This is a genomic window from Pseudoduganella sp. UC29_71 (assembly GCF_042693265.1).
In the GTDB taxonomy this organism is placed as follows: Bacteria; Pseudomonadota; Gammaproteobacteria; order Burkholderiales; family Burkholderiaceae_D; genus Rugamonas.
In genome coordinates this window covers 4199078-4254911 of the sequence record NZ_CP170549.1, presented here as the reverse complement: position 1 = coordinate 4254911, position 55834 = coordinate 4199078, and the positions used below count along the sequence as shown (strand labels likewise).

At 65.0% G+C, this 55834-nt stretch carries 49 protein-coding genes, 1 tRNA gene and 3 pseudogenes (1 of these 53 only partly in view); 27 read left to right on the top strand and 26 right to left on the bottom strand.

The annotated features are described in order from the left end of the window. Positions 1-6: 6 nt before the first annotated feature. Both ACFJI2_RS18855 and ACFJI2_RS18850 read left to right on the top strand, forming a co-directional pair. Positions 7-1074: an ABC transporter ATP-binding protein gene (locus tag ACFJI2_RS18855; protein ID WP_377705869.1), complete on the top strand. Its 1068-nt coding sequence runs from the start codon at positions 7-9 to the stop codon at positions 1072-1074. 20 nt (positions 1075-1094) lie between these two features. Next, complete coding sequence (locus tag ACFJI2_RS18850; RefSeq protein WP_377701391.1) at positions 1095-2138, top strand: AbrB family transcriptional regulator; 1044 nt, start codon at positions 1095-1097, stop codon at positions 2136-2138. Here ACFJI2_RS18850 and ACFJI2_RS18845 read toward each other — a convergent pair. From ACFJI2_RS18845 to ACFJI2_RS18835, 3 genes are read right to left on the bottom strand one after another with little or no spacing between them, the layout of a single operon-like run. Beyond that, complete coding sequence (locus ACFJI2_RS18845; RefSeq protein ID WP_377701390.1) at positions 2128-2790, bottom strand: DUF799 domain-containing protein; 663 nt, start codon at positions 2788-2790, stop codon at positions 2128-2130. The two genes, ACFJI2_RS18850 and ACFJI2_RS18845, sit on opposite strands and share 11 nt — an antisense overlap. Further along, complete coding sequence (locus ACFJI2_RS18840; RefSeq protein ID WP_377701389.1) at positions 2787-3158, bottom strand: DUF4810 domain-containing protein; 372 nt, start codon at positions 3156-3158, stop codon at positions 2787-2789. Before ACFJI2_RS18840 ends, ACFJI2_RS18845 begins: the two co-directional genes overlap by 4 nt. A 9-nt stretch (positions 3159-3167) precedes the next feature. After that, positions 3168-3848, bottom strand: coding sequence for a CsgG/HfaB family protein (locus tag ACFJI2_RS18835; protein WP_377701388.1), 681 nt, complete (start codon positions 3846-3848; stop codon positions 3168-3170). Between the two features lie 210 nt (positions 3849-4058). Between ACFJI2_RS18835 and ACFJI2_RS18830 the strand changes: the two genes are divergently transcribed. Together ACFJI2_RS18830 and ACFJI2_RS18825 are read left to right on the top strand one after the other, a co-directional pair. Then, complete coding sequence (locus ACFJI2_RS18830) at positions 4059-4259, top strand: hypothetical protein (protein ID WP_377701387.1); 201 nt, start codon at positions 4059-4061, stop codon at positions 4257-4259. After that, complete coding sequence (locus ACFJI2_RS18825; RefSeq protein ID WP_377701386.1) at positions 4256-4831, top strand: hypothetical protein; 576 nt, start codon at positions 4256-4258, stop codon at positions 4829-4831. The genes ACFJI2_RS18830 and ACFJI2_RS18825 overlap by 4 nt, the downstream gene beginning before the upstream one ends. A gap of 15 nt (positions 4832-4846) precedes the next feature. Here the strand turns inward: ACFJI2_RS18825 and ACFJI2_RS18820 are convergent, their stop codons facing one another. From ACFJI2_RS18820 to ACFJI2_RS18805, 4 genes are read right to left on the bottom strand one after another with little or no spacing between them, the layout of a single operon-like run. Beyond that, positions 4847-6292: a DUF3999 family protein gene (locus ACFJI2_RS18820; protein WP_377701385.1), complete on the bottom strand. Its 1446-nt coding sequence runs from the start codon at positions 6290-6292 to the stop codon at positions 4847-4849. Then, entirely contained in the window at positions 6289-9549 is a 3261-nt protein-coding gene (locus ACFJI2_RS18815; protein WP_377701384.1) for a DUF2339 domain-containing protein, read from the bottom strand. Before ACFJI2_RS18815 ends, ACFJI2_RS18820 begins: the two co-directional genes overlap by 4 nt. A gap of 21 nt (positions 9550-9570) precedes the next feature. Next, the gene (locus tag ACFJI2_RS18810; protein ID WP_377701383.1) at positions 9571-10371 is read right to left on the bottom strand and encodes a DUF2145 domain-containing protein; all 801 of its coding nucleotides are present in this window, start codon (positions 10369-10371) and stop codon (positions 9571-9573) included. Position 10372: 1 nt separating this feature from the next. Next, entirely contained in the window at positions 10373-10807 is a 435-nt protein-coding gene (locus tag ACFJI2_RS18805; RefSeq protein WP_377701382.1) for a hypothetical protein, read from the bottom strand. A gap of 132 nt (positions 10808-10939) precedes the next feature. Here ACFJI2_RS18805 and ACFJI2_RS18800 point away from each other — a divergent pair, with 132 nt between their 5' ends. Beyond that, positions 10940-11671, top strand: coding sequence for a helix-turn-helix domain-containing protein (locus tag ACFJI2_RS18800; RefSeq protein WP_377701381.1), 732 nt, complete (start codon positions 10940-10942; stop codon positions 11669-11671). 86 nt (positions 11672-11757) lie between these two features. Then, entirely contained in the window at positions 11758-13644 is a 1887-nt protein-coding gene (locus ACFJI2_RS18795) for an MFS transporter (protein WP_377701380.1), read from the top strand. 103 nt (positions 13645-13747) lie between these two features. Here the strand turns inward: ACFJI2_RS18795 and ACFJI2_RS18790 are convergent, their stop codons facing one another. Both ACFJI2_RS18790 and ACFJI2_RS18785 read right to left on the bottom strand, forming a co-directional pair. After that, positions 13748-15253 (bottom strand): response regulator, encoded by a 1506-nt coding sequence (locus ACFJI2_RS18790; RefSeq protein WP_377701378.1) that lies wholly within the window; start codon positions 15251-15253, stop codon positions 13748-13750. Positions 15254-15257: 4 nt separating this feature from the next. Beyond that, positions 15258-16766, bottom strand: coding sequence for an ATPase domain-containing protein (locus ACFJI2_RS18785; protein ID WP_377701377.1), 1509 nt, complete (start codon positions 16764-16766; stop codon positions 15258-15260). A 26-nt stretch (positions 16767-16792) separates the two neighbouring features. On the opposite strand from ACFJI2_RS18785, the gene ACFJI2_RS18780 reads away from it, so the two are divergent. From ACFJI2_RS18780 to ACFJI2_RS18765, 4 genes and pseudogenes are all read left to right on the top strand, one after another. Next, positions 16793-17002, top strand: a complete 210-nt coding sequence (locus tag ACFJI2_RS18780) for a hypothetical protein (protein ID WP_377701376.1) — start codon at positions 16793-16795, stop codon at positions 17000-17002. 63 nt (positions 17003-17065) lie between these two features. Continuing rightward, complete coding sequence (locus ACFJI2_RS18775) at positions 17066-18277, top strand: efflux RND transporter periplasmic adaptor subunit (RefSeq protein WP_377701375.1); 1212 nt, start codon at positions 17066-17068, stop codon at positions 18275-18277. A gap of 12 nt (positions 18278-18289) precedes the next feature. Next, positions 18290-21428 (top strand): annotated as a pseudogene (locus tag ACFJI2_RS18770) (efflux RND transporter permease subunit). A 1-nt stretch (position 21429) separates the two neighbouring features. Continuing rightward, positions 21430-22851 (top strand): efflux transporter outer membrane subunit, encoded by a 1422-nt coding sequence (locus tag ACFJI2_RS18765; protein WP_377701374.1) that lies wholly within the window; start codon positions 21430-21432, stop codon positions 22849-22851. Positions 22852-22873: 22 nt separating this feature from the next. Here ACFJI2_RS18765 and ACFJI2_RS18760 read toward each other — a convergent pair whose 3' ends face one another. Next, on the bottom strand, positions 22874-23359 hold the full coding sequence (locus ACFJI2_RS18760) for a GNAT family N-acetyltransferase (protein WP_107877409.1): 486 nt from the start codon (positions 23357-23359) through the stop codon (positions 22874-22876). 127 nt (positions 23360-23486) lie between these two features. Between ACFJI2_RS18760 and ACFJI2_RS18755 the strand changes: the two genes are divergently transcribed. Together ACFJI2_RS18755 and ACFJI2_RS18750 are read left to right on the top strand one after the other, a co-directional pair. Beyond that, positions 23487-24098 (top strand): TetR/AcrR family transcriptional regulator, encoded by a 612-nt coding sequence (locus tag ACFJI2_RS18755; protein WP_107877407.1) that lies wholly within the window; start codon positions 23487-23489, stop codon positions 24096-24098. Between the two features lie 8 nt (positions 24099-24106). After that, on the top strand, positions 24107-24817 hold the full coding sequence (locus tag ACFJI2_RS18750; protein ID WP_377701373.1) for a fumarylacetoacetate hydrolase family protein: 711 nt from the start codon (positions 24107-24109) through the stop codon (positions 24815-24817). 7 nt (positions 24818-24824) lie between these two features. On the opposite strand, the gene ACFJI2_RS18745 is transcribed toward ACFJI2_RS18750, so the two are convergent. Continuing rightward, positions 24825-25655, bottom strand: a complete 831-nt coding sequence (locus tag ACFJI2_RS18745) for an NAD-dependent deacetylase (protein ID WP_377701372.1) — start codon at positions 25653-25655, stop codon at positions 24825-24827. Positions 25656-25718: 63 nt separating this feature from the next. Between ACFJI2_RS18745 and ACFJI2_RS18740 the strand changes: the two genes are divergently transcribed. Next, positions 25719-25795: transfer RNA gene (locus ACFJI2_RS18740), tRNA-Pro, on the top strand. 178 nt (positions 25796-25973) lie between these two features. On the opposite strand, the gene ACFJI2_RS18735 is transcribed toward ACFJI2_RS18740, so the two are convergent. Beyond that, positions 25974-26300, bottom strand: coding sequence for a PEP-CTERM sorting domain-containing protein (locus ACFJI2_RS18735; RefSeq protein WP_377701371.1), 327 nt, complete (start codon positions 26298-26300; stop codon positions 25974-25976). Between the two features lie 118 nt (positions 26301-26418). Next, positions 26419-26598 carry a hypothetical protein gene (locus ACFJI2_RS18730; protein ID WP_377701370.1) on the bottom strand — a complete coding sequence of 60 codons (180 nt, stop codon included), beginning with the start codon at positions 26596-26598 and terminating at the stop codon, positions 26419-26421. A gap of 126 nt (positions 26599-26724) precedes the next feature. On the opposite strand from ACFJI2_RS18730, the gene ACFJI2_RS18725 reads away from it, so the two are divergent. Beyond that, positions 26725-27789, top strand: a complete 1065-nt coding sequence (locus tag ACFJI2_RS18725) for a patatin-like phospholipase family protein (RefSeq protein WP_377705868.1) — start codon at positions 26725-26727, stop codon at positions 27787-27789. Here ACFJI2_RS18725 and ACFJI2_RS18720 read toward each other — a convergent pair. Further along, positions 27755-28666: a LysR substrate-binding domain-containing protein gene (locus ACFJI2_RS18720; protein WP_377701369.1), complete on the bottom strand. Its 912-nt coding sequence runs from the start codon at positions 28664-28666 to the stop codon at positions 27755-27757. The genes ACFJI2_RS18725 and ACFJI2_RS18720 overlap by 35 nt on opposite strands. Positions 28667-28766: 100 nt before the next feature. Here ACFJI2_RS18720 and ACFJI2_RS18715 point away from each other — a divergent pair, with 100 nt between their 5' ends. The 5 genes from ACFJI2_RS18715 (at position 28767) to ACFJI2_RS18695 (ending at position 33855) form a co-directional block, all read left to right on the top strand. After that, positions 28767-30260: an acetyl-CoA hydrolase/transferase family protein gene (locus tag ACFJI2_RS18715; protein ID WP_377701368.1), complete on the top strand. Its 1494-nt coding sequence runs from the start codon at positions 28767-28769 to the stop codon at positions 30258-30260. 94 nt (positions 30261-30354) lie between these two features. Next, the gene (locus ACFJI2_RS18710; protein WP_377701367.1) at positions 30355-31821 is read left to right on the top strand and encodes a catalase; all 1467 of its coding nucleotides are present in this window, start codon (positions 30355-30357) and stop codon (positions 31819-31821) included. A 135-nt stretch (positions 31822-31956) separates the two neighbouring features. Beyond that, positions 31957-33081 carry a M14-type cytosolic carboxypeptidase gene (locus ACFJI2_RS18705; RefSeq protein ID WP_377701366.1) on the top strand — a complete coding sequence of 375 codons (1125 nt, stop codon included), beginning with the start codon at positions 31957-31959 and terminating at the stop codon, positions 33079-33081. 2 nt (positions 33082-33083) lie between these two features. Continuing rightward, positions 33084-33548, top strand: a complete 465-nt coding sequence (locus ACFJI2_RS18700; RefSeq protein ID WP_377701365.1) for a CYTH domain-containing protein — start codon at positions 33084-33086, stop codon at positions 33546-33548. A gap of 28 nt (positions 33549-33576) precedes the next feature. Next, complete coding sequence (locus ACFJI2_RS18695) at positions 33577-33855, top strand: hypothetical protein (protein ID WP_377701364.1); 279 nt, start codon at positions 33577-33579, stop codon at positions 33853-33855. 24 nt (positions 33856-33879) lie between these two features. Here ACFJI2_RS18695 and ACFJI2_RS18690 read toward each other — a convergent pair. The 5 genes and pseudogenes from ACFJI2_RS18690 to ACFJI2_RS18670 all read right to left on the bottom strand — a co-directional run bounded on the left by ACFJI2_RS18690 (position 33880) and on the right by ACFJI2_RS18670 (position 40779). Beyond that, positions 33880-35146: pseudogene (locus ACFJI2_RS18690) on the bottom strand (DUF2863 family protein). A gap of 164 nt (positions 35147-35310) precedes the next feature. After that, on the bottom strand, positions 35311-38019 hold the full coding sequence (acnA, locus tag ACFJI2_RS18685) for an aconitate hydratase AcnA (protein WP_377701362.1): 2709 nt from the start codon (positions 38017-38019) through the stop codon (positions 35311-35313). An 88-nt stretch (positions 38020-38107) separates the two neighbouring features. Continuing rightward, positions 38108-38641 carry a hypothetical protein gene (locus ACFJI2_RS18680; RefSeq protein ID WP_377701361.1) on the bottom strand — a complete coding sequence of 178 codons (534 nt, stop codon included), beginning with the start codon at positions 38639-38641 and terminating at the stop codon, positions 38108-38110. Next, positions 38641-39651 carry an HpcH/HpaI aldolase/citrate lyase family protein gene (locus ACFJI2_RS18675; RefSeq protein ID WP_377701360.1) on the bottom strand — a complete coding sequence of 337 codons (1011 nt, stop codon included), beginning with the start codon at positions 39649-39651 and terminating at the stop codon, positions 38641-38643. The genes ACFJI2_RS18680 and ACFJI2_RS18675 overlap by 1 nt, the downstream gene beginning before the upstream one ends. A 138-nt stretch (positions 39652-39789) precedes the next feature. Further along, positions 39790-40779, bottom strand: a complete 990-nt coding sequence (locus ACFJI2_RS18670) for a malate dehydrogenase (RefSeq protein ID WP_377701359.1) — start codon at positions 40777-40779, stop codon at positions 39790-39792. A 288-nt stretch (positions 40780-41067) separates the two neighbouring features. Between ACFJI2_RS18670 and ACFJI2_RS18665 the strand changes: the two genes are divergently transcribed. The 7 genes and pseudogenes from ACFJI2_RS18665 (at position 41068) to gltA (ending at position 47099) form a co-directional block, all read left to right on the top strand. Next, positions 41068-41898 (top strand): GntR family transcriptional regulator, encoded by an 831-nt coding sequence (locus ACFJI2_RS18665; protein ID WP_377701358.1) that lies wholly within the window; start codon positions 41068-41070, stop codon positions 41896-41898. 207 nt (positions 41899-42105) lie between these two features. Further along, positions 42106-42528 carry a succinate dehydrogenase, cytochrome b556 subunit gene (sdhC, locus tag ACFJI2_RS18660; protein ID WP_107871225.1) on the top strand — a complete coding sequence of 141 codons (423 nt, stop codon included), beginning with the start codon at positions 42106-42108 and terminating at the stop codon, positions 42526-42528. Between the two features lies 1 nt (position 42529). Continuing rightward, positions 42530-42895, top strand: coding sequence for a succinate dehydrogenase, hydrophobic membrane anchor protein (gene sdhD / locus ACFJI2_RS18655; RefSeq protein ID WP_107871223.1), 366 nt, complete (start codon positions 42530-42532; stop codon positions 42893-42895). 2 nt (positions 42896-42897) lie between these two features. Further along, a pseudogene (gene sdhA / locus ACFJI2_RS18650) lies at positions 42898-44675 on the top strand (succinate dehydrogenase flavoprotein subunit). 16 nt (positions 44676-44691) lie between these two features. Then, on the top strand, positions 44692-45402 hold the full coding sequence (locus ACFJI2_RS18645) for a succinate dehydrogenase iron-sulfur subunit (RefSeq protein ID WP_057155973.1): 711 nt from the start codon (positions 44692-44694) through the stop codon (positions 45400-45402). 9 nt (positions 45403-45411) lie between these two features. Then, positions 45412-45693, top strand: a complete 282-nt coding sequence (locus tag ACFJI2_RS18640; protein WP_132138461.1) for a succinate dehydrogenase assembly factor 2 — start codon at positions 45412-45414, stop codon at positions 45691-45693. A 104-nt stretch (positions 45694-45797) separates the two neighbouring features. After that, complete coding sequence (gltA, locus tag ACFJI2_RS18635) at positions 45798-47099, top strand: citrate synthase (protein ID WP_377701357.1); 1302 nt, start codon at positions 45798-45800, stop codon at positions 47097-47099. Positions 47100-47148: 49 nt separating this feature from the next. On the opposite strand, the gene ACFJI2_RS18630 is transcribed toward gltA, so the two are convergent. From ACFJI2_RS18630 to ACFJI2_RS18600, 7 genes are all read right to left on the bottom strand, one after another. Next, complete coding sequence (locus ACFJI2_RS18630) at positions 47149-49215, bottom strand: putative bifunctional diguanylate cyclase/phosphodiesterase (RefSeq protein WP_377701356.1); 2067 nt, start codon at positions 49213-49215, stop codon at positions 47149-47151. A gap of 144 nt (positions 49216-49359) precedes the next feature. After that, entirely contained in the window at positions 49360-49737 is a 378-nt protein-coding gene (locus tag ACFJI2_RS18625; RefSeq protein WP_107871213.1) for a BlaI/MecI/CopY family transcriptional regulator, read from the bottom strand. Positions 49738-49756: 19 nt separating this feature from the next. After that, positions 49757-51085, bottom strand: a complete 1329-nt coding sequence (locus tag ACFJI2_RS18620; RefSeq protein ID WP_377701355.1) for a leucine-rich repeat-containing protein kinase family protein — start codon at positions 51083-51085, stop codon at positions 49757-49759. A 216-nt stretch (positions 51086-51301) separates the two neighbouring features. Continuing rightward, complete coding sequence (locus ACFJI2_RS18615) at positions 51302-52210, bottom strand: hypothetical protein (protein WP_377701354.1); 909 nt, start codon at positions 52208-52210, stop codon at positions 51302-51304. Further along, a complete protein-coding gene (locus tag ACFJI2_RS18610; RefSeq protein ID WP_377701353.1) occupies positions 52207-53538 on the bottom strand; it encodes a hypothetical protein in 1332 nt (443 codons plus the stop codon). Before ACFJI2_RS18610 ends, ACFJI2_RS18615 begins: the two co-directional genes overlap by 4 nt. Further along, positions 53535-54071: a PAAR domain-containing protein gene (locus ACFJI2_RS18605; RefSeq protein ID WP_377701352.1), complete on the bottom strand. Its 537-nt coding sequence runs from the start codon at positions 54069-54071 to the stop codon at positions 53535-53537. The genes ACFJI2_RS18610 and ACFJI2_RS18605 overlap by 4 nt, the downstream gene beginning before the upstream one ends. Before the next feature lie 79 nt (positions 54072-54150). Next, positions 54151-55011 (bottom strand): MBL fold metallo-hydrolase, encoded by an 861-nt coding sequence (locus ACFJI2_RS18600; RefSeq protein WP_377701351.1) that lies wholly within the window; start codon positions 55009-55011, stop codon positions 54151-54153. Positions 55012-55113: 102 nt separating this feature from the next. Between ACFJI2_RS18600 and ACFJI2_RS18595 the strand changes: the two genes are divergently transcribed. Next, a protein-coding gene (locus ACFJI2_RS18595; RefSeq protein WP_377701349.1) for a LysR family transcriptional regulator crosses the window boundary here: on the top strand, positions 55114-55834 show its 5' portion. 218 nt of this gene lie beyond the right edge of the window; 721 of the gene's 939 nt are visible here — the first part of the coding sequence; its start codon is at positions 55114-55116; its stop codon lies off the right edge, out of view.

The following is a 55834-nucleotide window of genomic DNA, read 5'->3' as shown; positions in this document are numbered from 1 at the left end:
CTCGCCATGAACGAATTAAGCGTCAACGACCTGCACCTGGAATACGGCCAGGGCGCCACCGCCAACCCCATCCTGAAGGGCGTTTCGATGCACCTGCAGAAGGGCGAAGTGGTCGCGCTGCTGGGGCCGTCGGGCAGCGGCAAGACCACCTTGCTGCGCGCGGTGGCCGGCCTGGAGAGCCCGAAGCTGGGCACCATCAACATCGGCGAGCGCAATGTGTTCGACGGCTCGAAATCGTTCGAGATGCCGGCCGAGCAGCGCAACCTGGGCCTGGTGTTCCAGTCCTACGCGCTGTGGCCGCACAAGACCGTGTTCGACAACGTGGCCTACGGCCTGAAGCTGCGCAAGATGGGCACGGCCGAAATCAAGGAGCGCGTCAACGAAGTGCTCAAGCAGCTCGGCCTGGGCCACCTGGGCGAGCGCTATCCGCACCAGATGTCCGGCGGCCAGCAGCAGCGCGTGGCGATTGCCCGCGCGCTGGTGTACAACCCGCCCGTGATCCTGCTGGACGAGCCGCTGTCCAACCTGGACGCCAAGCTGCGCGAAGAGGCGCGCGCCTTCCTGCGCGAGCTGATCGTGCGCCTGGGCCTGTCCGCGCTGATGGTGACGCACGACCAGGCCGAGGCCATGGCGATTTCCGACCGCATCCTGCTGCTCAACAACGGCAAGATCGAGCAGCAAGGCACGCCGCAAAGCATGTACGAAACGCCGGAGACGCTGTTCACGGCGGAGTTCATGGGCAGTAACAACCGCCTGCCGGGCAAGGTGCTGTCGCGCGACGGCGCCAATGTGACGCTGGAAGTGGGCGGCGCCAGGCTGCGCGGCACGGCGCGCGGCGCCGGCATGGCCGAACCCGCCACGCTGATCCGCGTGGAAGAAGTGAAGGTCAGCTCGACCCCGGTGGACAACGCCATCGAGATCCCGCTGTTTACCTGCATGTACCTGGGCGACCGCTGGGAGTGCCTGTTCGAGAGCGCCAACGGCGACATCAGCCTGCGCGCCTACTCGAAGTACAAGCTGGACGCAGGCAGCTACTGGCTGCAGCTGCCGGCCGAGAAACTCTGGGTATTCTAGGCCGTGTGAAGCTCAGCAGCGTGAAACCCACGCGGCCTTTCCTCTATGCGCTGGCCGCCGGCCTGCTGGCCGCGCTGCTGTGCGTGTATCTGAACACGCCGCTGCCGTGGATGATAGGGCCGCTGTTCGCCACTGCCGCGCTGCGCCTGTGCGGGCTGGACCTGTCGGCGCCGGTGCCGGTGCGGGAAGCGGGGCAGTGGGCCATCGGCACCGCGCTCGGCCTGTACTTCACCGCGCCGGTGCTGGCCGTGCTGGCCGCGCAGGCCGGCTGGATCGCCGCCGCCGTCGCCTTCGCGCTGGTGCTGGGCTGCTTCTGCGCCTGGCTGCTGCATAAACTGTCGCGCACCGACCGCACCACGGCCTTCTTCGCCATGGCGGTGGGCGGCGCATCCGAAATGGCGGTGCAGGGCGAGCACCACGGCGCCAACGTCGAACGCGTGGCCGCCGCGCACAGCCTGCGCATCATGATGGTGGTGGGGATTATTCCGTTCGCCATCCGCTACTGGGGCGAGCATGGCCTGGGCATGGGGACGGATCTGTTCGTGCCGGGTGCGCGCAGCGTGCAGCCGCCTGGCCTGCTGGTGCTGATCGTGCTCACCAGCTGCGCCGCGCTGGCGCTGAAAAAAGGCCGGCTGCCCAACGCCTGGGTGATCGGCCCGCTGCTGATGGCGCTGGCGCTGACCGCCTGCGGCATCCACCTGAGCCGCCTGCCGGAATGGATGGTGAAGGCGGGCCAGCTGTTCATCGGCATCTCGCTCGGCACGCGCTTCACGCCCGGCTTCCTCCACACCGCGCCGCGCTACCTGGGCAGTGTGGCCGCCTGCAGCGCGCTGGCGCTGGCACTGGCCGCCGGCTTCGGCCTGCTGCTTGCCAGGCTGACGGGCCTGAACCCCGGCACCGCCATCCTCGCCACCTCGCCCGGCGGCATCGCAGAGATGTCGCTCACCGCCAAAACCCTGCATCTCGGCGTGCCCATCGTCACCGCATTCCATGTTTCGCGCATGGTGATAGTGGTGCTGGTGATAGGCCCGCTGTTCCGCCGGGTCCGCAGCTTTACTGCTTGAGGTAGTTTTCCGAGCGCGGGCCGTACAGGATGCCGTTGGCCTGGCCTGCCGACAGCAGACGCGAATTGGCCACGCCCGCGACCGGGTGCGAGGTATCGCTGACGCTGTTGATGATTTGCTTGACGGCAGCCGCCACCAGTGCGCCGACCAGACCGCCGCCGCCGTTGTTGCCGCCTTCGTTGTTGGAAGCGCTGGCCGCGCCGGTCCACAGGACGGTGCCCGTCTTGATATCCACCAGTTTGGCATTCACGGAAACCACGACCACGCTGTTTACCACGGTGTAGCTTGCGCCGTAGTTGGAGATGGTGACATACAGTGCGGCGTCCGCGCCGAAGATGTCACCCAGCTTGCTGATGTCGACTGCATGGATATCGGCTGCGTTGGTCAGGCCGTTCTGCTTGAAGGTTTCACCCACCAGCGCTACCGGCAGCACGTAGTAGCCGGCTTCCGCCAGCGGATACGTCACTTGCGCGTACACGCTGTTGGTGGCTTTGACTTCCGGCGAGTTGTTCAGCGGTGGCAGTACCAGGATGGAGCGCGGCTTGGCGGCCTTGAACGCGGTGTAGTCATATGGCGCTTTCTGCGTGGCGCAGCCGGCGAAAAACACCGCCGGCACGACGCAGACTGCCAGCTTCAGGAGACGGCGCATCATAATTTTTCACCTTTTTTCATCTTACCGAGCAGGAAGTCCATATAGGCCGCCGATTCCGGGAACAGCTTCTTCTCATCTTCAAACTGCGCCACGACCTGGTCCGGCTTGCCGGCGATCGAGTACAGCATGCCCAGGTGCGCATGGAAGCCGGGCGGCGCCATGCTGCCCTTGGCGCTGATGGTTTGCAGGTCCTTTTCCATGGCAGCGATCTGCTGTTCCGGGCTTTCGCCTTTCAGGTACTGGTAGACTTGCGGCTGATAGCCTTCCCACTGGTACAGGGTCTTGGGCGCGGAAGCGCAGCCGGTCAGCATGGCGCTGGCCGCCAGCGCCAGCACGGCGGCGGCGCGTTGAATCGTGGACGGGTTCATGCGCGCTCCTTATTGCTTGCGGATGTTCAGCGCACCGGCTTCCACGCCGGCCACCAGCTGGTCCACTGCCTGGCGCACGGCCAGGTCCAGCACCTTGCCGTTCAGCGTGGCGTCGTAGCTCGCGGTGCCGCCGAAGCCCAGCACTTCGCGGTTCGACAGGCTGTATTCGCCAGCGCCCTGGCTGGAGTACACCACTTCCGAGGTGGCAATGTTGACCACGTTGAGCGTGACCTTTGCGTAGGCTACCTGGGTCTTGCCGCGTCCGGCCAGGCCGAACAGCTGGTGGTCGCCCACTTCCTTGCGGCCGAACTCGGTGACGTCGCCGGTGACGATGAAATCGGCGCCCTTGATGTTCTGCGCCTGTTGCTTGAAGCCGGCTTCCTGCTTCATTTCGTTCAGGTTGTCGCGGTCCAGCACGTTGAAGCGGTTGGTCTGCTGCATGTGCGAGATCAGGATGGTCTTGGCCTGACTGCCCAGACGATCGACGCCGTCCGAGAAAATGCCGCGCATGAAGCTGGAGCGGTTGTCGAACTTGCCGACCGCGATAGGGCTGCGTACGCCGGTGTAGGGACGCGCTGCGGCCGCAACAGTCGGTACGGCCAGTGCCTGGGAGCTTTCGGTGGCGCAGCCGGAAAGCAGGGATGCGCACAGTGCGGCTGCCAGCATGGCGCCGGATTGGTGGATTTTCATGGTTTGCCCGAGTGGAGTGGATAGATAGGAGGGAATCGTGCGCGGACGCTGCGCCAATTTCTTATAAGAAATTTTACTTGCTTTGCTTGCCTTACAATCTATCCAATAGTCACTGCCCTCCCAAACTCGACACCGCCGCAATGATGTTCGTCAAAGCGGCGCGCGCCGCGCCGGCGTATAGTGAAATTTTCACTGCCGCAGGAGCGCACCGTGGACGCCAATCTGGAAAATTTGCTGCGAGCCTACTCCGCGGGCGAAATTGATCAGTTGGCCTTGCAGGAGCTGACCGGCTTGTGGTGCGGCGACATTCTCTTGGCCCTGGCTGAACGTGGTCTGCCTTTGCCGCGCGTGGACAGCACACTCGATTTCAATCCAGCACAATGCGCGTTATGCGGGGAGATATTCGCATGAGGATCTCGCTGATCGTTACAGATGCCGGTCCCCTTATCACCCTCGCGCTGGCGCAGGCGCTCGACACCTTGCTGCTGCTGAATGTGCCAGTGATCGTACCTGATATGGTGGAATACGAAGTAGTCAGCCATGCGGACAAGCCCGGGGCGCGGGAGGTGATGCACTGGCTTGCACTGCATCGCGATCGCGTAGAAATTGGCGAAACGGAAGTGTTCGATGAGTTTCTGGCCTTGCTGGCGCTGCGCCCCGGCTTGCGCAGCCGCGGCAGGGGAGAGCTGGCTGCGGGCGAGATACTGACTCGTGAACTGTTGAATCAGGTCGATGCCGCCATCCTGTTATTTGAAGATTCGGCGCTTCGCAAAACCAATTTCCTGCGGCGTATGCCGGACAATGTGCTGCTGATGAGCACCTCCGCCTACCTGCGCGGCTTGCAGCGGCGCGGATTGCTGGACGATGCCGAGGCGGTTCTGCGGCGTGCCGTCACGGTGCGCGGGCCGGAAGTCGCCCGCGAGGATTTGCGCGCCACCGCCGGTGCGGATTCTGCGCGCCGTGGATGGCTCGCGCCCGGCTAGTTCTGCTTTCCTCCGCTAGTTCTGCTTTCCTCCATCGCTCATCTGGCGCAGCAGCGTGCGGGCGAAGTAGGCCAGCAGGGCAATGCCCGCCAACAGGACCGACCAGAGCACGGCGGTGCGCGACGTTGCGCCCGATGCGGCGGGTGGGACCGAGGCCGATGGCCCCGAGGCGCCGCCGCGGCCGCTTTGTGCTGCTGGCAGCGTCGCCTGCGCCTGCGGCAGGGCGCGCAGTTCTTCCTCGCTGAAGCCGGGGGCGAGCTGCGATGGCTGGAAGGCGGCGTTGTCGGCGTTTGCGCGGCCGAAGGCGAGCTGGTAGGGGCCATTGCCGTTCGCAAGCAGCAGCAGGGTGGACGGCGTCCACGACACCCGCAGCGCCGGCTGCAGCGTGGAGGCGTGCTGGGTTTTAGCTACCCAGGTGTCGGTGTGCGTTTCGGCGATCGCGGCGTCGCCGGATTTGCGTTCCACACCCTGCTGGCTGATGCGGTAAAACGTGGTATGGAGCACCGGGATGAATTGCCACTCCGGCTGGCGCCTGCGGTGGCGGCTCGGCAGGCGCTGGTAGCGGCCCACGGTGACCTGGATGACGGCGTTGGCCGCGTCGAATTGCATGCCGATGCGCTCGGCAGGGATGGCGACGCTGCTGCGGTACATCAGGTCAGTGCCGTTGCTGGCCACCGTGGGCTGCAGGATGATGGTATCCAGCGGCGGTCCCGCGTCGGCCGTGCTGGAGGATTCTGCCGCGATGCGGGCGAATACCAGCGGCGTTCCGCTGCGCCAGCTGATGCGCGCGTAGCGGAACGGGATCGGCTGGAAGGCCATGCGGTTGTTGGTGAGCGTGTCGGCATCGGTGTTTGACAGCCAGCTCAATTCGGCGGCGCAGGCCGGTTCCCAATGCTGCAGGTCGTTGCTGGTTTCCAGCCACAGCTGCGCGGTGTAGTTGGACGTTCCGGGCGGCAGCTCAAAGCGCAGCGCGGATACCAGCGGCGCGTTGCCGTGCGCGTCCCTTTCGCCGATCTCGAGGATCAAATTGGACAGCGGCTGCTGCGCTGCGGGCGCCGGCTGCGCCGGGACGCTGGCCACCGACAGCAGGCGGCCATTGCCGTCGGTGCGGATGTCGAGCCGCGCGCCTGCGGCGCCGGCGTCGGTGCTCGCCGCTGACCTGAGCGGGAAAATGCGCACCGGAAGCTCGGTCACGGTGGCCGGCGTTTGCGCCGGCGCCAGCAGCGCAAACGGGACGGCGGCGCCGTGGCGGTCGAATACGCGCAGGTCGTTCAGCGACGGCGAGCGCGAGCCGAGATAGACCTGCTGCGGCAGTCGCAGCGCGGCCAGGCCGCTATCCTTTTGCACGCTGACTTGCATTGCGTGGCTGTAGCCCTCCCCGCCGCCCGCAGGCGCGGCTGCACGGCAGGCGCCTGCCATCAGCAGTGCCACAGCGGCGGCGTGGCGCAGGAGGGCGCTCATTGCACCGCCTCCGCGCGGCGCGCTGCCGGGGGCAGCGGCGCGACGTAGCCGATTGCCACCATCAGCAGGCCGGCGCCGATGAAGGACACGATGCGTTCGATGCCGCCTGCGTTGGACAGGTCCACCAAGAATAATTTGAGCACAACCACGGCAAGCAGCGCAGCACCGGCGCCCCACAGCGCGCGCAAGCTTCGCTGCGCCGCAATCCGCATGAGCACCATGGCGCTCACGGTCCACACCAGCGAGAGCAGCGCTTGCACGAACTGCGATGCCATCAGCGCCGGGAACTGGTAAGGCACATCCATGTAGTTCGACACGGAGCGCAGCAGGATCAGGTTGAACCACACATACACCGTGCCCGCAGCCGCCAGCATGAGCTGCGCAGCGTGGCGGTGCTGCCGGAACGCAGCGGCCGCCAGCAGCAGCGCGAAGCCAGTGGTCAGGTCCAGCGGGTTTAGCAGCGGCAGGTAGGGCAGCGGTTCCATGGCGCCGCTGTAGAGCACATTCCAGCGCGCGGCCAGCAGCACCGTCCATGCCGCCGCGATCGGCAGCAGCACGCGGCGGTGCCACGCGTTCAGCGGCTGCAGCGGCCACTCGTCCAATGCGGTACAGCGCAGCAGCAGGGCAGTAGCGGCCATCATGGCCCATGCGGGCAAATAGCGCGCCCAGCCGCCGCTGACTTCCCAGCCGTCCAGCAGCATGCGGACTTGCGCTGCGCTGCCGCCGGCCAGCAATGCGCCGCTGATGGCGTGGTTCAGCACGGGCCAGATCATCAGCCACGGCACGGCAATGCGCAGCAAATGCAGTGCGATCAGCGCGGCGTGCGGCATTGGCCACGTCATGCGCCTCCATGTCCTCAGCATGTATTCGGCGGCGCCCCACGCGGTGGCGTAGGCGCACCAGGCCAGCGCGCCGGGCGTCGTGTCGGCGAAGTACAGCACCATCAGGTGAGCGGCGCTGATGCCCGCCAATGCCAGCCATGCGGGCGCGGCCAGCGCGCGCAGGCCGCTCCAATCCAGGCGGCGCGCCAGGTATTGGATGAGCAGGGCAAGCAGGCTGCCACCGATGGCGTAGAACGACACCATGGCCGGCACATCGAGGCTCTGCGGCAGGCCGTGGAGGTACATGCGGGCGTAGTAGTGGTCCGCCAGCCAGCCGGCCAGCGGCGCCAGCCCCATGCCGTACCAGGCGAGGCCCGCGCCGGGCAGCAGGGCGTCGGACGTGAGCGCGAGCGAGGCTTGCTCATCGCCTGCGCTGCGTCTGGCGTGGCGGTGGAAGAACAGGCTGGAGAACCACAAGCTTGTGCCCAGCATGGCCGCGCTGAGGAAGGGGCCGTCGAACAGTGCCACGGGCGCGTCGATCCAGTCCCAGCGCGTGCGGTACAGGAAGACGCCGGCGGCCAGCAGCTGCACGGCGACGGTGTAGCCGCCGGCCACGCGCCAGCGCATGCGGGTAGCGATAACCCCCAGCATGGCGGCAACCACGAGCGCGCTCGCGGTCAGCAGGTTGAGCTGGGTGGCGCCGCTGGTGCGGCTGGCGACTTCATACCAGGTGCCGGCCAGCAGCCATGCACCGGCTACCGCCAGCAGCAGCGTGGCCAGCGGCTCGCGCAAGGCGGCAGGGACGGCCTGGCTGGCGCCGCGCATCTGCACCGCGACGATGAAGGTGCTGGCCGCCAGGATCAGGAAGCCCAGCCAGATATTGGAGCTGGCCGTGATGCCGGCGTCGAGGTCGATGATGTCGCCGAGGAAGCCTGTCCAGGCGGCAGCTTGCACCAGCAGTCCGAAGGTCCACGCCAGCTTGCGCTGCTGCCGCAGGCCTACCCAGACCACGCCGGCGCCTTCCAGTGCCCAGGCTGTGGCGGTCCAGCGGCCGTCCAGCGCAAAGGGGATGGCCAGCGTGCCGAACACCACGCCAAGCGCGAGGAACGATTCGGCCAGCAGGCGGCCGGTCGCGCCCATGCGGCGCCACAGTACCAGCGCGAGGCCGGTGTAGAGCAGCCCCAGGGCGAGGGCGGAGCAAGCCATGCCGAATTCCATGTGCTGCACCAGCCCGTGCTGCAGACCGATGGCCGCGAGCGGTGCGCCGAATACCAGCGTGCCGTCCACGTAGTGCGCCAGCCTGGGCGCCTGCCGCTGCGCGTAGAAGACGGCGATGGCGATGTACATCAGCAGGAACAGGCCCAGGAACAGCTGGGAGGACAGGTAATTGTCGGCCGAATAGCGCAGCAAGCCCCAGGAGGTGCCCAGCGCAAAGGTGCAGGCGAAGCCGAGCACATTGAGGGCGCGCCAGGATTTTTTGGTGGCGATGTACAGGATGCCGGCATTGAGTATCGCGCAGTAGCTGAACAGGGCAATGTGGTTGCCGCTGCCGGTGGAGACCAGCACCGGCGCTGCGAAGCCGCCCGCGATGCCGAACACGGCGAGCCAGACGGCGTCTTGCAACACCGCGAGCAGGCAGGTCAGCGCGACGAAGACTATCAGCAGGCCGAAGGCGAGCGTGGCGGGCAGCAGGTGGTAGATGCGGAAGGCGGCGAAGGTCGTCAGGATCAGGACCGCAATGGCCGTGCCTTGCACGGGCAGGCTGATGCCGGGCCGGCTGCTGCGGATACGCCAGCCCCAGGCCAGCAAGCCCAGGTCGGCCAGCGCAACGGCGCTCAGGCGCAGCTCGATCGGCGTATCGAAGTTGGCGGCGGCGTATTTGAGCAGGAAGCTTACGCCCATGAACAGGATCAGCAGGCCGAGTTTGGCCACCACGTTGCCGCCCAATAGCCAGTCGCGTGCAGCCACCAGCCATGCGGGTGGCGCGCCATGGGTTTGATAGTAAGGTGACGTTGCCGTGTCAAGAGTGGGTTGCGGCACGCCGGCGTTCCCGGCATCCCCGGCATCCCCGGCATCACCCGCATCCTCCATACTATCGGCCTGCTGCGGCGCGGGTTTCCGTTCAGCCGCTGCTGCAGGCGCCGTCGCGGGCGCCGGTGCAGGCGGAAGGGTGGGCGTGAGGGCGGGCGTAATGGCGGCGGGCGTAGGGGCGGGCGCGTCCGTCGCTGCGGGCGCAGGGGCCACAGGGCGCGCGCGCTCCGTCCGCAGCTCGCGCAGCTGCATCCGCAATTCGTCCACCAGATGCCGCAACTGCAGCAGATCCCTGTCGTTGCTGGCAGCTTGCCGGCTGGCGCGCCGCGCGGCCATGACGCAGTAGACGGGCATGCCGATCAGGTACAGCGCGACGGCAAACAGCACCAAAATGAGCTTTTCCATATTAGTCCCCTTGCGCGCGGTTCAGCGTATCGTGATCGTACGTGCTTCCCTGTCCTGCGCTTTGACGAAACGCACGACCGAATCCACCGTCACGGTATCGATCTGCCCGGCCATGCGGCGCTCGTAGGGATGGTCGTCGAAGGCGACGTTGGCGCGGAACATGCGCGCGCCCAGGCGCGTCAGCGCGGGGATCTCCACGGTGATGGGGCGGAAGCCGGACTGCTTCAGCCAGGCCTGCGCTTCGGCGCGCGTCTCCACCTGGCCCGGCTCCGCGCTGGCTGCGGCGAAGCTCTCCAGCACCCACTGGTTGGAATTCTGGTAGCGCGTGGAAAATGCGTACGACAGCATGTTGTAGCTAGGCTGGTGCAGCCGGCGCGGCGTGTTCGTGGCGAGCACGCGCGCCAGCCGGGCCTGCACGTCCGGACCGGGGATCACCAGCTGCGCCTCGTACAGGAACATATCGTCGAGGAAGAAGTTACCCAGGCCTTCGTTGTACAGGCCGGACGTGGCGCTGCCGCAGTCGTTCAGTTCGTGCACCACCAGCCAGCGGCCGCGCTCCTGGTCGCGCCACACCATGGCCATGTGCGAGTAGCGCACGCGGTATTTGCTCAGGTCCTGCCCGGCGCGGGCGATGAAGGCGACCTGCGCGCCGCTGTCGTCCAGCGCGCGGCTGGTGCGCAAGGCGAGGTCCATGCCCTTGACGACGGCCTGCACCTGCAGCGGCTTGTCTTCGCAGCTGTTGCCGGCGCGCGCGGCGGCCGGCAGCAGGGCGGCGCCGGCCAGCGTGGCGGCGGCGATGCACAACAGCGTGGCGCGGCGCATGTTATTGCCCCACGCGGCTGTGGTGGATCAGCGCCTGTCCCACCTCGTTCGGGATGAAGGCGATGGCCTGGCCGGACATCACCAGCACATAGCCGGTGGAGATGGCCGTCACCGTCACCGCCTGGCCCACAGCGCGCGACAGGCCCTCCGCCGCCTTCGCGCTCAGCTTGACCGTGGCGGTGGCCGCGTCGGACGCCCCCTTGAGCACGATCACGCTGCCGTCGGCCAGGGTCTCCACGCTGGCGATCACCACGTAGCCGGATGCGGCCACCGCCGACATCGATCCCAGCACGACCATGCCGGCCGCGCCGGACAGCGCTTCCGAGGCGCGCGACAGTTCGGACGACTCGCCGGCGCCGTTGGCGGCGAAGGCATTGGCGGCAAACAGGTTGGCGGTGGCGAGCGACAGCAGGGAAATCAGCAGCAGGCGTTTCATTTTGAGTCTCCGGTGGGGTGATGGGCCGCATCTTGGCCCCGCTTGCCGCTGCCGGCAATGTTTATGCTACTAGTTGTCAGAATCGATATGCGTGGTATTATTTTTCGATACTATTTGCGGAGAGCTAGCCCGATGTCCCAGTCCAGCCTCATGATCGACGCATTGAAACGGCAATTGAAGGTGAAAGCCGTGACCTACGCGGAACTGGCCAGGCGCATCGGCCTGTCCGAGGCGAGCGTCAAGCGCATGTTCGCGCAGCGCAGCTTCACGCTGGAGCGGCTGGAGCAGATACTCGAAGCGGTGGGCATGGATTTCGCCGAGCTGGTGCAAGCCGCCACGGACACGCCCCAGCTGATCGCCCAGCTCACTTACGCGCAGGAGCAGGAAATCATCGGCGACACCAAGTTGCTGGTGGTGGCGGTGGCGGCATTAAACCTGATACCACTGGAGGAAATCGTGGCGGTGTACAAGATCAGCGAGGCGGAAGCGGTGAAGTACCTGCTGCGGCTGGACAAGATCGGTTTCCTGACGCTGTTGCCGAACAACCGCGTCAAGCTGCTGGTGGCGCGCACCTTCAGCTGGATACCGAACGGCCCGATCCAGACCTACTTCCGCGGCGAGGCCTACGGCGACTTCCTGGACGCGCGCTTCGCCGGCGAGCAGGAAGTAATGAAACTGGTGAGCGTGATGCTGTCGCCGCGCTCGACCAAGGCGCTGCTGGAGCGGCTCAAACAGGTGGCCGACGAGTTCTCCCGGCAGCACCAGGACGACGCCAGGCTGCCGTATGACCAGCGCCACTCGCTGACCTTCATGCTGGCCGCGCGGCCGTGGATGCCGAAGGCATTTAAGGCTTTGCTGCGCTAGGTCATACTGCAGCGCTGCAAGCGGGTTGTCGTTCCCCGGTTCCTAATGTATTTTGTCAACATTCCACTTTTGCAAAGACCACGACCATGAGCAAGCCCAGCCAGTTTTCCCTGCTGACGCAGCGCCGCTTCGGCCCGTTCTTCTGGGTCCAGTTCCTTGGCGCCTTCAACGACAATCTGTTCAAGACCGCGCTGATGGTGATCCTGGGATTCGAGGCGGCCAGCTGGACCACCATGTCGGCCTCCACGGTCACCAATCTGATCCCCGGCCTGTTCATCCTGCCCTACGTGGTGTTCTCCGCCACCGCCGGCCAGATCGCCGACAAATTCGAGAAGGCGGGCCTGTCGCGGCTGGTGAAATGGCTGGAAATCGGCATCATGCTGATGGCGGGGGCGGGCTGGATGACGCACACGCTGTGGCTGCTGATAGCGGCCGTGGTGGGCATGGGCGTGCACTCCACCCTGTTCGGCCCGGTGAAATACGCCTACCTGCCGCAGCAGCTCAAGCCCGAAGAACTCATGGGCGGCAACGGCGTGATCGAGATGGGCACCTTTGTCGGCATCCTGCTGGGCCAGGTGCTGGGCGCGGTGCTGGTGGCATACAAGGGCGTGGGCATCGAACTGGTGGCGGCCGCCACCTTGGCGGTGGCCGTGATCGGCCTGCTGGCCAGCTACCGCATTCCGCTCACGCCGGCGCCCGCGCCTGAGCTGAAGATCAACTGGAACCCGGTCACCGAAACCATCCGCAACATCAGCTTCTCCAAGCAGAACCGCAGCGTGTTCCTGTCCATGCTGGGCAACTCCTGGTTCTGGTTCTACGGCGCGCTGATCCTGGCGCAGTTCCCGGTCTACGCCAAGGACTACCTGCACGGCGACCACAGCGTGTTCGTGCTGCTGTTGACGGTATTCTCGCTGGGCGTGGGCACCGGCTCGCTGCTGTGCGAGAAGCTGTCCGGGCACAAGGTGGAAATCGGCCTGGTGCCGTTCGGCTCCATCGGCCTGTCGCTGTTCGGCGTGGACCTGTACTTCGCCAGCCTGGGCTACCACAACGCCGGCGCGGTGGCCTGGCTGGGCTTCCTGGCGCAGGACAGCGCGCTGCGCATCCTGTTCGACGTGGTGATGATAGGCGTGTTCGGCGGCTTCTTCATCGTGCCGCTGTTCGCGCTGATCCAGGTGCGCTGCGCGCCGGCGCACCTGTCGCGCACCATCGCCGGCATGAACATCCTGAACGCGCTGTTCATGGTGGCGGCGGCCGGCGTGGCCATCGTGTTGCTGGGGCAGGGCTTCACCATCCCCGAGCTGTTCCTGGCCACGGCCGTGATGAACGCGGTGGTGGCGGTGTACATCTTCTCGCTGGTGCCGGAGTTCCTGATGCGCTTCCTGGCCTGGATGCTGATCCACACGCTGCACCGCGTGAAAACCATCGACGCCGACCGCATCCCCGAGAGCGGCCCGGCGGTGCTGGTATGTAACCACGTCAGCTACGTGGACGCCATCGTCATCGGCGCGGCCAGCCCGCGTCCGATCCGCTTCGTGATGGACCACCGCATCTTCAAGACGCCGCTGCTGGGCTGGATCTTCCGCACCGCGAAAGCGATTCCGATCGCGCCGGCCAAGGAAGACCCGTGGCTGATGGAAAAAGCCTTCATCGACATCGCGCAGGCGCTGCACGAGGGCGACCTGGTGTGTATCTTCCCTGAAGGGCGCTTGACCACCACGGGCGAGCTGAACGAATTCAAGGGCGGCATCGCCAAGATCATCGAGCGTAGCAAGGTGCCGGTGATCCCGATGGCACTGCGCGGCCTGTGGGGCCACCTGCTTAGCCGCAGCAAGGAGAACGTATTCGAGCGCACCTTCCGCAAAGGCTGGCGTTCGCGGCTGGCGCTGGCCGTCGGCCAGCCGGTGGCGCCGCTCGACGTCACGCCCGAACTGCTGCGCGCCCAGGTGGCCGAACTGCGCGGCGACTGGAAATAATCCCACAAGCGAACTGAGCCGCATTCGGGGTCAGACGGGGACGCCGAGTCCCCGAATGCGGCTCAGTTCGTTTGGAGGTTAGGCGGCCCTCGTCGTTTGGGGATCAGTGGGGCGGGGCGGCGAGGCGCAGCAGGTCGTCGAAGTCGACCGGCTTGATCAGGTGCTGGTCGAAGCCGGCGTCCATCGTGCGGCGGCGGGCGTCGCTTTGGCCCCAGCCGGTCAGCGCCACCAGCTGGATCGCCTCGCCGCCGGGCTGCTGGCGGATCAGGCGCGCGGCCTCGTAGCCGTCCATGCCGGGCATGCCCAGGTCCATCACGATCAGGTCCGGCTGCTTCTGGGTGGCGGCGGCCACCGCCGCGTAGCCGTCGTAGGCGGTGCTGACGTCGAAATTCTCCATCTCGAACAGCGCGCCCAGCGAGTCGGCGGCGTCGCGGTTGTCGTCCACCACCAGCACCTTGGTGCGCCGGCTGCCATTCGGCTCGGCCACGTAGGGCTGCGGCGCCACCGGCGCGGCCGTCGGCTGGCCCGGCAGCGGCAGCTTGATGATGAACTCGCTGCCCTGGCCGATGCCGGGACTGTGCGCTTCTATGGTGCCGCCGTGCATTTGCGCGAACTGCCGTGCCAGGCTCAGGCCGATGCCCAGCCCGCTCGACATCTGCCCCGTCACGGTGCGGCTCTGCTCGAACATATTGAAGATCTTGGGCACGGCGTCCGCGTCCAGGCCGATGCCGGTGTCGCGCACGCTCACGCACAGCATGCCGCCCTCGCTCCACGCGCGCACCGTCACCTGGCCGCCTTGCGGCGTGAACTTGATGGCGTTCGACAGCACGTTGGAATAGATCTGCACCACGCGCGCATAGTCCGCCTCCAGCACCACGTCCTCGTCCGGCAGCTGCTGCTCGAGCTTGATGCGCTTGGCCTGCGCCGCTTGCTGGCTCAGCTCGATCACGTGCCGCATCACCACGTGGAATTCGATTACGTCGCGCTGCAGCTCGATCTTGCCGCTGGTGATGCGCGCCACGTCCAGCAAATCGTCCACCAGCCGCGTCAGGTGCACCACCTGGCGCTCGATCACTTCCTTGATACGCGCGGCCGGCGGCGAGCCGGGGAAGAGATTGGGCAGCAGCGCGGCCGAGGTGCGGATCGGCGCCAGCGGGTTGCGCAGCTCGTGGCCCAGGCTGGCCAGGAATTCGTCCTTGCGGCGCGTCGCTTCCCTCATCTGGTACTGCTTGTCGCGCGCGCGCAGCTGGGCGTGCAGCGCGGCGATCAGCGTCACCGTGCGCACCGGCCGCTCCAGCAAGGTCAGGTTGCCCAGGCTGATGACGGCGCGCCGCACCAGCAGCGAATCGCCGCCGCGGTGGGTCAGCAGCAGGATGGGCAGATCCGACCAGTGGGGCTGCTGTTCCACATAATCGGCCAGCAGCCGGAAGCCGCTGGCCGACAGCGCTTCTTCCACCGTCAGCACCGCTCCCGCGCCCAGCATCAGCTCCTGGCGCAGCTCGCCCACGGTTTCGCACACATGGCAGTCCACCCGCGCCATGGTGAGCACTTTGTGGCACAAGGCGGCGTTCTGCCCGGCCGGCGCGTAGACGAGGATGCGTTTTTCCATGTGCTCAGCCCTTGTTGCTGTACGCGGCGTGGCCGGCGTCGGTGGACGGGTTGATGTAGGTGGGCACGCCGGTCAGCACGCCGTGGAAGCCGGCCAGCACCGCGCCCACGCGGGGGCCGTGCTCGGCGATGCAGAAGTCGCGCAGCGTGCGTTCGTGGCGGCTGCCGCGCTTCTTGAACACGGAAATGGCCTGCCGCACTTCGCCGTCCGCTTCGAAGTAGCGCAGCATGATGACGTTGTCGGCGATGTAGCTGGCGTCCACCGCCGTGGTCATGGCGCCGCCTATCATGCCGGCCTGCACCCCCACCACGATGGTGACCACGCCGCACTGGCCCAGATAGGTGAGCAGTTCGTGCAGATAGGTGGACAGGAAGCGCTCGTCCGGCACCGCGTTCAGGTAGCCGTTCAGGCTGTCGATCACGATCACGCGCGCGCCGTCGCTCGCCGCCTGAACCACGGCCTGCGTGAACTGGCCCGGGGTCAGCTCGGCCGGGTCCACCTGCTGCACCGTCAGCAGGCCGTTGGCGATGGCCAGGTTCAGGCCCAGCCCCAGGCTTTCGGAGCGGTTCAGCATATTGTTGCGCGCTTCCTCGAACAGGAACATGGCGGCGCGTTCGCCGCGCCGGCAGGCGGCGGCCACGAACTGCGCCGCCACGGTGGACTTGCCGCTGCCGGGCGGCCCGGCCACCAGGGTGCTCATGCCTTCTTCCAGGCCGCCGCCGAGCAGCTCGTCCAGCTCGCGCAGGCCGCTGGAGAGCTGCACGCGGCTGCCCGAGCCGCGCGTGTCGGCCGCCACCAGGCGCGGGAACACGTGCAGCCCGCCGTGCAGGATGCGGTAGTCGTGCGAGCCGCCGCGGAAGGCGATGCCGCGGTATTTCACCACCCGCAGGCGGCGCCGTTCGCTGCCGTAGGACTGGCTGGCCAGCTCCAGCGTGATGACGCCGTGCGCCACGCTACGCACCTGCAGGTCGGTGCTGAGGGCAGTGCGGTCGTCCAGGAAGATGGTGGTGCAGTTGCGGCTGGCCAGGTACTGCTTGAGCGCGAGCACCTGGCGCCGGTAGCGCAGCGGGCTTTCCGCCAGCAGCTGCAGCTCGGACAGCGAATCGAGCACGGCGCGCGTGGGCTTGTATTTTTCGATGGCGGCCAGGATGCGCTGGGTGGTGGTGCCCAGCTCGATTTCCGACGGGTGGAAGATGGAGTATTGCTGGTCCGGGTCGAGCGAGGCCTGGTCGGGGATGATTTCCTCGATGTGGATGCCGTCCAGCGTCCAGCCGTGCGATTGCGCCACCGAGCTCAGCTCCACGGTGGTCTCGGCCAGCGTAATGTACAGCACGGATTCGCCCAGGCGCACTCCTTCGTTGAGGAATTGCAGCGCCAGCGTGGTCTTGCCGGTGCCGGGTTCGCCTTCGACGAGATACAAACGGTCGCGCGTGAGGCCACCGGCCAGGATGTTGTCCAGGCCAGGGACGCCGGAAGAGAGGAAGCGGCCGGGGTCGATGTTTTGCTGGTCCATAGTTGAGTCGCCACTGGAGATAGGTCGTGAAAATAATAACGCAGGCAAAAAAAAAGCACTGTACGTTAGAGCACATTTTGCAATTAGTTGATTCTGGAAAACTACATCTGGTTACAATTGTTTCAGTTGCAGCATTGCCGATTTACTACAATAAGCGCGCAGGACCTGTTCTACTCCCTGCTGCAGTTCCCCTGCTGCAGCATTCCGACCCGCCGCTGGCGGGTTTTTTTTCTTGACAGACTTAGAATGATCGTTCATTCTATAAAAAGAACAATGTCCGAGAAAGCCGAAGGCGAACAATGAAACCCATTTCCCTGATCCTCATTTCCGCAGCCGCGCTCAGCGCCGGCTGCCAACCCACCACTGCCGGAGCACCTGGCGCCGGCCATCCGGCGCAGGTGGCGGCCGTGGGCGTACACACCGTGGCCCCGCGCAGCCTGGCCATCACCACCGAGCTGCCGGGCCGCACCACGGCCTACCAGGTGGCCGAAGTGCGCCCGCAAGTGGGCGGCCTGGTGCAAAAGCGCCTGTTCGCCGAAGGTGCGGACGTGAAGGCCGGCGCCCAGCTGTACCAGATCGATCCGGCCACCTACCAGGCGGCCTACAATTCCGCCAAGGCCGCGCTGGCCAAGGCCAAGGCCAACCTGATGGCCGCCACGCCCAAAGTGGCGCGCTACAAGGACCTGGTGGCCATCGAAGGCGTGAGCCGCCAGGACTATGACGACGCCGTGGCTGCCGCCGAGCAGGCCAAGGCCGACGTGGAAGCCGCCACCGCCGCGCTGGACACGGCGCGCATCAACCTGGACTACACCAAGGTGGCCGCGCCGATCTCGGGCCGCATCAGCCGCTCCAATGTGACGCCGGGCGCGCTGGTGACCGCCGGCCAGGCCAATGCGCTGACCGTAGTGCAGCAGCTGGACCCGATCTACGTGGACGTGACCCAGTCCAGCACCGACATGCTGCGCCTGAAGCGCGAGCTGGAAAGCGGCAGCCTGAAGAAAAACGGCGGCCAGGCCAGGGTGACCTTGCTGCTGGCCGACGGCAGCAAGTATGCGCAGGAAGGCAAGCTGCAGTTCGCCGACGCCAGCGTCGATCCCGGCACCGGCAACGTGGTGCTGCGCGCGCTGTTCCCGAATCCCAAGCATGATCTGCTGCCCGGCATGTTCGTGCGCGCGGTGGTGGACAGCGGCGTGGACGAGCAGGCCATCCTGGTGCCGCAGCAGGGCGTCACCCGCAACGCGAAAGGCGAGGCCACCGCGCTGGTGCTGAACAAGGAAGGCAAGGTGGAGCAGCGCGTGCTGGCCACCGCCAATACCGTGGGCGACCAGTGGCTGGTGAAGTCCGGCCTGGCCGCCGGCGACCGCGTCATCATCGACGGCTTGCAGAAGGTGCGCCCCGGCGCGCCCGCCCAGGTGGCGCCGGCTGCCGACCGCACCGCCGCTGGCCCCGCCGCCACGCCCGGCGCCACGCCGGCTGCCACCGCCGCCGCCACCAAGCGCGCGGCGCAGTAAGGAAGGCAGACCATGGCACGTTTCTTTATTAATCGGCCGATCTTCGCCTGGGTGGTGGCCATCGTCATCATGCTGGGCGGCCTGATCGCCATCCTCGGCCTGCCGATCGCGCAATACCCGAGCATTGCGCCGCCCGCCATCACCATCAGCGGTTCCTACCCGGGCGCCTCGGCCAAGACGGTGGAAGACGCCGTTACCCAGGTCATTGAACAGAAGATGAAAGGCATCGACGGCTTGCGCTACATGAGCTCGAGCAGCGATTCCACCGGCGGCATCAGCATCACGCTGACCTTCAACAACGGCACCAATCCCGACATCGCGCAGGTTCAGGTGCAGAACAAGCTGCAGCTGGCCACGCCGCTGCTGCCGGCCGCCGTCACGCAGCAAGGCCTGGTGGTGTCCAAGTCCACCAAGAACTTCCTCATGGTGCTGGGCTTCGTGTCCGAAAACGGCAGCATGAAGCAGGCCGACCTGGGCGACTACGTGGCCGCCAACGTCATCGATCCGCTCAGCCGCGTGGAAGGCGTGGGCGACGTGACGCTGTTCGGCTCGCAGTACGCCATGCGCATCTGGCTAGATCCGACCAAGCTGCAAAGCTATCAGCTGACTCCGGCCGACATCACCACCGCCATCACCGCGCAGAACACCGAAGTGTCGGCCGGTGAGCTGGGGCGGCGCGCCCGCCATGCCGGGCCAGCAGCTGAACGCCACCGTGTCCGCGCAGAGCCGCCTGCAGACCGCCGAGCAGTTCGGCGCCATCCTGCTCAAGACCACCGCCAGCGGCGCCACCGTGCACCTGCGCGACGTGGCCCGCATGGAGCTGGGCAGCGAGAACTACAACACCGTGGCGCGCTTCAACGGCAACGCCGCCACCGGCGTGGCCATCAAGCTGGCCACCGGCGCCAACGCGCTGGACACGGCCAAGGCAGTCAACGCCAAGATCGAGCAGCTGTCCAAGCAGTTCCCGGCCGGGATGAAGGCCGAAGTGGCCTTCGACACCACGCCCTTCGTCAAGCTCTCCATCGAGGAAGTGGTGAAGACGCTGGTGGAAGCGGTGGTGCTGGTGTTCCTGGTGATGTATCTGTTCCTGCAGAATTTCCGCGCCACCCTGATCCCGACCATGGCCGTGCCGGTGGTGCTGCTGGGGACCTTCGGCGTGCTGTCCGCGCTGGGCTACTCGATCAACACGCTGACCATGTTCGCCATGGTGCTGGCCATCGGCCTGCTGGTGGACGACGCCATCGTGGTGGTGGAAAACGTGGAGCGCGTCATGACGGAGGAGGGCTTGCCGCCCAAGGAAGCGACCACCAAGTCCATGAGCCAGATCACCGGCGCGCTGGTGGGCATCGCGCTGGTGCTGTCGGCCGTGTTCGTGCCGATGGCCTTCTTCGGCGGCTCCACCGGCGTGATCTACCGCCAGTTCGCCGTCACCATTGTGTCGGCCATGACCTTGTCCGTGCTGGTGGCCATGGTGTTCACGCCGGCGCTGTGCGCCACCCTGCTCAAGCCTGTCGCCAAGGGCCACCAGGCCGCCAGCACCGGCTTCTTCGGCTGGTTCAACCGCACCTTCGAGCGCGGCAGCAGCAAGTACGAAGGCTGGGTGGGCGGCATGCTCAAGCGCGGCAAGCGTTCCATGCTGCTGTACGGCGTACTGGTCGCCATCCTGGCCGTGGTGTTCATGCGCCTGCCGACCTCCTTCCTGCCGGAAGAAGACCAGGGCGTGCTGTTTGCGCAGATCCAGCTGCCTGCCGGCGCCACCCAGCAGCGCACGCTGCAAGTGATCGAGCAGGTGGAACAGCATTTCCTGACCAATGAAAAGCAGAATGTCGCTTCCATCTTCACCGTGGCCGGCTTCAGCTTCGGCGGCAACGGCCAGAACACCGGCATCGCTTTCGTGCGCCTGAAGGACTGGGCCGAGCGCCCCGGCGCGGCCGGCAACGTGAAAGCCGTGGTGGGCCGCGCCATGGGCAGCTTCTCGCAGATCCGCGATGCTTTCGTGTTCGCCTTCGCGCCGCCTGCGGTGCTGGAGCTGGGCAACGCCAGCGGCTTCGACCTGCAGCTGCAGGACCAGGCCGGCCTGGGACACGACGCGCTGATGGGCGCGCGCAACCAGCTGCTGGGCATGGCGTCCAAGAGCCCGCTGCTGGTCGGCGTGCGCCCCAACGGCCAGGACGATACGCCGCAGTACAAGATCACCGTGGACCAGCAAAAGGCCGCCGCGCTGGGCTTGTCCATCGCCGACGTGAACCGCGTGCTGAGCACGGGCTGGGGCTCGTCCTACGTGAACGACTTTGTCGACCGCGGCCGCGTGAAGAAGGTGTACCTGCAAGGCCAGCCGGATTCGCGTATGGCGCCGGAAGACCTGGGCAAATGGTTCGTCCGCAACAACCAGGGCGAGATGGTGCCGTTCTCCTCGTTCGCCAGCGGCCAGTGGATCTACGCTTCGCCGCGCCTGGAGCGCTTCAACGGCCTGTCGTCGGTGAACGTGCAGGGCATGCCGGCGCCGGGCGTCAGCTCGGGCGCCGCGATGGCCGAAATCGAAAAGCTGGCGGCCCAGCTGCCGCCGGGCATAGGCTTCGAGTGGAACGGCCTGTCGGTGGAAGAGCGCGACTCCGGTTCGCAGACCACCGTGCTGTACACGCTGTCGCTGCTGATGGTGTTCCTGTGCCTGGCCGCGCTGTATGAAAGCTGGTCGGTGCCGTTCTCGGTGCTGCTGGTGGTGCCGCTGGGCGTGATCGGCACGGTGCTGGCGACCTGGGGCTTCCACCTGGCGAACGACGTGTACTTCCAGGTCGGCCTGCTGACCGTGGTCGGCCTGGCGTCGAAGAATGCCATCCTGATCGTGGAATTCGCCAAGGAGCTGCAGGAGCAGGGCATGGAGCTGAAGGCGGCCACGCTGAAAGCGGTGCGCCTGCGCCTGCGGCCCATCCTGATGACTTCCATCGCCTTCGGCCTGGGCGTGCTGCCGCTGGCCATTGCGAGCGGCGCCGGTTCGGGCAGCCAGAACGCCATCGGCGTCGGCGTGCTGGGCGGCATGCTGACGGCCACTTTCCTCGGCATTTTCTTCGTGCCGGTATTTTTCGTGCTGGTGCGCGGCCTGTTCCAGAACCGGAAACCCGCCGCCGCTGCCAGCACCGCAGGAGCGCATTGAGATGCAAAAGACTTTATTTTCCCTGGCCGCTGCGGCGATGGCAGCTTCCGTGCTGAGCGCGTGCAGCCTGGCCCCGGTGTATGAACGTCCGGCCGCGCCGGTAACGGCAGGCTGGCCGCAAGGCGACGCCTACAAGCCGGCCCCGGTGGCGGCGGACGCCAAACCGGCTGCCGACATCGCCTGGCGCGACTACTTCGGCGACGAGCGCCTGCGCCAGGTGATTGCGCTGGCGCTGGCCAACAACCGCGACCTGCGCGTCTCGGCGCTCAATATCGAGAAGGCGCGCGCGCAGTACGGCATCCAGCGCGCCGCGCTGGTGCCCAGCGTGACCGCGTCCGGCGGCCAGAACGCCACCCGTACGGCGGACAAGATGAGCGCCGGCGGGCAGGGCGCGATCAACCGCCAGTACACGGCCAACCTGGGCGTGTCCTACGAGCTGGATTTCTTCGGCAAGGTGCGCAGCCTGTCCGAGGCCGCGCTGCAGCAATACCTCGGCACCGAGGAAGCGCGCCGCGCGCAGCAAATCAGCCTGGTGGCCGAAGTGGCCAGCACCTGGCTGGCCTTGCAGGCGGACCGCGAGCGCCTGCGCCTGGCGGCGGACACGCTGAAAAGCCAGCAGATCACCTATGAGCTGAGCAAGCGCCGCTTCGACGCGGGCGCCACCTCGGGCCTGGACATGTACGAAGCGCAGACCAGCGTGGAAGCGGCCCGCAACGATATGGCGGTCTACACCGCGCAGGTGGCGCAGGGCGAAAACGCGCTGGCGCTGGTGGTGGGCGCGTCCGTGCCGACCGAACTGCAACAGCAACAGGCGCCGCTGGCCAGCGTGGCGGCGATGGCCGAACTGCCGGCCGGCCTGCCGTCCGAAGTGCTGCAGCGCCGCCCGGACGTGCTGGGCGCGGAACGCACGCTGCAAGCGGCCAACGCCAATATCGGCGCGGCGCGCGCGGCCTTCTTCCCCAGCATTTCGCTGACCGGCACGGCCGGCAGCGCCAGCAGCAACCTGTCCGGCCTGTTCAAGGCCGGCTCGGGCACGTGGAGCTTCCTGCCGCAGATTAACCTGCCGATCTTCAACGGCGGCGCCAACGCGGCCAACCTGACAGTGGCCAAGGTGGAACGCGACATTGCCGTGGCGCGCTATGAGCAGGCCATCCAGTCGGCCTTCCGCGAAGTGGCGGATGCGCTGGCCCAGCGCGGCACGTTGGACGAGCGGCTGGCTTCCCAGGTGGCGCTGGCGGATGCGTCGCAGAAGAGCTTCCGCATCCACGAGGCACGCTATCAGAAGGGTTCGGAGTCTTACCTGAACGCGCTGGTATCGCAGCGCGCGCTGTACGCCGCGCAGCAAAGCCTGATCTCGGCCCGCCTGGCGCGCGCAGACAACCAGGTGACGCTGTACAAGGTGCTTGGCGGCGGCTACCAGTAAGCGGGATGGGGCAGGGCGGCCGCTAGCTCGGGCGCCATTCCATGGCGGCGTACAAGCCGTCCAGGCCCTGCATGATGAAGTCGCAGCGCTGGCACAGGCGCTGCGCCGGATTGCCCAGCAAGACGTTGAGCCGCACCGGCAGATGCAGGCGCTGGCCGTGCGCCTGCAAGCCGCGCAGCAGGCCGCGTCCGATGCCGCGTCCCCGGTACTCGGGCAGCAGCGTGATGTCGATCAGCCGCACCTCGTTGTCGGAATACTGCACGTACAGGCGGCCGATGGGGCGCTCGCGCTCGAAGATGATGGTGGCCTCGGCGTCCGGGTACTGCAGCTGGAAGTCGGTCTGCTGCGCCTTGAATTGGACGGTTTGCAACATCGCCTCGGTGGCTGCGTCGCAGCCGTGCAGGCGGAATTCCGTGCCGCGCGTGCTGGTGTAGAGGCGCTGCAGGAAGGCCTGGTCGGCCTCGGTGGCCGGGCGTAGTTCTATCGATGGCGCGGTCTTGTAGGTCATCTGGACGACACCCTGGGCTGGTTTGTGTTGTCTTTATGGTATCACTAATCCGGCCCGCTGTTCCACGCCAAATTGACAAAATGCGCGCCGTTGGCCACAGTACCGCATCGAACACGAGGAATCCTGCATGAGCACCACCGAAAAACGCCATATCGACCCGGAGCGCGCCCTGGTGCGCCGCAAGCAGGTGCTGGACGCCGCGGCGGCCTGCTTCGGGCGCAGCGGCTTCCACGGCGCCAGCATGGCCGAGATTTCCAAGGCGGCAGGCATGAGCGCCGGCCATATCTACAACTACTTCGACAGCAAGGACGCCATCATCGCCGCCTTCGTTGAGCAGAACGTGGAACGGGTGTCGCAGCTGATGCGCGACCTGGAGCAGCAGGCCGATCCGCTGCAGTCGATGGTGGACGACGCGCCGCGCCATGTGCGCGAGCACCTGGACCCGAACACCTGGCCGCTGGCGCTGGAGATCTCGGCCGAGTCGGCGCGCAATCCCAAGATCGCCGAAGTGGTGCACGACGCCGACCTGCGCGCGCGGCTGCAGTTCCGCGCTATCCTCAAGGCTGCCCGCGAGCGGCACGGCCTGGCCAGCGACGACGACACCATGGACGGCCTGGTGGAAGCCATGATCTGCCTGTTCCAGGGACTGGACGTGCGCGTGGTGCACAATCCCAAGCTGAATGAAGCGGCGCTGGCGCGCCATATGGGCATTGCCATGAAGGCGATGCTGTTCTCATGAAGGATACGATGACCTCACCTTACATCTTCCCCGCGCACGACATCGTGGGCCTGCCGGTGGCAGGCACGGACGCGCGGTTCCCGGTCCGCCGCATCTACTGCGTCGGCCGCAACTACGCCGGCCACGCCCGCGAAATGGGTTCCGACCCGACCCGCGAACCGCCGTTCTTCTTCTGCAAGCCGGGCGACGCCATGGCCGTACTCCCGGTGGCGCCGCAGGGCGTGGCCGAGCTGCCGTATCCGCCCAAGACCAGCAACTACCACTACGAGTGCGAGCTGGTGGTTGCCATCGGCAAGGGCGGCAGCGACATCGCCGTGGCGGACGCGCTGCAGCACGTGTTCGGCTACGCGGTCGGCCTGGACATGACCCGGCGCGACCTGCAGGGCCAGATGAAGGACGCCGGGCGTCCATGGGAAATCGGCAAGGCCTTCGACTACTCGGCCCCCATCGGCGTGATCACACGCGCGGCGGAGGCGGGCGGCATCGAACAGGCGGCCATCACGCTGGAAGTGGACGGCGCGGTGAAGCAGTCCAGCCACATCACGCACTTGATCTGGTCGATCAGCGAAACCATCGCCAACCTGTCCACGCTGTTCACCCTGCAGCCGGGCGACCTGATTTTCAGCGGCACGCCCGAAGGCGTAGGCGCGGTGACGCGCGGCCAGACCATGGTGGCGCGCATCGAAGGCCTGGCGCCTCTCGCGCTGAAAGTCGTCTAAAAGTCGTCTAACGCTGCTCCATGGCGGCGGCGATGGCCTGCAGGCCGTCGAGCGCCCCCATGGCGATGCCCACGTCGCGCGCGCCGGGCACCTGCGGCTCGCGCGGATTGATGCGCACCAGCCGCCCGCCATGGCGCTGCACGATGCTGTGGCTGAAGTGGCGCACCGACGGAATCGCCGTGCCCGCGCCCAGTTCCACCACCACCGGCCGCCGCACCCGCGCCAGCCAAGCCTGCATGCGCGCCTCCTGCGCCGCCGCGCGGCGCTCCAGCCACTCGCCGTCGCCGAACATCAGGATATTCGGCCGCGCCAGCCCGCCGCAATGGGGGCAGGCGGGCGGCGCATTGCGCAGGCGGCAGGCGTCCGCGTCCACATCCGGCACGAAGCCGTCCGCACGCCAGATATCTGTGCCGCAGGGGCGCATGCACTGCAGGTGGTGGATGGAGCCATGGCACTCCAGCACCCGCTGCGGATCGAAGCCCGCCAGCTGGAACTGCCCGTCCACGTTGCTGGTGAACACGCTGGCGCCATGCTCCGTGCGCTCGCCCCAGGCGCGCAGCAGCGCAAAGCCCGGATGCGGAACGGTGGCGCGGTACAGCGCCAGCCGATGGCCGTAAAAGCCCCAGGCCAGCGCGGAATCGTCCCGGAACGCATGCGGCGACGCAATACTGCTGAAATCCAGCCGCGCGCGGCCCAGGGCGGGGTAGGCCTTCCAGAAACCCTCGTTGCCGCGAAAGTCAGGTAAACCCGAATCCACGCCCATGCCGGCGCCGGCCGCCACGATGAGCGCATCGGCCTGGGCAATCAGCTCGGCAGCACTGTTGATGGAATTAATCATAAGTTAAGCATAAAGCACTCTTACCAAAATCCCAAACCTGCTGCTATAATGTTTGGGTCCAGTCGGGGCGTAGCGCAGCCTGGTAGCGTACTTGCATGGGGTGCAAGGGGTCGGAAGTTCGAATCTTCTCGCCCCGACCAGACAACAAATACATGAAAAAAGCCAATCTTCGGATTGGCTTTTTTTATTCTGGTTCGTGTCAGGCCCGGCAGACAGCAGCGATGCGCTCGTTTTCGCTCCGGCATGGCCTATCCCGGCAGGATGGCCCGGTTTAGCCGGAGCGGTCTTGCGCTGGCGCACAGGCGCGCCGCGCGGAACTTAGGTGTCGGTACTGAATTTGGGCGGCGGCGCCGATCGTCGCGCCACCAGGCTGACCAGGCCGACGCCAATCAGCACCATGAGGTAGATCGGCGGTTCCGGGATGGGGCTCACGGCGGGGGGCTGCGCTTGCGCCGCGCTGGCGGCCGGGGCTGCGTTGGCCAGGCTGATCAGGTTCGCTTCGTTGAGATAGTTGGCTTCGCCGGGCAGCGGCGGCAGCATGGCCCTGTTGGTGGCCTGGTACAAAATGTCCGCAGCGTGCGCGGTGCCGGTAGCGGCCCCTGCCAGCAGAAGTGCGAACAGGGTTTTCTTCAATACAGTATGCATGGTGACTCCCAAAGCGATTGCGTGTCTGACTTCACATTAGCACGAAATCCTCCGGGATGTCGCTTGATTAATAATTGCAAATTTACAATGTTTCTGCTGCGATGCAAACGTTGCGAAATCAGCTGCGGCGGCGCTGTTCCGGGTAGGCAAGAACGCGCGTGATCACGCCGGCCGGCACGGCCTTGTGCAGCATGTAAGCCCAGGCGTTGGCAGCCCCTTTGCGGCTGTCGATGGTCAAGCCCTCGTCCACGTGGCGCGCGAGAATCTGGTTGCTGCGCTGCGGCTGTTGTACGTGCATGATGTCTCCTTTTTTGTGCAGTGCAATGATATCAATAACGCACCCGGACCAGCGTTCCGTTGACATTGGGTACAATCAGCTTATACCCCATCACGCGGAGAGCAAGTGGAACCGAACGCAGCGGCTATGCCGGGACAAGTGGTACTCGTATTGCAGGGCGGCGGCGCGCTGGGCGCCTACCAGCTCGGCGTGTACCAGGCCATGAACGAAGCGGGCATCGAGCCGGACTGGGTGATCGGCACCTCCATCGGCGCGCTCAACGGCGCCATCATCGCCGGCAATCCGCCGGCGCGCCGCGTGGAGCGGCTGCGCCAGTTCTGGACCATGATGGAGCAGCACTCCGCCCTATATCCCGGCATGCCGCGCGAGTTCGCCAACGCGCTCACCATGTCGCAGGGCATCCCGGCCTTCTTCGCGCTGAACCCGGCGACCTGGTGGAATCCGAACGCCAAGGTGGGCGTGGAAAACGCGTCCTTCTACCGCACCGGCCCGCTGCACAAGACGCTCGGCATGCTGGTCGATTTCGACTATCTGAACAGCAACGGCACCCGCTTCACCGTGGGCGCGGTCAATGCCCGCAACGGCGAGATGCGCTACTTCGACAGCAAGAAGGAAGCGCTGTGCGTGGAGCATGTGATGGCCTCCGGCGCGATTCCGCCCGCGTTTCCCGCCGTGCGCATCGACGGCGAGCCATATTGGGACGGCGGTATCTATTCGAACACGCCGATCGAAGCGGTGCTGGACGACGAGCCGCGCCGCGATTCGGTCATCTTCTCGGTGCAGGTGTGGAACCCGGACGGCAAGGAGCCGCAAAGCGTGCTCGATGTGCTGGAGAAGCACAAGGAAATCCAGTACGCCAGCAAGGTGGCCAACATCGAGCAGCAGCGCCGCATGCACCGGCTGCGGCACGTGATCCGCCAGCTCACCATGCAGTTGCCGGCCGACGTGCGGCGCGCGCCGGAAGTGCGCGAGCTGGCCAGCTGGGGCTGCGGCAGCCGCATGCACATCGTGATGCTGAAGGCGCCGCGCCTGGACAGCGAGGACCATACCAAGGACATCGACTTCACCGCCGGCGGCATCCACCACCGCTGGAAGGCCGGCTACGAGGACACCCGCCGCGCGCTGGCGGCCCGGCCCTGGGACAGCGTGGTCGATCCTATCGAAGGCGTGGCGATCCACGAGGACTTTTAAGGCCCAGCACCTCGCGGCACACTTCCAGCCACGCGCGCGCCGCGTGCGACTGGTAGCGTCCGTTCCACACGTGCGCCACCTGCCACTCCAGCGCCGGCTCCACGATGCGCACCGCGTGCAGGCGCTCGTCGGCCAGCCGGTGCACGAAGAGTTCCGGCACCAGCGCCACGCCGATGCCGACCGACGCCATTTCCACCAGCCAGTCCCACTGCCCGCTTTGCGCGGCGATGGCCGGTTCGATGCCCGCGCCGGCGAAGGCCTTGCGTATGCTGCGCGTGAGCGCGAAGTCGTCCTTCAGCAGCACCAACGGCAGCGTGGCCAGTTCCTTCAGCCGCAGCGTGCGGCGCGTGCGCTGGAAGGTGCCCGCTGCGGCCAGCGCATATAGCGGATAGTTGGCGATGCGCTCGGTCTGCAAGGCCAGCGCCGGATCGGCCGGCAGCACCGTCATGCCCAGTTCCAGTTCGCCCGCCGCCACCTGGCGTTCTATGGTCTGGCCGGTGTCCTCGCTGAGCGCCAGCGCGATGCCGGGATGGCGCTCGCGGAAGGCTTTCAGCACCGGCGTGAACAGCATGTTGATCATCGGCGGGATGCCGATTGCCAGCGTGCCGCGCTGGCGCGCCTGCGTGTCGCGCACTTCCAGCTGCAGCTGGCGCAAGGTGGCCAGCATTTCCTCGCCGCGCGCATAGACCACGGCGCCGGTGTCGGTCAGCGTCAGCCTGCGGCCGTCGCGCACCAGTAGCGGCGCCCCCACTTCGTCTTCCAGCTGGCGCACCATCTTGCTGATGGTGGACTGCGTCACGTGCAGCGCTTCGGCCGCTTGCGTGAAGCTGCTCAGGCGGGCGGTTTCGATGAAGTAGCGCAGCGAGCGGATATCCATGAGTTTTTCGACTGAAGTTGAGGAATTTAAGTCATGCAATGCATGAATACCCGATTCTATACTGGTCCCCATCAAAACCATAAATGACCTGGAGCACATCATGCATGAGGACCGAATTCGCCTGCCGGCGCTGATGGACAAGGTAATGACCGCGGCGCAGGCCGCGCAGCTGTTCCGCAACGGGATGACGGTCGGCATGAGCGGCTTCACCCGCGCCGGCGACGCCAAGGCGCTGCCGCTGGCGCTGGTGGAACGGGCTCGCAGCGAGCCGCTGGCGCTGACGCTGATCACCGGCGCCTCGCTGGGCAGCGACAGCGACGGGCTGATGGCCAACGCCGGCGTGGTCGCGCGCCGCCTGCCGTTCCAGTCCGACGCCGCGCTGCGCCGCAAGATCAACAGCGGCGAGGTGATGTTCATCGACCAGCACCTGTCCGAGACCGCCGAGCAGCTGCGCGGCGGCAGCCTGAAGCCGGTGGACATCGCGGTCATTGAAGCGGTGGCCATCAATGCCGATGGCGGCATCGTGCCCACCATGTCGGTCGGGAACTCGGCCAGCTTCGCCCAGCAGGCTGCGCAGGTCATCGTTGAAATCAACCTGAGCGCGCCGCTGGCGCTGGAGGGCCTGCACGACATCTACCTGCCCGCGCAGCGCCCCGAACGGCAGCCGATACCGCTCACGCGCACCGGCCAGCGCATCGGCAGCGGCGCCATCCACATCGACCCGGCGCGCATCGCCGCCATCGTCATCACCGATAGTCCGGACAGCCCGTCCAATGTGCTTCCACCGGACGCCGAAACGCAGGCCATCGCCGGCCACATAGTCGCCTTCCTGGAGGCCGAGGTGGCGGCGGGGCGCATGGGGCCGGAACTGCTGCCGCTGCAGGCGGGCATCGGCACCATCGCCAACGCCGTGCTGCATGGCCTCACCGGTTCGTCCTTCCGCAACCTGACCATGTACTCGGAGGTGCTGCAGGATAGCGCCATCGCGCTGCTCGATTCGGGCCAGCTGGCGATGGCCTCGGCCTCGTCGATCACGTTGTCCGCCGCCATGCACGAGCGCTTTCTGCGCGACATCGCGCGCTACCGCGACCGCATCGTGCTGCGCCCGCAGGAGATCAGCAACCATCCGGAGCTGGTCAAGCGCCTGGGCGTGATCGCGCTGAACACCGCGCTAGAGTTCGACATCTACGGCAACGTGAACTCCACCCACGTCGGCGGCACCCACATGATGAACGGCATCGGCGGCTCGGGCGACTTCGCGCGCAACGGCCAGCTGTCCTTCTTCGTCAGCAAATCCGTGGCCAAGGACGGCGCCATCTCCAGCGTGGTACCGATGACGCCGCACGTCGACCACACCGAGCATGACGTGGACGTGCTGGTCACCGAATGGGGCCTGGCCGACCTGCGCGGCCTGGCGCCGCGCGAGCGCGCGCCCCTCATCATCGAGCGCTGCGCCCACCCTGACTATCGCCCGCAGCTGCGCGCCTACCTGGCCGAAGCGCTGCCGCGCGGCGGCCAGACGCCGCACGTGCTTGAGAAGGCGTACAGCTGGCACGCGCGCTACCGCGAGCGGGGTACGATGATTGATTATTGAAAACTATCGAATCGATAAAATCAATTACCTTTGTAAATATCGCTGGCTTCTCTAGAATGAATTCACACCGAACAACATTCTTGAGGAGCAAGCAATGAGCCAGCAGCCACCAATTACCACCGCGTCCGGCATCCCTGTCGCGGATAACCAGAATTCCATCACCGCCGGCCCGCGCGGCCCGGTGCTGCTGCAGGACTTCCACCTGATCGAGAAACTTCAGCACTTCAACCGCGAGCGCATTCCGGAGCGCGTGGTGCACGCCAAGGGCTCGGGCGCCTACGGCACTTTCACCGTCACGCACGACATCACCCGCTACACCAAGGCCAAACTGTTTTCGGCCGTCGGCAAGCAGACGGAGACCTTTGTGCGCTTCTCCACCGTGGGCGGCGAGAAGGGCAGCGCCGACACCGAGCGCGATCCGCGCGGCTTCGCAGTGCGCTTCTACACCGAAGAAGGCAACTGGGACCTGGTCGGCAACAACACGCCCATGTTCTTCATCAAGGACGGCATCAAGTTCCCGGACTTCATCCACACCCAGAAGCGCGACCCGCAGACCAACCTGAAGTCGCCCACCATGATGTTCGACTTCTGGAGCAAGGCGCCGGAAAGCCTGCACCAGGTCACCATGCTGTTCTCGGACCGCGGCACGCCGGACGGCTACCGCCACATGGACGGCTTCGGCAGCCACACCTACAGCCTGATCAACGAAGCGGGCGAGCGCGTGTACGTGAAGTGGCACTTCAAGACCCGCCAGGGCATCAGGAACCTGAGCGCGGCCGACGCCACCCGCATCGCCGGCGAAGACCCGGACTACGCGCAGCGCGACCTGTTCGGCGCCATCGCCGCCGGCGACTTCCCGCAATGGGACGTGAAGATCCAGATCGCCACCGACGCCGAACTGGCCGCTTGGGGCGAGCGCACCGGCTGGAACCCGTTCGACCTGACCAAGGTATGGCCGCACGGCGACTTCCCGCTGCAGCCGGTGGGCGTGTTCGAATTGAACCGCAACCCGGTCAATTACCACGCCGAAGTGGAGCAGGCCGCGCTGTCGCCGTCGAACGCGGTGCCGGGCATGGGCTATTCGCCGGACAAGATGCTGCAGGCGCGCCTGTTTGCCTATCACGACGCGCAGCTGTACCGGGTCGGCACCGACCACCAGCACCTGCCGGTGAACGCGCCGCGCTGCCCCTTCCACAACCAGCAGCGCGACGGCGCCATGGCCATCAGCAACGGTGGCGCGGCGCAGAATTACGCGGCGGTGGAGGCGGGCGGCATCCATGGCAAGGGCATGGGCCACGGCGAGCCGGAGCTGGCGCTGCAAGGCGCGGCGGCACGCTACGACGGGCGAGGGCACGAGGATGACTACACCCAGGCCGGCAACCTGTTCCGCCTGATGCCGGTGCAGGAGCAGCAAAACCTGTTCGACAACCTGGCCGGCCCCATGAGCCAGGTGAGCGACGAGATCATCCAGCGCCAGCTGGGGCATTTCGACAAGGCCGATCCGGCCTACGGCGCCGGCGTCCGCGCGGCCCTGAAGGCGCGCGGCCGCAACGTGGATTGAGGCTGGCATGGCCGGCATGGCGGGTAACGCCTCCGGCCGTCGTGGTGCGTAGGGCGGGTTAGGCACGTAACCCGCCATGCTCGGCCGCAGCATCATTTAAAATAGCGGTCTTGGATCTATCAACACGGGACCGCCATGACCATCAAAATCAGCCAGAACTTCGACTCCGGCGCCATCGACGTGGTGCGCGCAGACAGCGCCGCCACCATTGAACTGAAGCTGCGCGACGACAACGCCGCCGATATCCGCCAGTGGTTCCACTTCCGCCTGCAGGGCGCGCGCGGCCAGGCCGTGACCATGCGCTTCCTGAACGCCGGCCAGGCCACCTACGCCAAGGGCTACGAGGGCTACAACGCCGTGGCCAGCTACGACAGCGAAAACTGGTTCCGCGTGCCGACTTCCTTCGACGGCGAAGTGATGACCATCAAGCACACGCCGGACCTGGACAGCGTCTACTACGCCTACTTCGAGCCGTATTCGTGGGAACGCCACCTGCGCCTGCTGGGCGAAGTGGCCGAGAATCCGGGCGCGCGCGTGCTGGACCTGGGCTCTACGGTGGACGGCCGCGACATGAACCTGGTCGTCATCGGCGAGCCGGAAGCGGAAAAGAAAATCTGGGTCATCGCGCGCCAGCACCCGGGCGAATCGATGGCTGAATGGTTCGTCGAAGGCCTGGTCGATGCGCTGCTGGACGACGCCAACCCGATCGCGCGCAAGCTGCTGCAGCGCTGCTGCTTCTACATCGTGCCGAATATGAACCCGGACGGCTCGGTGCGCGGCAACCTGCGCACCAACGCGGCCGGCGCCAACCTGAACCGCGAGTGGATGACGCCGACGCTGGAGCGCTCGCCCGAAGTGCTGTGCGTGAAGAACAAGATCCACGAAACCGGCGTCGACATGTTCTTCGACATCCACGGCGACGAGGCGCTGCCGTACAACTTCGTGGCCGGCAACGAGATGCTGGAAAACTTCACGCCCGGGCAGGCCGCCGCGCAGAAGGCCTTCATCGAGCGCTACAAGAACGCCAGCCCGGACTTCCAGGACACCGTCGGCTACGCCGCCAGCAAGTACAAGGAAGACATGCTCACGCTGGCCTCCAAGTACATCGGCCATCACTTCAAGTGCCTGGCGCTGACCCTGGAAATGCCGTTCAAGGACAACGCCGACCTGCCGGACGCGCACGTGGGCTGGAACGGCGCCCGCAGCGCCGCGCTGGGCCGCGCCATCCTGCAGCCCATCCTGCTGTCGCTGGACGACTGATCATGGGCGTCGAGATCGAACGCAAGTTCCTGGTCACGAACGACGCCTGGATGCGGCAGGGCGAACCCGTGCTGCTGCGCCAGGGCTATCTGTCCTCGCACGCGCAGCGCGTGGTGCGCGTGCGCATCGAGGGCGAGCGCGCGGTGCTCACCATCAAGGGCAAGAACGTGGGCGCCAGCCGGGGCGAGTGGGAGTACGAGATCCCGATGGCGGACGCGCAAGAGTTCCTTGAAAAGCTGTGTGAGCAGCCCATCATCGAGAAATACCGCCGCCGCATACCCTACGCGGGCTTCGTGTGGGAAGTGGACGAGTTCCTCGGCGTGAACGCCGGGCTGGTGGTGGCCGAGATCGAGCTGCCGTCCGAAAACCAGCCCTTCGACAAGCCGGACTGGGCCGGAGAAGAAGTCACGCATGATATGCGCTACCTCAACTCCAACCTGATCAAGCACCCGTACTCCGCTTGGTAAACGCCGTCTTCCATCCTAGACTGACAGGATGGAAGACGACTGGAAAATCTTCGCGGCCCGCATGGAGGCCATCCTGCCAACCTTGGCCACCAAGGCCGACGTGGAGGCTTTGCGGGCCTATATCGAATCCATCCGGGCCGACATTGCGCGCTGGACGGTGGCCACGGTGATCGGCTTGTTCATCGGCTTCGGCGGCCTGTTCATGGCCATGAGCAACGCGCTCAAACCCGTGGCTGCACCGCCGCCGGCGCAGCCCATCGTCATCTACACGCCAGCCCCGCCGCCTCCGCCTCAGCCGCAAAAATAAAGCCCTCTTGCGAGGGCTTCATGCTTAGTGGAAGTGCTCGTTGCCGGCCGGCGTATCCTCCGGCATTTCGGCGTGCACCAGCTCGCCCGTCGGGTCGGCGAACAGCGGTGCGCCGCAGTCGTCGCAGTACTCGGACACATAGCGCTCGCCCAGCTTCTTCACCTGCGTCACGCCCAGCGCATTCAAATGCTCGACGATCTCTTCCACCGGCGTGCGCGGCTTGAGCAGCTCGGCGATGCTGCCCGAAATCGGACCTTCCGGCGGCGTACCTTCCTCGTCTTCCTGGCCGTACAGCGGCCACACCACGCCGTACACCACGTCCGCGCTCTGGCGCGGGGTGAAGGCGACGCGGTATTCGTCGATCTGGCCGTCGGCCGCTTCCTCGCCGAAGCCGGCGATCACGGCGCGCAGCTCGGACGGCTCCACCGACAGCGTGTGCGTCAGGTAGTGCACGGCAGCGCGGATCGACACCGGACGGATCAGCTTGTCCGCCTCGCGGCAGGCCATGTAATACGCTTCGGGCAGCAGCAGCTCCACGCCGCAGCCCGGCAGCAAGCGGTTCACGGTCGGCAGCGCCTGGATGCGCCACTGTTCCAGCGCGGCCTTGCGCTCTTCGGCGAAGTTCGACTGCAGCGCCGGCATCTGCCAGCGGAACAGCGGGCCGCCGTGCGGCGCCACCACGGCCACCAGCAGGTAGCGCGTGTCGGCCAGGAAGGGCGCGGTGTCGGGCGCCTTGGCTTCCGATTTGAATGCCACGCCCTTGAGCGCGGCTTGCGCCAGCTTGTGGGTCTTGCTGTAGGCCTCGGCGTGGCTGCGCGGCAGCTGGTCGATGGAATACAGCATGGAAGCCATGGCCATATGGGTACCGTCGGCCAGCAGGTGGGCCGAGAAGTGCGCCGACAGGGTGTTCAGCACGTCGGCCGGGGATCGGGCCGGAGGCGATGGAAAAGCGGGTCCAGGCCAGCACCGGCGCGGCCACCAGCAGCACGTCGTACTGGGTACTCGCGCCGTCGGCTTCCACGGTGATGGTGCTGGACTCGCTGACCGCTTCCACGCCGTCCATCAGCACGTCGTAGCCGTTCAGGTCTTCACGGAACAGGCCGTTCAGCGCGGCATCGATGGTGTCCTGGTGGCCGGTCTTGAGCAGCTTTTGCAGCTGGGTTTCCAGGCTGCGTTCCCAGGTGCGTTCTTCAAGGCGGCTGGCCGCCTGGCCTACGGCCTGGGCGAGGGTGACGAGGCGCTGGCTGTCGGCAGTGAGTTTGTGTGGCGATTCTTTGGATGGGCGACGCATAGCGCTTACTAGTCTCTGGAAAAGTTCTGTTATCCGTATTGTAGTGGATTCGGACGCGCGCGGCGGCCCAAATAAGAAACGCCGGACGAATCCGGCGTTTCGGGGCGCTTGGCGGGTTACGCACGGCGTGCTAACCCGCCCTACGGGGCGTCATGATCTCGTCTTTACGCGGCCAGCAGCTGGCGCAGGACGAACGGCAGGATGCCGCCGTGCTTGTAATAGTCCACTTCGATCGGGGTGTCGATGCGCAGCAGCACTTTGACTTCCTGCGCCGAGCCGTCGGCGCGGTGGATCACCAGCGTGGCCAGCTGTTGCGGCTTGATCTCGCCTTCCAGGCCCTTCAGGTCGTAGGTTTCCTTGCCGGTGATGCCCAGCGATTCGACCGAGTCGTTGCCGATGAATTGCAGCGGCAGCACGCCCATGCCCACCAGGTTGGAGCGGTGGATGCGCTCGAACGAGCGGCAGATGACGGCCTTCACGCCCAGCAGCTGGGTGCCCTTGGCGGCCCAGTCGCGCGAGGAGCCGGTGCCGTACTCTTCGCCGCCGAAGATCATGGTCGGCGTGCCTTCGGCCACGTACTTCATGGCCGCGTCGTAGATCGACAGCTGCTCGCCCGACGGCTGGTGGATGGTGATGCCGCCTTCGACCGCCGAACCGTCCGCCTTCGGCGGGATCATCTTGTTCTTGATGCGCACGTTGGCGAAGGTGCCGCGCATCATGATCTCGTGGTTGCCGCGGCGCGAGCCGTAGGAGTTGAAGTCGGCTTTTAGCACGCCGTTTTCCTTCAGCCATTTGCCGGCCGGGCCGTCTTCCTTGATCGAACCGGCCGGGGAGATGTGGTCGGTGGTGATCGAGTCGCCGAACACGCCCAGCGCGCGCGCGGCGGTGATGCCGGTGGCGGCCGCTTTCGGGGTCATCTCGAAGCCGTCGAAGAATGGCGGCTCGGCGATATAGGTCGAGTCAGGCCAGTTGTACACCTGGCCTTCGGTGGTCGATACGGCTTCCCACAGCTCGCCTGGCGCGCCCTTGACGTCGGCGTAGTTCTCCTTGAACACTTTCGAGTTCATGGCGAACTTCATCAGCTTGCCGATTTCCTGCGAGCTCGGCCAGATGTCGCCCAGGTACACGTCCTTGCCGTCCTTGCCTTTGCCCACCGGCTCGGTCATCAGATCCTTGGTCATGTTGCCGGCGATGGCATAGGCCACCACCAGCGGTGGCGAGGCCAGGAAGTTGGAACGGATGTTCGGGTGGATGCGCGCTTCGAAGTTGCGGTTGCCCGACAGGACGGCCGAGGCCACGATGTCGTGCGAGGTGATGGCCGCGTTCAGTTCCGGGGTCAGGTCGCCGGCGTTGCCGATGCAGGTGGTGCAGCCGTAGGCGGTCACGCCGAAGCCCAGCTGCTCCAGGTAGGGCAGCAGGCCGGCCGCGGTCAGGTACTCGGTCACCACGCGCGAACCGGGGGCCAGCGAGGTCTTGATGTGCGGCGCCACGGTCAGGCCGGCTTCCACGGCCTTCTTGGCCAGCAGGCCGGCGGCCAGCAACACCGAAGGATTGGAGGTGTTGGTGCAGGAGGTGATGGCGGCGATCAGCACGTCGCCGTTGTGCACTTTCACGCCGTTGCTGGTCACGTACTCGGTGGTCAGGTCGGCCGGGTTCTTGTTGAAGCCGTTTTCCGTGGTCGGTTTCGAGAACAGTTCGGTAAAGTTGTTCTTCACGTTGCCGATTTCGATACGGTCCTGCGGGCGCTTCGGACCGGCCAGCGACGGCGTGACCGAGGTCAGGTCCAGCGATACCACGCGGGTATAGTCGATTTCGCCCGCTTTCGGCACGCCGAACAGGTTCTGGGCCTTGAAGTAGGCTTCGAAGGCGTCGATCTCGGCCTTGGTGCGGCCGGTGCCCTTGAAGTAGTCGATGGTGGCGTCGTCTACCGGGAAGAAGCCCATGGTGGCGCCGTATTCCGGCGCCATGTTGGCGATGGTGGCGCGGTCGGTCAGCGACAGCGTCTCGGTGCCTTCGCCGAAGAACTCGACGAACTTGCCCACCACTTTTTCCTTGCGCAGCAGTTCGGTGATGGTCAGCACCAGGTCGGTCGCGGTGCAGCCTTCGCGCAGCGCGCCGGTCAGGTTCACGCCGATCACGTCCGGGGTCAGGAAGTAGACCGGCTGGCCCAGCATGCCGGCTTCCGCCTCGATGCCGCCCACGCCCCAGCCCACCACGCCGATGCCGTTGATCATGGTGGTGTGCGAGTCGGTGCCCACCAGGGTGTCAGGGTAGTACACGCCGTCGGCGGCCTTGTGCACGCCGCGCGCCAGGTATTCCAGGTTCACCTGGTGCACGATGCCGAAGCCCGGCGGCACCACGCCGAAGGTGTCGAAGGCTTGCATGCCCCACTTCATGAACTGGTAGCGCTCGTTGTTGCGCGAGAATTCCAGCTTCATGTTCAGGTCCAGCGCCTTCGGCTCGCGGAAGTGGTCGATGGTGACCGAGTGGTCCACCACCAGGTCCACCGGCACCAGCGGCTCGATCTTTTTCGGGTTCACGCCCATCTTGGAGGCGACGTTGCGCATCGCGGCCAGGTCGGCCAGCAGCGGCACGCCGGTGAAGTCCTGCAGCACCACGCGGGCCACGACGAAGGGAATCTCGTCGGTGCGCTCGGCGGTCGCGCCCCAGCCGGCCAGCTGCTTCACGTGCTCTTCGGTGACCTTCTTGCCGTCGCAGTTGCGCAGCACGGATTCCAGCACCACGCGGATCGATACCGGCAGGCGGGAGACGTTGATACCCAGGCTCTTCTCCAGCGCAGGCAGGGAGTAGAACTTACCCTTCTTGCCAGCAATGTTGAAATCCTTCAGCGTGTTCAGTGTGTTGCGGGACATGACCTCTCCTTCAGTGGGTATCGTCTGTTATTAATGTTACGAGTACTTCTTCGGACTAAAAACTTAGCCTGGCAACTTAGCTGGCAACTTAGCCTTGCAGGGCCGGCGCGGGCGCCGGTGCAGTGGCAGCCGGCTTCAGCTGCTCCGCGTTGCGGCATTCATTGGCCAGCTGGCGGTTCTGCTTGGAGTCCAGCAGCATGCCCTTGGCCGGAATGCCGATCCAGATCAGGCCGTACAGCTTGTTCTCGAAGCGGTTGGCGCCGGTGGTGGTGCCGACGCGCTTCAGGCGGTGCAAACGCTTCTTCCAGCGCAGCGCGATGTAGTTGTCGTCGCTGGCGTTCTGGTAAATGGTGATCTTGTTGCCCAGTTCGCAGTCGAAGTCGACCACGGTGGTGCCTTCCACGCCCGGTTCGGCGGCTTCTTCCGCATCCTCGGGGCTCAGGACGGCCGGCGCGGCGGCAGCGGCGGCTGCGGCCTTCTTGCCGGTCTTTTTCGCCTTGGCGGCAGGCTTCTTTGCATCGGCCTTGGCGTCCGGGGCGGCAGCCATGGCCGCTGGCGGCAGGCACAAGGTCAGGGAGCCGAGCGCGATGCTGCAGGCCAGGAATAATTTGGAGATGGACATCAGTTTGTTTCCGTTGCGGGTTCGACAGGGTTAAGCAGGGCGGCGGCCGCTTCCGGCAGCGCCAGGCCCGCCAGGCGCGCGCGTTGCAGCACGGTCCAGTAGTAGCGGTAGCTGGCGCGGTCGTGCAGGCGGCCGTTCTGGGAAATGGGACCCCACTGCACGCGCTCGGCGTCTTGCAGGATGTGGGTCGCTTCGTTGACTTCGGACAGGCGCGGCGTGAAGGCCTTGATCACCGGCTTGATCTGGTTCGGGTGGATGCTCCACATGCGCGTGTAGCCGAATTCGGCAGCGGCGCGCTGGGCGTCGTTGGCCACCACGGCCGGGTCCTTGATCTCGGTGGTCACGTTGTGCGAGGGCACCTTGCCGTGCGCGTGGCAGGCGGCGGCGATCTCGAGCTTGGCGCGCACCACCAGCGGGTGCGTGAACTGGCCCGGGGTGCGCATGGCGTTGCCCGGCACCGCGCCGTAGTGGCTGGACACGAAGTCCATGATGCCGAACGACAGGCACTCGACCTGGGGCAGGGCGGCAATGGCGTACGCGTCGTGCAGCGCGCCGTGGGTTTCGATCAGCACGTGCACCGGCAAGGGCGACGACGCGGCGCGGCCGGCCTTGAGCGCGTGGGTGTTGATCAGCTCGATGGCGCGCATGACTTCCTGCACGCTGTCCGGCTTGGGCAGCACCACGTAGGCCAGCTTGTGCGCGGCGGCGCCGCAGATGAGCTCCACGTCGCGCTCGAAGTGCGGGCTGTGCAGGTCGTGCACGCGGGCGCCGATGCGGTTGAATTTATTGTCTTCGCTGAGCAGCAGCTCGGCCACGAGGCGCGCGTGCGCTTCCTCGTTGCCGGCGGAGGCGCCGTCCTCGCAGTCGAAGGTGATGTCGAAAAGCGGGCCAAGTTCTTGTTGCAAGGCAATCGACTTGCGCATCAGCTTTTCGGAGCCGGCGTAATGATCGCAGGCCGGCAAAAGCAGCGGCTGGCGCGTGCCCTGGAATAAAACCTCGGATGGATGCATGCGGGAAGGAGGGGAGGTTGACGCGGAAGAGGTCGGCGCCGCGGCGGGCGCAGACGGAGACGCCGCACTGCTCTCGGCAGTGCGGCGGGTGCGGCGTATGGTCGGCTTAACCGGTTCCACAGCGCGCCTGGGTGCCGTTTATGGCAGCAGGTGTTTCACGCCTTCACGCTCTTCGGTCAGTTCCTTCAGCGTGATGTTGATGCGCTCTTGCGAGAAGGCGTCGATTTCCAGGCCCTGGACGATTTTGTATTCGCCGTTTTCGGTGGTCACAGGGAAGCCGAACATGGTGCCTTCAGGGATGCCGTAGGAGCCGTCCGATGGGATGCCCATGGTGGTCCACTTGCCGTTGGTGCCCAGTACCCAGTCGCGCACGTGGTCGATGGCGGCGTTGGCGGCCGAAGCGGCCGAGGACAGGCCGCGCGCTTCGATGATCGCTGCGCCGCGCTTGCCCACGGTCGGCAGGAACACGTTGGCGTTCCATTCCTGGTCGTTGATCAGGTCCTTGACGGACTTGCCGTTCACGGTGGCGAAGCGGTAGTCGGCGTACATGGTCGGCGAGTGGTTGCCCCACACGCACAGCTTCTCGATGTCCTTCACCTGGGTGCCGGTCTTGGCAGCCACTTGCGACAGCGCGCGGTTGTGGTCCAGGCGCAGCATAGCGGTGAAGTTCTTCGCTGGCAGCGAAGGGGCCGATTTCATGGCGATGTAGGCGTTGGTGTTGGCCGGGTTGCCCACCACCAGTACTTTCACGTTGCGCGAAGCGACGGCGTCCAGCGCCTTGCCCTGCACGGTGAAGATCTGCGCGTTCGCTTCCAGCAGGTCCTTGCGTTCCATGCCTGGGCCGCGTGGGCGGGCGCCCACCAGCAGGGCCACGTCGGCGTCCTTGAAGGCGGTCATCGGGTCGGAGTGGGCGGTCATGCCGGCCAGCAGCGGGAAGGCGCAGTCGTCGATTTCCATCATGACGCCCTTGAGCGCCTTTTGCGCTTTTTCGTCAGCGATTTCAAGCAGTTGCAGGATGACCGGCTGGTCTTTGCCCAGCATGTCGCCGTTGGCGATGCGGAACAGCAGGGAATAGCCGATCTGGCCGGCGGCGCCGGTAACGGCAACACGCATTGGGGTTTTAGCCATGATGAATCTCCAAAGTGGAATAGAAAACGATCTGAAGCTGGGCCTACGCTTGCGGAAAACTATAATGATACCAAAACCGGCAAGGTTTATTGTTTGCCTTTGACCGGTGCAACGACTATGCTCTTCTTGTTCCGGTACGCGCCGCGCGCGGGCGGACAAAGAGGGCACAGCCGCCGAGTGTAGGCCGGTCTTCCGCTTCTGTCAATCATATCTTATGTCTTATATAAGACAGATAAGTTATCGGGTTTTGCTGGACGCCACCGGGCTTTTGTGGTGAAATCCGGGTCTATGAATTCCGCCTCGTCCAATCTGACCAACCCAGGCGCCGCCGCGAGCGGCACGGTCAGCCCGACGGCGCCTTCCGCAGGCCAGGCCGGCGCGGCCAGCCCGGGCAACGCCCCTTCGCCCACCTTTTCCCCGCTGTACCAGCAGATCAAGGCCCTGATCACGCAAAGCCTGCAGTCGGGCGAGTGGAAGCCGGGCGAACTGATCCCCAGCGAAGTGGAGCTGGCGGCGCGCTTCAAGGTCAGCCAGGGCACGGTGCGCAAGGCCATCGACGAATTGGCGGCGGAAAACCTGGTGATGCGCAAGCAGGGCAAGGGCACTTTCGTGTCCACCCACCACGAGGCGCGCGCCCATTTCCGTTTCCTGCGGCTGATGCCCGACGAGGGCGTGCCGCACTATCCAGAATCGAAGTTCATTGAAGTCAAGCGCACCCGCGCGCCCGCCGACGTGGCGCGCCTGCTGGAGCTCAAGTCCGGCGACGCCGTGGTGTTCATCAAGCGCGTGCAGTCCTTCGACGGCATCCCCACCATCGTCGAGGAACTGTGGCTGCCTGGCCTGATCTTCAAGGGACTGACCGCCGAGCGGCTGGTCGAGTACAAGGGGCCGATGTACGGCCTGTTCGAATCCGAGTTCGGCACCCGCATGATCCGCGCCGCCGAGAAAATCCGCGCCTGCGCCGCCGACGAGGGCGCAGCCGCACTGCTGCAGGTCGCGCAAGGCACACCCTTGCTGATGGCCGAACGCGTGTCCTTCACCTACGGCGACAAGCCGGTGGAGCTGCGCCGTGGCCTCTATTCGACCGAACGGCATCATTACCAGAATGATTTGAACTAGGCAGTAAGCGAATAAGGGAGACGCGCTGCCCGGACGCCGATCGGGCGATGTTGCGCTAAAAACACGCCACCTTGCACATTTTGCAAAAGTCGGCTACGACAAAACATAATTTTGGTTATATGTAACAATACATATTGGTCTGAACTGCGAAAATCGGCGAAAATCGCAGTCTCACAAATTTAGCTTCACGTATAGGGAGGTCTCGTCATGTCAGAAGCCGTAAGAGAAGTACCAAAAAAAGAACGGCCGCAATTTCGCAATATCCACGTCACTGAATTGTCCAACTACCGCCTGCCGCTGGCCGGCGTAGTGTCCATCCTGCACCGCATCTCCGGTTTCCTGATGTTCGCGCTGCTGCCCGTGGTGCTGTATCTGCTGGAGAAGAGCCTGTTATCTGAGATCTCTTTCGAGCATTTCAAGGGCATCGCTTCGCACTGGTTCACCAAGCTGGTCATCCTGGCGCTGTGCTGGGCCTACTTCCAGCATTTCTGCGCCGGCGTACGCCACCTGATCATGGACACCCACGTGGGCCTGGATAAAGACTCGGCGCGCAAGTCGGCCGCCACTGTGCTGGTCATCAGCCTGGCGCTGACCGCCCTGGTCGCACTGAAACTGTTTGGAGTATTCTGACATGGCAAACAACAATATCGGACCTAAGCGCCTGGTCGTCGGCGCCGGCTACGGCGTGCGCGACTGGCTGGCCCAGCGCGTCACCGCAGTACTGATGGTGGTCTACACCGCCGTGCTGCTGATCTGCTTCCTCACCGGCAGCAACTTCTCGTACGAAGGCTGGGCCGGCCTGTTCGCCCAGCAGTGGTTCAAGCTGTTCAGCGCCGTAACCCTGTTCGGCCTGTTCTACCACGCCTGGGTAGGCATGCGCGACATCTGGATGGACTACGTGAAAGCCGTGGGCCTCCGTCTGACGCTGCAAATCATCACCATCGGCTGGCTGGTTGGCTGCGCCGTGTGGTCGGTACAAATACTCTGGAGTGTGTAATCGTGGCAGCCATCAAAACTGCAATCCCTACCCGCCGCTTTGACGCGGTCATCGTTGGCGCCGGCGGTTCCGGCATGCGCGCCTCCCTGCAACTGGCGGAAGCCGGCCTGAACGTGGCCGTGCTGTCGAAAGTGTTCCCAACCCGCTCGCACACCGTGGCGGCGCAAGGCGGCATCGGCGCCTCGCTGGGCAGATGGCCGAGGACAACTGGTTCTGGCATATGTTCGACACCGTCAAGGGCGGCGACTACCTGGGCGACCAGGACGCCATCGAATTCATGTGCCGCGAAGCACCGAAAGTCGTGTACGAACTGGAACACTTCGGCATGCCGTTCGACCGCAACCCGGACGGCACCATCTACCAGCGTCCGTTCGGCGGCCACACCGCCAACTTCGGTGAAAAAGCCGTGCAGCGCGCCTGCGCCGCGGCCGACCGCACCGGCCACGCGCTGCTGCACACCCTGTACCAGCGCAACGTGCGCGCCCGCACCCACTTCTTCGTGGAGTGGATGGCGCTCGACATCATCCGCGACGCCGAAGGCGACGTGGTGGGCGTGGTGGCACTGGAAATGGAAACCGGCGAATGCATGATCCTGGAAGCGAAGACCACCATCTTCGCCACCGGCGGCGCAGGCCGCATCTTCGCCGCATCGACCAACGCCTTCATCAACACCGGTGACGGCATGGGCATGGCGGCGCGTGCCGGCCTGCCGCTGCAGGACATGGAATTCTGGCAGTTCCACCCGACCGGCGTGGCCGGCGCGGGCGTGCTGATCACCGAAGGCGTGCGCGGCGAAGGCGGCATCCTGATCAACTCGGAAGGCGAACGCTTCATGGAGCGCTACGCGCCGACCCTGAAAGACCTGGCGCCGCGCGACTTCGTGTCCCGCTCGATGGACCAGGAAATCAAGGAAGGCCGCGGCTGCGGTCCGAACAAGGACCACGTGATGCTGGACCTGCGCCACATCGGCGCCGACACCATCGCCAAGCGCCTGCCGTCGATCCTGGAAATCGGCCACAAGTTCGCCAACGTGGACGCCACCAAGGAACCGATCCCGGTCGTGCCGACCATCCACTACCAGATGGGCGGCATCCCGACCAACATCCACGGCCAGGTGGTCACGCCGAACGGCGACGGCACCCAGAAAGTGGTCAACGGCCTGTACGCCATCGGCGAATGCGCCTGCGTATCGGTGCACGGCGCCAACCGCCTGGGCACCAACTCGCTGCTGGACCTGGTGGTGTTCGGCCGCGCAGCCGGCAACCACGTGGTCGCGTCGAACCTGAAGCAGAAAGAGAACAAGCCTCTGCCGAAGGACGCCGCCGACTTCGCGATGAACCGCCTGAACCGCCTGGAAACCTCGACCGGTTCGGAAAAAGTGCAGGGCGTCGCCAACGACATCCGCGCCACGATGCAGAAATACTGCGGCGTGTTCCGTACCGACGACCTGCTCAAGCAGGGCTACGACGAGATCATGAAGCTGGACGAGCGCCGCAAGCACGTGTCGTTCAAGGACAAGTCCAAGGTGTTCAACACCGCCCGCGTGGAAGCGCTGGAACTGGATAACCTGATCGAGACGGCGAAAGCGACCATCACCTCGGCAGTAGCGCGCAAGGAATCGCGCGGCGCCCACGCGCACAGCGATTTCCCGAACCGCGACGACGACAACTGGATGAAGCACACCCTGTGGTATTCGGAAGGCAACCGCCTGGAATACAAGGCTGTCGTCACCAAGCCGCTGACGGTCGATACCTTCAAGCCGAAACCACGTACTTTCTAAGCAAGGGCTCATTACCATGCCACGCACTCTCAAATTCAAGATTTACCGCTACGATCCGGACCAGGACGCCAAGCCGTACATGCAGGACCTGACGGTCGAACTGAAAGACACCGACAAGATGCTGCTGGACGCCCTGCAGCGCATCAAGTCCGACGTTGACGACTCGCTGGCCCTGCGCCGCTCGTGCCGCGAAGGCGTGTGCGGTTCGGACGCGATGAACATCAACGGCAAGAACGGCCTGGCCTGCACCACCAACCTGAACGAGCTGACCGAGCCTATCGTGCTGCGTCCGCTGCCAGGCCTGCCGGTGATCCGCGACCTGATCGTCGACATGACCCAGTTCTTCAAGCAGTACGACTCGATCAAGCCGTTCCTGATCAACGACTCGATCCCGCCCGAGAAAGAGCGCCTGCAGTCGCCTGCCGAACGCGAGGAACTGGACGGCCTGTACGAGTGCATCCTGTGCGCCTGCTGCTCGACCTCGTGCCCGTCGTTCTGGTGGAATCCGGACAAGTTCGTCGGCCCTGCCGGCCTGCTGCAAGCCTACCGCTTCATCGCCGACTCGCGCGACGAAGCGACCGGCCAGCGCCTGGACAACCTGGAAGATCCGTACCGCCTGTTCCGCTGCCACTCGATCATGAACTGCGTCGATGTCTGCCCGAAAGGCCTGAACCCGAACAAGGCCATCGGCAAGATAAAAGAGCTGATGGTTCGCCGTTCGATCTGATCGTCCGATATGACGGAAATGGAAAAGCCTGCGCATCAGGCTGACCCGGCCAACCGCGCGCGCCTGCGCTGGCGTGCCCGCCGGGGTTTGCTGGAAAACGATATCATCCTGACTCGCTTTCTCGATGCGCATGAAACCGAATTGACCGACGAGGAAGTGGACGCATTCACGCGGCTCCTCGACTTGTCGGACAATGCGCTGATGGATCTGGTGCTGGCTCGCGCAGAGCCGGAAGGCGAGATCGATCTGCCGCATGTGCACGCACTGCTGCATCGTCTGCGTCTCGCCTGATCTGCGCAAGGGCGGCCCACGCAGTAGCTGGGCCGGGCCGCCCGCGCCGCCGGAAGTTTAGAAGTTTTTTTTATAAGCCGCATCTCTCCAAGAAGGAAGAGTCCATGAACATCTCTGACAACAAAGCTACACTGTCGTTCTCTGACGGCAGCCCATCGGTCGAGTTCCCTATCTACAAGGGCACGGTCGGCCCGGACGTCATCGACATCCGCAAACTGTACGCCGGCACCGGCAAGTTCACCTACGACCCGGGCTTCATGTCCACCGCAGCGTGCAACTCGTCGATCACCTACATCGACGGCGACAAGGGCGAGCTGCAATACCGCGGCTACCCGATCGAACAGCTGGCCGTGAACGCCGACTTCATGGAGTCGTGCTACCTGCTGCTGAACGGCGAACTGCCGAACGCGGCTGAAAAAGCCAAGTTCGTCGACACCGTGACCAAGCACACCATGGTGCACGAGCAGATGCAATTCTTCTTCCGCGGCTTCCGCCGCGACGCGCACCCGATGTCGGTGCTGGTCGGCACCGTCGGCGCGCTGGCCTCGTTCTACCACGACTCGCTGGACATCAACGATGCCAAGCACCGTGAAGTATCGGCCATCCGCCTGATCGCCAAGATGCCGACCCTGGTCGCCATGGCCTACAAATACTCGATCGGCCAGCCGTTCGTGTACCCGCGCAACGACCTGTCGTACAGCGCCAACTTCATGCGCATGATGTTCGGCAATCCGTGCGAAGAGTACAAGGTCAACGACGTGCTGGTGCGCGCCCTGGACCGCATCCTGATCCTGCACGCGGACCACGAGCAGAACGCCTCGACCTCGACCGTCCGCCTGGCCGGCTCGTCGGGCGCCAACCCGTTCGCCTGTATCGCTGCCGGTATCGCCTGCCTGTGGGGTCCTGCCCACGGCGGCGCCAACGAAGCGGCGCTGACCATGCTGAAGGAAATCGGCTCGGTCGAGAACATCCCTGCCTTCATCGCGCAAGTGAAAGACAAGAACTCCGGCGTCAAGCTGATGGGCTTCGGTCACCGCGTGTACAAGAACTTCGACCCGCGCGCCAAGCTGATGCGCGAAACCTGCCACGAAGTGCTGGCCGAGCTGGGCCTGCAGGACGACCCGCTGTTCAAGCTGGCCATGGAACTGGAAAAGATTGCACTGAACGACGAATACTTCGTCTCGCGCAAGCTGTACCCGAACGTGGACTTCTACTCGGGCATCGTGCAGTCCGCGCTGGGCATCCCAGTGTCGCTGTTCACCGGTATCTTCGCCATGGCCCGCACCATCGGCTGGATCGCCCAGTGGAACGAAATGATCGCCGACCCGGAACAGAAGATCGGCCGTCCGCGCCAGCTGTTCGTGGGCGCCACCACCCGCGACGTGCCGCCGCTGGACCAGCGTTAATCGCCGGTCTGTCGCAGCACAACAAAAAGCGAGCTTCGGCTCGCTTTTTTTATGCGCGGCGGCGCAGCCAGTGCTCGAGATTGGGGCGGGTCAGCGGCAGGCTGACGTAATGGCCCTGCATGCCGGCGCAGCCGTGTTCGGCCAGGAAGCTGTGCTGGGCGCGCGTTTCCACGCTGGTGGCCACCACCCTGATTTCCAGGTTGCGGCCGATGTCGAGCATGGTCTTGGCCAGCGCCCCGCTCAGGCCCTGCGCGCCGATTTCGCGCACCGGGGCGGAGGCCATCTTCAGCTGGTCCAGGCGCAGCGCGCGCAGGCAGGCCAGGTTGGAGGCGCCGCCGCCGAATTCGTCCACCGACATCCGCAAGCCCATCTCGCGCACGCCCGCGCTCAGGCGCCGCGCGACGTCCGGATTGCGCATCAGCTGCGCCTCGCGCAGCTCCAGTTCCAGGCAGGCCGGGTCGATGCCGTGGCGCGCCACCGTGCGCGCGATGTGGGGCAGGTAGTCGCGCTGGCCGAACTCGCGGTAGGAGGCGTTCATGGTCACCGGCAGGCCGGCGTAGCCCAGCTGGCCCAGGCGCTTGATGGTGGTGCACACCTCGTCCAGCACGCGCCGCCCGAGCGGCACGATCAGGCCGTTTTCTTCGGCTTCGCCCAGGAAGCGCTGCGGCAGCAGTTCGCCCAGCTGCGGATGATGCCAGCGCAGCAGCGCCTCCACGCCGACGATGCGGCCGGTCTGCACGCACACATTGGGCTGGTATTTCAGGTACAGGCTGTCGCCGCTGAGCGCTTCGCGCAACGCCTGCTCCATGCGGCGCCGCGCCTCCGAGGCGCTGGCCATGTCGGGCGAATGGAAGTGCACCGCGTTGGGGCTGCCGCTCTTGCTCTTGTACATGGCGGCATCGGCCGCGCGCAGCAGCACGCTGAAGTTGTCGCCGTCGTTGGGATAGATCGCCACGCCCATGCTGGCGCCCACCGGCAGGCCCTGGCCCTCGAACTGCAGCTCGTCGGCCATGGCCTGGCGGATGCGTTCTATCATGCGCAGCGTGTAGCGCAGCGAAGGCTGCTCGGCCAGCACCAGTACGAACTCGTCGCCGCCCAGCCGGGCCACGGTGTCGCTGTCGCGCAGCGCGGATTGCAGGCGCTGGGCCACCATGCACAGCACGTGGTCGCCCGCGTCGTGTCCCAGCGTGTCGTTGATTTCCTTGAATTTGTTCAGGTCCATCAGCACCACCGCCACCAGGTGGCCGCTGCGGCGCGCCGCCTGCAGCGCATGGTCCATGCGGTCGCGCAGCAGGGTGCGGTTGGCCAGACCGGTCAGCGGGTCGTGGGTGACCTGGTATTCCAGCTGGGCAGTGCGTTCCTTGAGTTCGCTGATGTCCTCGATGATGCCGATGAAATGGGTCACGCGCCCCCCGGCGTCGGTGACCGGCGTCACCGACAGGCGGTTCCAGAAGCGCTCGCCATTCTTGCGCACATTGTGCAGCACCACGGTCACCGGGCGGTTGGCGGCAATGGCGGCCGCCAGTTCCGCGCGCTGCGCCGAGTCCTGCTCGTCGGCGGCCATGAAGCGCGAATCGTGGCCCAGGATCTCTTCCCGGCTGTAGCCGGTGATGCGCTCGAACGCCGGGTTGACGTATTCGATCAGATTGTCCTTGCCGCTGCAGCGCGTGATGACAATGCCGTTGCTGGCCGCGTGCAAGGCCCGGTCGCGCAGTTCGGCCAGTTCGCCGTGGTGCTCCAGGCAGGTCAGGTTGACGGCGGTGCCGAGCAGGTAGTTGCCGCCTGCCGCTTGCAGGCGGGCGGCACAGAACAGGTAGGGAATGGCGGCGTCGCCGGAGAGCAGGCGCGCTTCGATGTGGGCAGGTGTGTCGTCCTGGAAGGCGCTGCAGAAAGCGCGCGAGACCGCGGGCCGGTCGTCGGGGTGGAACAGGTCCAGCATGTGGATCACGCGCAGTTGCTGCGGCGTCAGGCCGGTGGCCTGTTCAATACGGTGGTTCCAGAGTACAAAGTGTCCCGCTTCGTCCAGCACATAGAAAGCGTCGGCCAGCAGCTCCATGACGTCCTTCAACGAAGCGGCAGCGACCTTTTGGGCCGTCACCTGCTCGCAACTTTTCATATTGCCCCCGATTGGCCGGCAAAGTGCATGGCTGGGCTGCCGGCGAGCCGCGGCCTTTGTCTCTTGCAATACGGTAGTTTAGCTCAGGCAGAGGCCGATGGCGCGCGCTTGTGCAAATTCATGCGCGCGTGTTGCAGCGGGGGCTTACTGTTCCTTGTCCAGCAAGGCCTGGATTTCCTGCCGTTCCTTGGGGGTGACATGGCCGCCGCGCAGCGCCGCCAGCACCAGCGCCTTGCCGGAACCGGAGAAGGCTTTCTGGATCAGCTCCTTGAGCAGGCTGGTCTGCACCGATTCCTGCTCCTGCACCGGGGCGTAGACGTGGGCGCGCTGGCTTTCGTCGCGCGACAGCAAGCCCTTGGTGTGCATCACCTGCAACAGGCGCAGCACCGTGGCGTAGTTCATGTCCGGCCGCGTCTCCAGCGCGGCGGCGTGCACCTGCTTGGCGGTGGACGGGCCGAGCGCGAACAGCAGGCGCAGCATCTCCAATTCGGAGGCGGTCGGTTTGGGTGGGGCGGTAGTCATGGGATCTAGAATAAAATATCTAGAACGGATTGTCTAGTATTGATTGGCGCAGCGCTGCCAGTTGCGCGTCGATCGCGCTGAACAGCGGGCGGGCGGCGTTCTCTTGCAGGCAGGCCGCTTGCAGCGCGGCCAGTTGCGCCAGGACGGCACCGGCTGCATCCGGCGCGTCGCAGCGTTCCAGCAATTCTTCCAGCAGGCAGCCGAAGGCGCGCACCTCCAGTCTTTGCAGGCTGGCCGCGTGCGGGGCGTCTGGCGCGTAGAAGGACGCGGCGCCGAAGTCTCCCAGCAGGGTCCGGCCCTCGCCGCAATGCAGGATGTTATGGCCGTACAGGTCGCCGTGCATGATGCCGCGCGCGTGCAGCTGGCGCGCGGCCGAGGCCACGCCATGGGCGATGGCAAGCGCCGCGTCCAGGCTGAAACGCTTGCCTTCCGGATAAATGTCCCGCGTGCAGCTGTCCAAGCTGGGCGGGCCGGCCAGATTGCTGAAGTCTGGTTCGACCATTGACATGACCAGGCCGCGGGTCCCGTCGGGATGGTCAGCTACTTCGCCGAGGATGGGAATCAGATTGGGATGCGGGCCGCCCGCGACGCAGGCCGCCATTTCGCACAGCGGCGAACCGTCGCTGGTAATGGCCCCTTTAAAGAGTTTTACCGCGACAGTCTCACCTGATGGTCCATGCAAGCATTCCGCACGGTAAATCACACCCGAGGCCCCTTCGCCCAGCTTCCTTTGCAGGCGCAGTTGGCTCCAAGTAATACTTGTCCCAGACTCTGTCTTTTCAAGCTCTGTGCAAAAAGGATTACCTGCATACGCAAGCCAAGCCAATCTCGGCATTTCAAACAGCCATGCAGGCAAATCATTTAGCTGGTTAGCGGCAAGGCGCAGCAGTTCAAGGCGTTTGCAATTAGCCAGTTCTACGGGCAAGGTGTGCAACTGATTGCCCGCTAGCATGAGTTTTTGCAAAAATGGCCGTGCACCCAGTTCGGCAGGCAAACTTTCTAATTGGTTGCCCGTGAGGATAAGCCAGCGCAGTTGCGGAGGGAGCGCACTGGCAGAAACGGTACGGATGCGATTATTCCGAAATCCCACCATGCTTAGTGCCGGGCAGGATCCCAGCACTTCTGGCAACTCACTGAATTGATTATCTGAACAGAAAATAATGCGCAGCTTGTGCAGCCGCGCCAGATCGTCCGGTAGCGCCGTTAGCGCGTTGCCAGATAGGTCGAGTATTTCCAGCGTATCGGCCAGATCGAAGATTTCTTTCGGGAATTCGGTGAGGCCGTAAGCGAGTTGCAGGCGTGTAACGCCGGCGAGTTCGCCGCCGCGCAACTGTTCTAGGGTGGGCATTTAAAGGTGCAGGCCATGTAAAAAGGGCCGAGTTTAGCATTGCGCCGCTTGGACGCCTATTCTTTCCGGAAAAAAACTGGTTCCTTTTGCCAAGCTGCTCTTGCCCCGCCTTCTGTGACTTCCGCAGGAGGCATAGATCGGAATCTAGCATAATCATGCCAGAAGTTGGCCTGATCGGCGCCTCGTCATGGGGGAAATTCACAGGCCTCGATATGGCTATTCCGCTCGGACGTCCTTGAACATGGAGTTGGGGAACTCCGGTTGTCGCGCCGGCTGCGTCGGCATCGGGAATCCGTGCTTTTTGATCCACGCATGCATGTTTCCTATAATTCCCGGATTTTCGCCGGCCGGGCACTCGTGCAGGCAAATCCACGTATCCAGATGTTTTCCGATTACTGGTTTAGGTTTGTGCTCAAATCCTGACCAACCAATGAAGTCCGATATAATATTGTCGCCGCCTTCAAGGTAAGATGTGACATCGATATACGGCTGTGATTCATCTTGAAGTTGTGCAGACCATTCGCGGCACCCAAAACCTCCAATATATTCACTGTTTTTTGGACTATCTGTCACATACCTGAAGTCGTCAATTATGGTGCAAACAGCCGGCGACATGATGTGTTGGCCAGGAAGTTCCCACCAATACGCAAAATGATAGGGCTTTTCGCTGCTATTCCCGATTCCGTTTTTTAGCAGTACGAGATTGTCCAGGTTGGTACGTGCCGCACTGAAATGGAAGCGATTGAATTCTGGGCTAAGTAGCGTTCCTGATCGGGAGAATGACAGTGTCACGATTCCGATCTGCTTTGTTGGCGTGGTAATGACGGTATCGGGCGGAAAGAATTCCTCAAAGCTTCGGTACACCGCATTGTCCATCCATTTCTCAATGTTGGCGTTCATTTCTACCAGCTTTACATTGAATCTCTTCATCAGGCCTGCTTCATCCACATAAATAAAGTATCGCAGCGGCCAGGGACGGGGTGAATAGCTATATGCTCCGGATTTTTCGCTCTCTGCGTTCGCTCTCGCATCATGGGCGCCGAATCCGGCTATTCCCAACTGCAGAAAAAGCAGAAGAACGATGGCGGTCCGCGGCCCAACCGTCTTTTTTTGTAAGCCGCTCATAAAATCCTCGGTTCCTTGATAGTGATGTGAAGGTGATTGCTGTGTGCTTTCTCGACGCCAGGACAATGTTCGTTGGGCACGGCAGGTCGCTTGTCTTGGGTATCAAAGTCCATGTACCATGGGTCGAGTATCTGGTGAACATCAGGTCGAGCTGATAAACGTGTCCTTAACGATTTCATCAGCGCTGGGTCGGCCCTATCCACGGTGTCCTTCCAAGCATCTTTTGCCTTGTTCGCCGCATTCGCAGCGACTTTTGCATCTTCCGCCGCTGCTCTGCTTTTTTCTGCTAGGGAAGCGTCTGCAGGCGAATTTTCCGCAGCCTTGGCGCATTTGGCCGCGACCGCCTTCTTTGAACTCAATTCCGCCTGCTTCTTTTTCATTTCATCGAATAGCTGCTTTTCTTCTTGAGTAACGTTTTCGCCGCTTTGCTTGCTGCCATCCGAGAGGGCCCTGCGCGCTATGGACAGTTGAGTACCGCCCGATTCCACGTAGTCCACGTCAAGGCCCAAGCCCGCCCGGTGGACGATGCTGCCGAAAGACGGCCGCCATGCGGAAGTCACTCTGAGTTTGGTGATGCCGGCTGCGCGCGCTTCGGTAATTAAGGCGAGATAGCAAAGCGGATGGGTACGGGTCAGGACCTCTTGTAGAAGGGGGCAGTAAGAGGTGTTTGCGTTGACGCTTTGCTGTTCGTGGAACGTCAGGGAGATGGTATGGGCTGGCTTTTCCTGGCTTGTCGGGAAGGTGATGTCCAATGTCGGGCTGGGCAGCGGCGAAAAAATGGATAGCACGGCTGCCCGTGTGATGGGGGCGGCGTCCGCCGGCATCAGTTCGTTAGCCTCTTCGCGCGTATACCGGTGCGATATCTTCATCCAGATGTCGCCTGTCAGTGTGGTGTCGTATTTGTCGAAGCGCCTGCCATTGGCTTCCTCGATGCAGGTCGGCGGGCCGAGCACGGCAGTTTCTGTATTGCCTCGGCCCAGGCGTTCTGTGATAAGTACTTCGACGTCGCGCGAGCCGATTTGGACGGCGTAGACTGGCTGGGTGCGATAGCCGGGGTGGGCGTCGCTATTGAGGTAAAGGGCAACCTTGCTGCCCGGCGCCACCTTAAGCTTGATTTTCCGGTCGCTGCCGAGGCTGAGAGGCTTATCCTCATATTCTGGCTGAACGGCGCCGTTCAGCGCGACGGCGTAAGGTATGGCCAAGTTGGCAGCGTCGCTTGCCTTGGTGTTGAAAGTATAGATAACCGAGCATTTCCGGCCGAGCGGAATATCGGTGACGGCCCCGGCCTGCGTCAACGTGCAGCTGCCTGCTGCGATGCCGGCGCTCATGATCCGCGCTCCTCGGTCTCCCAGTGTAGCGTCACGGTGGCCGGATCGTGGTGCAGGACTGCCTCGGTGCGGCCGTCCGCGCCGGTGACGCCGCGCAGGCTGCTGCCGTCGGGCAGTTCGATGCGGTAGGGGAGGCCGGCGATGGGCAGGCCTGAATCTTCATCGACTGCGCGGAAAGCGCCCCGGTAGGCGGCGTTGCCGGCCCCGGCTGCTGCTGGGGCGGGCGCGGTGGCCGCATCGCCGGGCGCGCCGGACCCGCCGCCGCCATTGCCGTCCACCGTCATGACGTGCTGGGTGGCGATCAGCGTGGCGCCGCACGCGGTTTTCATGCCTTCAACGACGGTGCCGATGCCGCCGAAGCTGTGGTGGCCCAGGCCTTCAGCGATGGGAAACTGCCCCTTGCATAGCGGACAGTAGGTTTTGTGTCCCTTCAATGCGATGGGCTTGCCCAGGCAGGTGGCGTTCTCATTGCCTTCGAGGACTTTGCCGCCGTGCGAGGTGGGGTCGCCTTTGCAGATGACTGCGCGCGCCATGGTCTGCTCCGTTCAGGGGGTGTCCCGGAACAGTAGCGGAGTTCATGGCGCGCCGATTTGATCTACGGCAAGTACCGGCCTACCACTCCATCTCGCCTTTGGCGACCTTGGCGCTGATGTCCAGCGCGCTGGGCAGGCCGGCTGCCGGGTAGGCGCTCTTCATGGCGGTGACCAGGGCTGCGGAATTGGCTGCCTGCGGCGTGGCGGCGTCGAACTTGCGCAGGTAGCCGGCAGTGTAGGCGATGCTGTCCGGCGTCAGTTCCGAGCCGGGGGCGAAGTGGCCGGGCACCACGGTCACGGGTTTCAGCGCCGCGATGCGGTCCAGCGTGGCCAGCCATTGCTGGCGCGATTCCGCCGTCTGCGTGTCGGCCACCCAGACGTGCAGGCCTTTGAACAGGACCACGCCGCCGGCCACCGCCTTGATCGACGGAATCCAGACGAAAGTGCGGTCCGGCGTGGGGCCGTTGAGGCCTTCGATTTTCAGCGATTCGCCTTCCAGCTTGATGGTGTCGCCTTGCAGCGCTTGCGGCATGACGATGGCTTGCGGCGCATTTTCTTTCAGGATAGACCCCCAATACGCCACCTTGGCGGCGGCCTTTTTCTCCATGGCGGCGATGGTGCCGGGCGTGGCGATGATGTTCGCGTCCGGGAAGGCGGCTTTGATCACGTCCAGGCCGAAATAGAAATCGGGATCGCCATGGCTGACGTAGACCGTGGTGAGGCGCTTGCCGCTGGCTTTAATCTGCTGCACGAGTTTCTGCGCTTCGCCGCGCGAGAATTGGGCGTCGATCAGCACGGCGTCCTTCTGGCCTTTCACCAGTACCGAGGCCACCGGGAAGATGGCGGCTTCGCCGGGGTTGAATACTTCCAGCGTCAGCGGGGCAGCCGAGGCTGTGGTGGAGGCGGCGATGGCGGCGGCTGCGAGAGTCTGCTTGATCATGATGGGTCCTTAAGAAGAAGTGGATGACGCCAGTGTAGGCACATCCATTCGTCTGAAAAACAGTGTAAATTGCAACTATCAATTGCATGGATCGGACGAATAATGGACAGGCTGACGGCGGCGCAGGTATTCAAGGAGATCGCGGAGCGCGGCAGCATGATCGCGGCGGCGGATGCGCTGGACATGTCGCGCGCCATGGTCACGCGCTATCTGGCGGAGATGGAAGCGTGGTGCGGGGCGCGCCTGCTGCACCGGACCACGCGCCGCGTGAGTCTGACGGCGGCGGGAGAGCTGACGCTGGTGCGTTGCCGCGAAATGCTGGCCCTGGCGGCCGACATGCGCGCGGCTGGCGACCCAGGCACCCCGCACGGCCTGCTGCGCATCGCCAGTTCGCACTCGCTGGCGCAAACGGCGCTGGCTGGCGCGGTGGCGGACTTCCTGCGCCGCTATCCGCGCACCGCCATCGACCTGCAAGTGGACAACCGCGCCGTCAACCTGGTCGAGCAGCGTATCGACCTGGCCATCCGCATCACGAACGGCCTGGAGCCGAACATGATCGCGCGCCGCCTGGGCGACTGCGATTCGGTGGTGGTGGCCGCGCCGTCCTACCTGGCGGCGCGCCCCGCGCCGCTGCACCCGGCCGAGCTGGCGCAGCACAATTGCCTGACTTATAGCTATTTCGGCAAGAGCGTGTGGCGCTTCGAGCCAGGCCGGCGCGAAGGCGAGGGCGAGGCCGCGCTGCAGGTGCCGGTGAGCGGCAACCTGTCCGCCAATGAATCGATGGCCCTGCTTGCCGCCACGGCCGAAGGGGCCGGCGTCGCCC

Coding starts and splice junctions, on each gene's coding strand:
- ACFJI2_RS18775 (WP_377701375.1), top strand. CDS start 17,066: ATGAAACCCATTTCCCTGATCCTCATTTCCGCAGCCGCGCTCAGCGCC.
- ACFJI2_RS18760 (WP_107877409.1), bottom strand. CDS start 23,359: ATGACCTACAAGACCGCGCCATCGATAGAACTACGCCCGGCCACCGAG.
- ACFJI2_RS18745 (WP_377701372.1), bottom strand. CDS start 25,655: ATGATTAATTCCATCAACAGTGCTGCCGAGCTGATTGCCCAGGCCGAT.
- ACFJI2_RS18605 (WP_377701352.1), bottom strand. CDS start 54,071: ATGGCGCGCGCAGTCATCTGCAAAGGCGACCCCACCTCGCACGGCGGC.
- ACFJI2_RS18665 (WP_377701358.1), top strand. CDS start 41,068: ATGAATTCCGCCTCGTCCAATCTGACCAACCCAGGCGCCGCCGCGAGC.
- ACFJI2_RS18735 (WP_377701371.1), bottom strand. CDS start 26,300: ATGCATACTGTATTGAAGAAAACCCTGTTCGCACTTCTGCTGGCAGGG.
- ACFJI2_RS18855 (WP_377705869.1), top strand. CDS start 7: ATGAACGAATTAAGCGTCAACGACCTGCACCTGGAATACGGCCAGGGC.
- acnA (WP_377701362.1), bottom strand. CDS start 38,019: ATGTCCCGCAACACACTGAACACGCTGAAGGATTTCAACATTGCTGGC.
- ACFJI2_RS18815 (WP_377701384.1), bottom strand. CDS start 9,549: ATGGAAAAGCTCATTTTGGTGCTGTTTGCCGTCGCGCTGTACCTGATC.
- ACFJI2_RS18730 (WP_377701370.1), bottom strand. CDS start 26,598: ATGCACGTACAACAGCCGCAGCGCAGCAACCAGATTCTCGCGCGCCAC.
- ACFJI2_RS18710 (WP_377701367.1), top strand. CDS start 30,355: ATGAGCCAGCAGCCACCAATTACCACCGCGTCCGGCATCCCTGTCGCG.
- ACFJI2_RS18825 (WP_377701386.1), top strand. CDS start 4,256: ATGAGGATCTCGCTGATCGTTACAGATGCCGGTCCCCTTATCACCCTC.
- ACFJI2_RS18695 (WP_377701364.1), top strand. CDS start 33,577: ATGGAAGACGACTGGAAAATCTTCGCGGCCCGCATGGAGGCCATCCTG.
- ACFJI2_RS18715 (WP_377701368.1), top strand. CDS start 28,767: ATGCATGAGGACCGAATTCGCCTGCCGGCGCTGATGGACAAGGTAATG.
- ACFJI2_RS18630 (WP_377701356.1), bottom strand. CDS start 49,215: ATGAAAAGTTGCGAGCAGGTGACGGCCCAAAAGGTCGCTGCCGCTTCG.
- ACFJI2_RS18705 (WP_377701366.1), top strand. CDS start 31,957: ATGACCATCAAAATCAGCCAGAACTTCGACTCCGGCGCCATCGACGTG.
- ACFJI2_RS18795 (WP_377701380.1), top strand. CDS start 11,758: ATGAGCAAGCCCAGCCAGTTTTCCCTGCTGACGCAGCGCCGCTTCGGC.
- ACFJI2_RS18800 (WP_377701381.1), top strand. CDS start 10,940: ATGTCCCAGTCCAGCCTCATGATCGACGCATTGAAACGGCAATTGAAG.
- ACFJI2_RS18625 (WP_107871213.1), bottom strand. CDS start 49,737: ATGACTACCGCCCCACCCAAACCGACCGCCTCCGAATTGGAGATGCTG.
- ACFJI2_RS18670 (WP_377701359.1), bottom strand. CDS start 40,779: ATGGCTAAAACCCCAATGCGTGTTGCCGTTACCGGCGCCGCCGGCCAG.
- ACFJI2_RS18700 (WP_377701365.1), top strand. CDS start 33,084: ATGGGCGTCGAGATCGAACGCAAGTTCCTGGTCACGAACGACGCCTGG.
- ACFJI2_RS18835 (WP_377701388.1), bottom strand. CDS start 3,848: ATGAAAATCCACCAATCCGGCGCCATGCTGGCAGCCGCACTGTGCGCA.
- ACFJI2_RS18615 (WP_377701354.1), bottom strand. CDS start 52,210: ATGAGCGGCTTACAAAAAAAGACGGTTGGGCCGCGGACCGCCATCGTT.
- ACFJI2_RS18720 (WP_377701369.1), bottom strand. CDS start 28,666: ATGGATATCCGCTCGCTGCGCTACTTCATCGAAACCGCCCGCCTGAGC.
- ACFJI2_RS18755 (WP_107877407.1), top strand. CDS start 23,487: ATGAGCACCACCGAAAAACGCCATATCGACCCGGAGCGCGCCCTGGTG.
- ACFJI2_RS18785 (WP_377701377.1), bottom strand. CDS start 16,766: ATGGACCAGCAAAACATCGACCCCGGCCGCTTCCTCTCTTCCGGCGTC.
- sdhC (WP_107871225.1), top strand. CDS start 42,106: ATGTCAGAAGCCGTAAGAGAAGTACCAAAAAAAGAACGGCCGCAATTT.
- ACFJI2_RS18645 (WP_057155973.1), top strand. CDS start 44,692: ATGCCACGCACTCTCAAATTCAAGATTTACCGCTACGATCCGGACCAG.
- ACFJI2_RS18600 (WP_377701351.1), bottom strand. CDS start 55,011: ATGATCAAGCAGACTCTCGCAGCCGCCGCCATCGCCGCCTCCACCACA.
- sdhD (WP_107871223.1), top strand. CDS start 42,530: ATGGCAAACAACAATATCGGACCTAAGCGCCTGGTCGTCGGCGCCGGC.
- ACFJI2_RS18820 (WP_377701385.1), bottom strand. CDS start 6,292: ATGAGCGCCCTCCTGCGCCACGCCGCCGCTGTGGCACTGCTGATGGCA.
- ACFJI2_RS18750 (WP_377701373.1), top strand. CDS start 24,107: ATGACCTCACCTTACATCTTCCCCGCGCACGACATCGTGGGCCTGCCG.
- gltA (WP_377701357.1), top strand. CDS start 45,798: ATGAACATCTCTGACAACAAAGCTACACTGTCGTTCTCTGACGGCAGC.
- ACFJI2_RS18675 (WP_377701360.1), bottom strand. CDS start 39,651: ATGCATCCATCCGAGGTTTTATTCCAGGGCACGCGCCAGCCGCTGCTT.
- ACFJI2_RS18620 (WP_377701355.1), bottom strand. CDS start 51,085: ATGCCCACCCTAGAACAGTTGCGCGGCGGCGAACTCGCCGGCGTTACA.
- ACFJI2_RS18790 (WP_377701378.1), bottom strand. CDS start 15,253: ATGGAAAAACGCATCCTCGTCTACGCGCCGGCCGGGCAGAACGCCGCC.
- ACFJI2_RS18840 (WP_377701389.1), bottom strand. CDS start 3,158: ATGAACCCGTCCACGATTCAACGCGCCGCCGCCGTGCTGGCGCTGGCG.
- ACFJI2_RS18765 (WP_377701374.1), top strand. CDS start 21,430: ATGCAAAAGACTTTATTTTCCCTGGCCGCTGCGGCGATGGCAGCTTCC.
- ACFJI2_RS18805 (WP_377701382.1), bottom strand. CDS start 10,807: ATGAAACGCCTGCTGCTGATTTCCCTGCTGTCGCTCGCCACCGCCAAC.
- ACFJI2_RS18810 (WP_377701383.1), bottom strand. CDS start 10,371: ATGCGCCGCGCCACGCTGTTGTGCATCGCCGCCGCCACGCTGGCCGGC.
- ACFJI2_RS18640 (WP_132138461.1), top strand. CDS start 45,412: ATGACGGAAATGGAAAAGCCTGCGCATCAGGCTGACCCGGCCAACCGC.
- ACFJI2_RS18845 (WP_377701390.1), bottom strand. CDS start 2,790: ATGATGCGCCGTCTCCTGAAGCTGGCAGTCTGCGTCGTGCCGGCGGTG.
- ACFJI2_RS18680 (WP_377701361.1), bottom strand. CDS start 38,641: ATGTCCATCTCCAAATTATTCCTGGCCTGCAGCATCGCGCTCGGCTCC.
- ACFJI2_RS18610 (WP_377701353.1), bottom strand. CDS start 53,538: ATGAGCGCCGGCATCGCAGCAGGCAGCTGCACGTTGACGCAGGCCGGG.
- ACFJI2_RS18725 (WP_377705868.1), top strand. CDS start 26,725: ATGCCGGGACAAGTGGTACTCGTATTGCAGGGCGGCGGCGCGCTGGGC.